This is a genomic window from Bordetella sp. (genome assembly GCF_057362025.1).
The window spans coordinates 55,409-112,078 of record NZ_JBMQQZ010000083.1; the positions used below are offsets into that span (position 1 = coordinate 55,409).

The window sequence follows — 56,670 nt, forward strand, 5'->3', positions numbered from 1 at the left end:
CTGTTCATGATTGTCTCCCCCGGACCGGTTCAGGTCCGTTATATGTCGTTATCGCAGGTCGGCGGCGCGGCTAGATGGGAAATACCAGCAGCGTGTCGATCCTGCGTGAATCCACCACGGCGCGCCTTTCCTGGAAACGCAGCTCCGCGTCGCCGCGGCGGATGACATCAAGGTATTTGCCCGTCGCGAAGAGCTCGGCGCGGCCGTCGTACATCGTGCGGTAAACGGCGAAATTGCTGCGCACGGCAAGCAGGCCGTCGTCTTCCCTAAGGATGGTGGGCTGCCCGTTGACGTGGCAATACACATGGCTTTCGAAGATATTGGCGATCTTCAGTGCCTTCACGCGATCCAGCAGCATGCCGCGCCCTTCGCAGTAGACGATCCCCACCGGGTAATTGTTGGCTTCATTCTCCCGGGTGGTGACCTGATAAATCCCATCGTCTACGAAAAAGTCGACCCAGTCGTCGACCCGCCCATCGTCCAGCGCATCGGCATAGCGCGTAAGCAGCGCGGCCACATCCGCGGGGGCAGCCTGCCGGGAAGCGACGGTACTTGCCTGTGCCAAAGCCGTCATTGCGCCGCCTCCGCGAATCCCATGATTTCCCGATACCCGTGCCAGAATCCGCGCACCGCGGCCTCGGTTGCGCGCGACGACTCATTGGATTCGGCCACTCGCCCGCCCATTTCGATGAAGGCCGCGCGATCCGGGCTTGCGTGCGTGCCGCGCTGCACGAACGAGTTGATGCAACCATCCTCCAGCGCCACCAGGCCCGCGGCACCGGTCAGATTGGCCTGCATGATGCGCATTTTTTCCTGCTCCGGCGTATCGTCCTCGTGCCCCAGGAATATCCAGAACAACTCGGTCTGGTCGACGCCGCGCGGCACAAAAAAGCGCACGGCCAGCGAATTCAACGTGAGCTGTATCACCAGCGTCGGGAAGACCGTCTGGATGCTGTGGGTGATGTTGTCGTCATAGGCATCCCAGGCCTGCAGCAGCGCCGGGCCGGCCAGTTCCGAATCGTATTGTGCGGAATGCACCTTGGATTCCTGGTATTCCGCGGCGGGTGCCAGCGTGGCGCGTTTGGAATAGCTGATGTGGTGCCACTTCTTTTCCGACAAAATGATCCCGCCATCCATGTCCAGGCGATTCACGCGAAACGTCGTGTAGAACGTGTGCAGCAGCGTCGCATGGTAGGAGTCCCGCACGTTCTCCGCGTACAGCTTCCAGTTGTTATGGATCACCTGGCTATGCTTGCCCAGCACCTTCAGCGGCTTGTCCATATTACGTGCCAGGAAGGCGGATATCTTCCCGCCCAGGAATTGCTGCAGCGGTTCGGTATCTTCCGAATGCGTGCCGAAGATAATGCCGCCGAATCGCTCGATCCGCAGGGGCTCCAGCCGATGGCAGCCGGGATCGAAGTCGTCCGGCATGCCACCCTTGCCCCGCACGCCATTGCGAAAGGCGACGGTCTTCAACCGTCCGTCCAGGCCGTAGTTCCAGGCGTGGTAGACACAGGTCAGCGAATGCCGGTTGTCGTGGTCCTTCAGGCAGACCAGCGCCCCCTTGTGCGCGCAGCGGTTGATCATCGCATGCACCCGGCCGTCTTCGTCGCGGGTCACGATGATGGGCGTATCGCCGACCCAGGTCGTACGGATGTCCCCCTTTGCGGGAATTTCCGCCTCCAGGCACAGGTAGTGCCAGACCGGCCCGCGGAAGATCTTCTGCTGCTCCATCGCATAGATTTCCGGATCCGAGAATACCTGGAAGGGCACGCGCGTCACGCCCCCCTCCGGCCAGGACAACGCGGGGCGCCGCGCCGCCGCAGCTTCAGGTGCATCCATGTCTTCGTCTCCGTTTATGTATGGTGTGGATGCAAGCGTAAAGATCCGGGGTATATTTCTCAATGACATGATCGTTATATTGAATATCTCGATTGGAGATAACGCTCGATGAACCTGGACGTCCATCTGCTGCGGGTATTCCTCGCCATCCACGAAACGCGCAGCGTCGGCCGAGCGGCGCAGATGCTGGACATGAGCCAGCCCGGCCTGAGCACGGCACTGCGGCGGCTGCGCGGGTTGCTGGGCGATCCGCTGTTCGTCAAGACCTACAACGGCATGGAGCCCACCAGCCGCGCCCGCGAGCTGGTCGCGCCCATACGCGGCATCGTGCAGGCGGTGGACAACGAATTGTTCGCCGTGCCGCAGTTCGATCCGGCGAGCTCCACCCGCGAATTCCGCCTGGGCCTGACCGATATCGGTGAAGGTATCTACCTACCCTTCGCCGTCCAGGCGCTGGAACGAACCGCACCATCGATTTCGCTGCGATCGATGTACCTGCCGCCGCGCGAACTGGAGGAAGCGATGGCCGCCGGGGACGTGGACCTGGCCTGCGGCTATTTTCCGGACATCACCAGCAACCAGTTCCTGCATCGGCGCATCGGGCTTCATTCGTTCGCGTGCATCATGCGTGCGAACCATCCCATACGGGATCGCGCGTTGACGATGGATCAGTACTTAAGCCTGAATCACGTCGAAGTAGAGGCGCCGGGGCGTAGCCTGGAGGTGTTCGAGAATTTCCTGCGCAAAAAGAAGCTGCGGCGCAAGGTAGTCCTGCGCACGCCGCACTTCATGAGCATCCCGGTCATTGTCGGCAGCACGGACGTCGTGGCGACGGTCCCGCAGGCGTTGGCGGACTTCTTCGCGTCAATGAAGGAATTGCGCCAGGTGGGATTGCCGTTCCGGCCGCCGACGTTCCAGGTCAATATGTATTGGCATCGCAGCCAGACCAACGACCCGGGCAACCAGTGGCTGCGGCGGGTGATTACAGCGCGGCTGGAAACCTTGAAGGCACGCGCCTATCACCGCAATGGCAGGCCCGCGGCGGCAGTGTGAAACGAGCTCGCGCCACGGGGCGGCAGACTCCGGGGGCTGGATCTCCCCCGGCGCGTTGCTTGATTGGCGCGAGCAGGCGCGCCATACTTATGCATTTTGGAGATAAGCTTATTTCCAAATTGAATTAGGAGCTGCCATGATCCTCCGCCAGTTTTTCGACGCCGCGTCATCCACATATACCTACCTGATCGCCTCTGGCATGGGCGGGGAGGCCCTGATCATCGACCCGGTGAAGGAACATTGCCAGCACTATGCGGCGCTGCTGCGCGAACTTGACGTGCGCCTGCTGCATGCCGTGGATACCCATACGCACGCTGACCACATTACGGCGCTCGGCGACCTGCGCGACGCGACCGGCTGCATGACGGTGATGGGCGAGCACACCCGGGCGGAATGCGTGTCGCGCCGTGTCGTCGAAGGAGAAATCCTGCGCGTGGGCAACATTGCGCTGCAAGGCATCTATACCCCGGGCCACACGGACGAATCCTTCAGCTTCGTGCTGAATCCCGCACGGCCGCATGCCGTATTCACCGGCGACGTACTGCTCATACGCGGCACCGGGCGCACCGATTTCCAGGGGGGCGACCCGCATCGCTCCTGGGATTCCATCGTCAACAAGCTGTTTCGCCTGCCGGATGAAACCGCCGTGTATCCGGCGCATGACTACCGGGGCTGCACCGCCTCCTCCATCGGCGAGGAGAAGCGCTTCAACCCGCGCCTGGCCGGCAAGTCGGAAGCCGAGTACGTCGCCATCATGAATGGGTTGAACCTGCCCGCGCCGAAGATGATGGATATCGCGATTCCCGCCAATCTGGCCTGTGGCCACGCCTAGCCCCGCCGGCGTCAACGGCTAGTTCTGTTCCGGCACGATGCGCATGATCAGTTCCACGCGCCGGTTGGCCGCCCTGCCCGCCGCGGTATCGTTGCTTTCCAGCGGCTTGGTGTCGGCGTAGCCGACGGCACGCAGGCGCTGCGGGTCGACCCCGTCATGTACCAGCTCGCGCAGCACCGAAGTTGCGCGGCTGGCCGACAGGTCCCAGTTGGAGGCGAACTGCCGCGTCAGGATGGGGACGTTATCGCTGTGCCCCTCTACCGACACGGGGAATTTGCTGCGGTCGATCACGTCGGCCAGCTTTTTGATCAGCGGGACGCCTTCCTTGCTGATGGTGGCCTGGCCGGAGGTGAACAGCAGCTCGTTGCTGATGCGGAAGCTCACCGTCTGCCGGTTGACCTGCACCTCGACCGATTTGCCCAGATCGGCCAGCCCCAGCTCGGCCGCCGTCGGCATTTTGACCGGCGCTGCCGGCTTTTCCAGAGGTTCGGTGGGCGCGGTCACGGTGGGTTCGGGGGGCGGAGGCTCGGGCAAGCGCGACCATTCCTCGGGGATTTTCGGCAGATTGGCCGCCCACGGTTCGACCGGACCCGGTGGCAGCTTGGCCAGGCTGACGCCGGAAGCGACCTCAGGCGGTTTCGCCCCCGGGCCGGCGCCGATGCGCGTCAGCGCCAGCATGACCACGAACAACGCCAGCAGCAGCGTGATCAGGTCCAGGTAGGTCATCAGCCAGTTGTCCGGTTCCCTGTCCAGGGTTTCCGGCACATGCCAGCGCTCGTAGCGATTGCGGCGCAGGGTCTTGCTGCGCGCACGCTGCAGCCGCTCTTCCTCGGCCTTGCGCTGTATGGCGACGTCTATCCAGGACGCCCGGGAATGAGTCGAACTCATGGCCGCGGCGCGCTCGTCCGGTTGCGTAGGGAAGCGGCATCGCCCAATCCCTGGCCGGCCAGGTTAGGCGTGGCGCGCGGGGCCGCCGGCGCGGCTGCCGCCTTGGGCGCCTTACCCTTCTTGCGGGGCGGCTGCTCGCGGATTTCATCCTCGAAGCTTTGCATGAAGGAATTGAGCGTCTCGCGCACCATGGCCGGGCCGCGTCGCTCGCACATCATCGAGATGCCCTGCAGCACCATGTTCATCAACACCAGTCGTTGCTCGGTCCGGCGCTCCAGCTTGATGGCAATGGGCTTGCAGACCAGGTTGGCCAGCAGGATGCCGTAGAACGTGGCGATCAGGGCGATGCCCATTTGCTTGCCGATGACGTCCATGCCTTGCGAGCCCAGCACGGTCATCAGGTTGACCAGGCCGATCAGCGTGGCCAGCATGCCGAAGGCCGGCGCGAAGCTGGCCATGGTGCGGAACATCTGGGCCTCGGCCTGCTCGCGCGCGCGCATGCGGGCGATGCGCCATTGCAGCAACTCGACGATCTGTTCTTCCGGCGTGTTGTCGATGATCAACTGGACGCCCGTGCGCAGAAAGGGATTGGTGACTTTCTGCAGTTCGCGTTCGACGTTGTGGACGTTGGAGCTGGCCCAGCTATGCGCCAGCGCGACCAGTTCGTCGATGTCGCGCTGGGTGTCCAGCTTTTCGTTGCGGAATACGCGCCGCAACAAGGGTACGATGCGGCGGACCTCGGTCATCGGATAGCCGATGAAGACCGCCGCGGCCGTCCCGCCCAATACGATCCCCAGGCCGGGAAGGTTGACGAAGGCAATGGCGTCCGGCGACGAGGAAAAGATGGCAGCCGCCAGGGTCGCAATGGCGACGGCGATACCGATCAGGGTTGAAACGTTCATGATGTGGCCCAGGGAAGGCAGCCGGCTCGGGCCCTGAAGCCCGCCGGATCCCGCGCGGTCGCCGGGACAGGGTCAATTCTAGTAAGCGGACGGCCGAATCAACGGCCGCAAAAAGGGCCGAAAACCCCCCGAAACCTGCCGCTTGGCCCCCGCCGGCCATGCCGGGACGGCCGCGGCGCCCGACCGCCAGGCGGCCGCCGCCATGCGGGATCCCTCCGACACCCGACGCGCCCTCCAGCCGTCGCACCCTTGTCGCGCCGGACTCGCCTTCGGGGCGTAGCTTACAAGACCCTGACTTCGGGTTGCCGCGAGGCTGTTCCGCTATTGCGCCCGGATCGGCGCTTCAAAACTGGAAGTAAATGAACTCGGTCCTGCCGAACACGCCGAACAGCAGGATGTAATACGCCAGGCCGACGCCGGCCACGGTGTTCAGCGGCCCCGTGCGGGCCAGCCTGGACAGGCGTTCCGGCCGATAAGCCAGATGGAAATCGATGGCGAACAGCAGGACCAGCGACATGACGAGGGCCAGGCTCTGGAAGGCCGATAGCCCCAGCGTATTGAAGGTGCCGTACGAAAAGCCCCCGAAGGTACCCAGCCGGCCGAAAATCCGCAGCGCGTCGTGCAGCGAGCCGGCACGAAAGAATATCCACCCCGCCAGCACCAGCAGCAGCGTCCAGGCACGAGCCAGCGCCGGCGTCAGGCCGGGCAGCGCTTGAGCCAGCCGCTGTTTCAGCGCCCTATCGCGAAACCAGCGCTCCACCACCAGCCCGAGGCCATGCAGCGCCCCCCAGATAACGAAAGTCCATGCCGCTCCGTGCCAGATGCCGCTGACCACGAAGACGACGACGACATTGCGTGCCGCGACCCGGTCGCTGCCCCGGCTGCCGCCCAGCGGCATGTACAGGTAGTCGCGGAACCACGAGGATAGCGAGATATGCCAGCGCCGCCAGAAGTCCGTCAGGGTCGATGAAAAATACGGCTGCCTGAAGTTCACCATCAGCTCGCAATCCATGATGCGGGCGGCCCCCCGGGCGATGTCCGAGTAGCCGGAGAAATCGCAGTAGATCTGCACTGCGAACAGCACCGCGGCCAGCGCATGGTATCCGCCCGTGTAAGCATCAGGATCCCCGTACACTCCCGCCACGAAGGGCGAAATGACGTCGGCGATGCACATCTTTTTGAACAGGCCGTAGCCGATCAGCCAGCCGCCGCTGACGAGGTTGTCGTAGCGGAAAAAATGCGCGCGCCGGAACTGCGGCAGCATGTGCGCGCCACGTTCGATCGGCCCGGCCACCAGTTGGGGAAAGAACGACACATACTGCGCATACGTGATGAAGTTCTTTTCCGCCGGGATGCGCCGGTTGTAGACATCCAGGGTGTAGCCGACGGACTGGAAGGTGTAGAAGGAGATCCCCACCGGCAGGATGAGCCCCAGGGCGTAGGCCGGGATCTCGATGCCGAAGAATCCGGTGACGCCCACGATATTCGATATCAGGAAGTCCAGGTATTTGACCGTGCCCAGAATGCCGAGATTGATGGCCAGCGCCGCGATCATGGCCAGCCGGCGGATGCTCTGGCTGCGCGCCCGCTCCATCGCGAGGGCCGTCGTGAAATCGACGATGGTGGTAAAGGCCAGCAGGATGGCGAAGGAAGGACGCCATCCCATGTAGAACAGGTAGCTTGCCGCCAGCAGCACCAGCGGTTGCCGGCGCGCCGGTACCGAGAAATACACCGCCAGGAAGACGGTGAAGAAGGCAAAGAATTCGAAAGAATTGAATAGCATCAGTGCAGCACCCCGGATTCGGCGACCAGGCGTGCCAGGTCGCGGGTATAGGACGTGGCGCCAACGGGATTCAGGTGCACGGCATCGGAGTAATCCCTGGGGGGATACACCCAATAGTCCGGTCCGATGATGCGCATGCCGGGGTGGCCGGCAACCACCGCGTCGCGGGCGGCATCCGCTGCCGGCGCGGCCGCTTGCGCGTGTTCCCGCATATTGCCGGGAACAAGGATCACGTTGAACCCGTACTGCCTGGAGAGCCGGTCCAGCTCGTCGAGCACGAAGGATCTGGCCGGTATGGCGCGCGGGAGGAACTCACCCGGCCGATCCGTGGCGATGGCGTAGTCGTCGGGCAGTTCTCCGCTGGGAAAAAAGCTTTGTCCGCTGATGAAATACCATCCGCGCTGCGCCAGCATTTTGTCGCGCTCGTGCCGGCCTTCCTCGTAGCGCTGGCGAAACCGGAAATGGCTGGTGGCCACGAACGCCGTCAGGTCGCGCGGCAGATCGCGGAACGGGACCAAGGTGTAAAGGATGGTCTCGTCGTCGCGCAGATGGTCCAGCAGCGTCGGCTTGGGCTTGTCGTCCCACGGGATGGTCAGGAATACGTGCGTCGGCACATTGCCCGCCGCCAGCGTTGCCTGAAGGATGGGCAGGATGCGGGCGTCGCCGGGCAGGCCCAGGTTGTATGAGCGCACTCCTGCCTGGAAATGGGCGTCGAATTCCTCCGGCCGGAATCCCGCCAGGGTCTTGCTGTTGCCGAACACCAGGATGCGCCAGCGATCCCCCGAAGAGAACAGGCGCGCCTTCGCGAGGGACTGGAACTTGGCTTCCAGCACGATATCGGCGCCGGGCCGGATCAGGGGAAAAGCCAGGTAGCACCAGTCCAGCACCACCCAGACCGTCGCCGCCATAAGAAGAAACCGCGCCACCGAGCGGACGCGTACGTTGGCGGGCTTGCCCGCTGCCACGCCTGCCGTCGAACCGCCCATGGCCCGCAGGGACTCTACGTTCTCTTCTTGCATGATGCGCGCGCTTCCTCTCGCGACACCGGTCGATGCCGCCGCGCCGACGCGGCGACCGTGCCGTATCGGGATGCTGAGAGGCGGATCCAGCCAGAGTGGCTTTACATTTTGTCAGGACTGCGTTTCGGCAGCATCCTGGCACGGCGCCCCTCATCCTTTCCATCGGTCATTGGCACTAGACATTTCCCGGGCTTTTTCGCGGCACAAGCGCACGAAGCTGTCCGCCGCCGCATTGGGCGATCGCATCTTCAGCGTGGTGGCACAGATACGCCGCCGCGGACGGCCGCGGGCCCCGAACGGCACCCGCACCAGCCCTTTCATGTTGAACGACGCCGTGGTCGACCGTGGGAACACGCCGTACCCCAGTCCGGCGCCGATCAGACCTATCATGGTGGCCACATTCTCGACCTCGTAGGCGGGCACGAAGGAGTGGCCGCGCTTGAGGTATTCCTTGTCGATGATGTGGCGCACACCGCTGCCGCCCTTCTTCGCGACCTGGGCATGCGCGATAAGGTCTTCCCAAGCGACCGAACGCCTTGCCGCCAGGGCATGGCGCCGCGCGCATAGCACGACGAGATCGTCCGTCATCACGTCGCGCTGGAGCAGGTCGTCGGCATCGTCCCGGCGCGGAGTGAAAGCCAGGTCCACGGCGCGGGCGCGCACCAGCGCGATGGCCTCGTCCGAAAGCACATCGTAAAGGCGCAATTCGACTTCCGGGTGCGCCGCGGCGAATGCGCCGATGATGTCCGGCAGGAAGCTGGCCGCCAGGGACGGCGCCATCGCCAGCGACAGCGTGCCGCGTTCGCCGGTCGCGTAGCGGCGGATATGGCTCAGGCCGTGCTCGACGCTATCCACGAGGCCCCGCGCGATCTCGACGAATTCTGTGCCGACCGGCGTCAGCGCCACTGTGCGCGTATCGCGGTCGAACAAACGGGCACCTATCGTCTCTTCCAGCCGGCGAATATTCGCGCTGAGCGCGGGCTGGGACAGATGCACGCGCGCGGCCGCCTTGCTGAAGCTCAATGTGCTCGTGACCGCCAGGAATGCATCCAATTGCTTGAGCGTGACACTCATAATTTAAATGAATAGGTATATAGAAAAATAAAAATTCCCGAATCAAATCGACTTTACTACAGTGTCCTTCCACGACGCATTCCAGGAGACAGGCATGAGCGCCCAAGCACAACCCTCGCGCACGGATGGCACGATATCCGTGGTTCCCACAGGCGCAGCCCTGGGCGCCGACATCGTCGGCTACGACATGCGTCAGCCTCCCACCGAAGAACAGCTCGCCGTCATAGAGCAGGCCTGGGCCGACCATCTCGTCCTGCGCTTTCGCGGCAACCCCAGCCTGACCGGCGAGCAGTTGATCAGATTCTCGAGCGCGCTAGGTCCGTTGGACAAGCGTCCCGTCAAGGGCTCGCTGCGCGGCGGCACCAACGACTTGCCGCTGGAGATCAATGTGATTTCCAACATCGTCGTCGACGGCAAGCCCATCGGCGGACTGGGCGCGGGCGAGGCCGAGTGGCATTCCGACATGACCTACAAGGATGTGCCGCCCAAGGCTAGCTGCCTGTATTCGCTTGAGATCCCGCCCTCCGGCGGCGGCACCAGTTTCGTCAATATGTACAAGGCCTACGATGACCTGCCGCCGGAGCTCAAGCGCCGCGTGGAGGGCTTGCGCTGCGTGCACGACGCCAGCATCAACAGCACGGGCGAACTTCGTGAAGGCTACGTGGCGGTGAGCGACCCACGGCAAACGATCGGCGCCATCCATTCCGTGGTGAAAGTGCATCCGGTTACTGGGCGAAACTGCCTTTTCCTGGGACGCCGGCGCAACGCCTATCTGGTGGGGCTGCCGCTGGAAGAAAGCGAAGCCTTGCTGGATGCGCTGTGGGCGCATGCCACACGTCCGGAAGCCAGATGGACGCAGGTATGGCAGGTGGGCGATGCCATCCTCTGGGACAACCGCTGCACCATGCATCAGCGCGATGCCTTCGACAGCGCGAGCCGTCGCCTGATGTACCGCACTCAGATCGGCGAACGCCTGGCGGCGTAATACCGCCATGCCCTATCGGCAAAGGCCGGCGCACCCCCCAGAGGGCGCCCGGGACACGGCTGGCGCACAGCGGCCGGAACAACGGAGGAGACGATATGAAACGGCACGGAACATGGGTGCCCCCCGCGCGCCTCGCGCATGGAGCCGCGCGCCTGCTGGCGCGCGCCGCGCTGGGCACGTGCATGCTCGGCCTTGCGGCGACGGCGCGGGGGGCCGAAGAGTACCCCCAGCATACGATCAACATGATCGTGCCCTTCGCGCCGGGCGGCCCGACCGACGTCTTCGCCCGCGTGCTTGCCGATAAGCTCGGACGCGAACTCGGGCAGTCCGTCGTGGTGCTCAATCGCGGCGGCGCCGCCGGCAATATCGGCGTGGCCCAGGCGGCGCGCGAAACGCCCGACGGGTACACCATCCTCTTCGGCACCGCATCCATCGCGGTAGCCCCGGCGGTCTACAAGAAACTGGCCTATGACGCCCTGAAGGACCTGCAGCCGGTCGCGTTGGTCGGATCCTGCCCGGCGCTGGTACTGGTAGCCCCTGGCGGGCCGCCGACCATCGAGCAACTGGTTGCCACCTTGAAGGCGGCGCCCGGCAAGTACAGCTACGCCACGTCCGGCTACGCCAGCGCCACCCACCTGGTCACCGAGTTTTTCAATCGCAAGGCCGGCGTGGACGCCTTCGTGGTGCCGTATACCGGCTCGGGACCCGCGCACCAGAATATGATCGCCAAGCGCCATCTCTACACCTTCGAAACGGCCAGCTCGGCGATGTCGCTGGTACGCAATGGCTCCTTGAAGGCCATCGGTATCGCGGCAAACCACCGGTCGCCGGAGCTGCCGGACGTACCCACCATCGCCGAGGCGGGTATTCCGGGTGTGGATGCGTCCACCTGGAACATGGTGTTCGTGCCGGCGCAGACGCCAATGCCTATCGTTGACAGGCTCAATAAGGCCATCAATGCCGCGCTGTCCGACAAGGCGACCGCAGACAAACTGAAGAGCCTGGTCATTGAAGTCACGGCCGATTCCACCCCGGCTTCGTCATCGGCATACCTGCGAAGCGAAATCGATCGCTGGGCCGGCATCGTGCGCGACTCCGGCATCAAGGCGATGGAGTAGCCAGCAATGAAAGTCGAATACGTCGCGGTGCGGCAGGTGGCGTTTCCGCTGACCGTGCCTTATAAGCTGTCCACGGGCGATAAGACGGTCTTCGACCCCTACCTCGTGGAAATCGTCGCGGACGGCGAAGCCGGCTGGGGCGAATGCATGGTATCGGTGGGATACACCACGGAATCGCGCGCGGATTCCTGGCAGGCCTTGCGCGATATGGCGGCCGTGATGCCGGGACTATCGACGGTCCGGGCGCGCAGTGTAGTGGACGGCTACGCCCGGCGCCTGCCCGGCGTCTGCAGCGCCATGTATGGCGCGCTGGACATGTTATCGGGCCACGCGCTGCTGGACATGGCGCGGGATACCCATGTACCGCTGCTGGCGCCGTGCCAACAGGCCACCGAGCAAGGCCTGCGCGACGAGATCGCGCGGTTGACGGAGGAAGGCTTCCGCACCCTGAAGGTGAAGGTGGGTTTCGACTGGCGCCAGGATCTGGAGCGCGTACAGCGCATCCAGCGTGTGGCGGCCGGCAGGGCGACCCTGCGCCTGGATGCGAATCGCGGATACACCGAGGCGGACGGCATCTCGTTTGCCACCAGGTTGGACCCCGCGGGCATAGAACTCTTCGAACAGCCTTGCGCCTCCACCGACTGGCAAGCGAACGCCGCGGTCGCGGCGCGGTCCGCCGTGCCTATCATGCTGGATGAGTCGATCTACGGCATGGAGGACATCGAAAGGGCCTCGACCATCGGCAACGTCGGTTTCGTCAAGCTCAAACTGAAGAAGGTCGGGCAATTGGACGATCTGGCCGCGGCCTTGGCACGGATCCGCGCCTTGGGCATGTCGCCGGTGCTGGGAGACGGCGTATCGCTGGAAATCGCCTGCTGGATGGAGGCCTGCGTCGCCGCTTCCTCCATCGACAACGCGGGTGAAATGAATGGTTTCCTGAAGGCGCGCGACCGGCTGCTGGAGAACCCCTTGCCTTTCGCGCTAGGCGGCATCTGCCTGCCGGCCGGATACCGGCCCGTCGTCGACCGCGCCGCCCTGCGCGATCACACGGTACTGCAGGAGACGTTCAACGCGTGACGCGCGGTAACTTCCTTGTCATCCGTCTGTCATAGCATCGCCTTCATCCAACAGGGAGCTGGACGTGGACGCGATCGACAATGAACTGGTGCGGCGGATACACCGCGACCTGGCCGACCATTACGACGAAGAACTCGAACTGGAGCTCGAAGACCGGACTTTCGAGGAATTGCAGGGCGATCCGGCCCATATGCCGTCGGACGAGGAAAGAGCCTGGCGCCGCACCTACTTCCGCGAACTCTTTCGTCTGCAGGGCGAATTGGTCAAGCTGCAGAACTGGGTCGTGGCCACCGGCCACAAGGTGGTGATCCTGTTCGAGGGCCGCGATGCCGCGGGCAAGGGCGGCGTGATCAAGCGCATCACCCAGCGACTGAATCCGCGCGTTGCCCGGGTGGCCGCGTTGCCCGCTCCCAACGACCGAGAGCGCACGCAATGGTATTTCCAGCGTTACGTATCGCACCTGCCGGCCGCGGGCGAAATCGTGCTGTTCGACCGCAGCTGGTACAACCGCGCCGGCGTCGAGCATGTCATGGGCTTTTGCAGCGATGACCAATACGAAGAATTCTTCCGCACGGTGCCGGAGTTCGAAAAGATGCTGGTACGCTCCGGCATCCAGTTGATCAAGTACTGGTTCTCGATCACCGACGAAGAACAGCACCTGCGCTTCCTCGGTCGTATCAACGACCCGCTGAAGCAATGGAAACTCAGCCCCATGGACCTGGAGTCGCGGCGGCGCTGGGAAGCCTACACCCGCGCGAAGGAAACCATGCTGGAGCGCACCCATATTCCGGAGGCCCCGTGGTGGGTGGTGCAGGCCGTGGACAAGAAGCGCGCGCGCCTGAACTGCATCAACCATCTGCTATCGCAAATGCGATACCACGAGATCGAGCGGCCCGGCATCGTCCTGCCCCCGCGGGAACGCCATGCCGACTATGTCCGCCATCCGGTACCGGCCACGATGATGGTGCCGGAGGTTTATTAGGGAGCGGGCCGTGGGCCCCTTTCCGGGGTTCAGAAAAGCTTGAGCTTGCGCAAAAGCAGCAGCATCCCCAAGCCGAGCAGCCCCATCAGGCTCAGGACCCACCAGAAGGCGCCCGGCGCCTGCAAGCCGGGAACGTCCGACATGTTCATGCCAAAGATCCCGGACAGCAGTGTCCCGGGCATCAACAAGGCGGTCAGGACGGACAGCACCATCAGGTTGCGGTTCATCTGTTCGGCCATCTGCGAAGCGATTTCCTCCTGCAGCAGCTTGGCGCGTTCGTACAGCGCGTCGATGGTACCGGCCAGGCCGTGCAGCGCATCGATGACCTGCGCCAGTCGATCCCGCGCATCGCTGTCGGCCCAAGCGTGGCCCAGCGTGCACAGCCGCCCCAGTATGTTCCGTTCCGGATTGATATGGCGCCGGAACTCGGCCAGCTGGCGCCGCACCGCGCTCAAGGCGCTGCGGTCGGCCTGCTGCCGGTCGGACAGCACCGATGCCTCGATATCGTCGACTTCGTCGGTCAGGGCTTCCAGCTTTTCCAGGAAGCTTTCGTGCAGGCACTGCAGCAGGCCAGCCAGCAGGTCCAGCGTGCAGCCGTAGTCCGCGCCCTCCTCGATCAGGCGGCGCAATCTGTCGGTGGATCGCAGCGCGCGCGTGCGCACCGTAATCAGCCGCGTTCCATCCAGGAAGAAATGCAGGACGCCCTTTTCCTCGTCCTGCCCATCGGCGTCCATCTTCAGGTCCACCAGCAGGCCGTAGACGCCGTCGTCCGAGATATGCAGGCGAGGCCGGTCGTCGCGGCCGGCCAGGAACCGGCGTGCGGCTTCCGGAATGTCCCGGGCATGTTCCAGCCAGTCGTGGATACGGCTGTCGGCGGTCTTCAGGTGCATCCAGGTGAACTGGCCGGGACCGGCGGGCGAACCGCCCAGGATGTCGGGCCAGTTCAGCCGCAGGGGAAGCCCGCCGCCGAAGCGGAAAGCGCAGATCAGCCCGCCGGGGCCGGCGGCCAGTGTCAACAGCCGATTGCGGCTGACCGGCGGATCTGTCCGGGGGGTGATATCCATGGCGTGACAGCGATACATGAGTGATGGACGACGGACGGTATCGTCCGCGCCGCGTAGCCTGGATGGCCATGCAGGCGCCCATCAATACCCGTGCCCCATGACGCCGGTGTGACAAATCGCGAAAACCCCATACGCCCTCGGTACACCGTCAGCAGCTCCCCGGTGTCCTCGTCGCCGGACGGTGCGCGGAGAACCTGGCGACAGCCCCCCCATTCCGCGATGCCGGGCAACCATGCCGTGCTATACAGACGCACCGCATTTCCATTGCTCCGCCTCATGTCCGCATCGATCGAAGTCTTCCTGCTGTTCCTGCGCCTGGGACTCACCTCTTTCGGCGGCCCGGTCGCGCACCTGGGCTACTTCAGGCACGAGTTCGTCGAACGACGCAAATGGCTGGACGAACATACCTATTCGGACATCGTCGCGCTCAGCCAATTTCTGCCCGGCCCGGCCAGCAGCAAAGTGGGCATGACCATCGGTTTGATGCGGGCCGGCTGGAGCGGCATGCTGGCCGCATGGGTGGCATTCACGCTGCCGTCGGCCCTGCTGCTGATACTTTTCGGCGTGGGGCTGGCCCGGTATAGCGGGCTCGCCGACTCCGGCATCGTGCATGGCTTGAAGATCGTGGCCGTCGCCATCGTGGCGCAGGCGGTGTGGGGCATGGCCAGGTCGCTCTGTCCGGACAGGCCGCGAGCCATGCTGGCCATCGCGGCCACGCTGCTCACGCTGGTGCTGCCGACGGCGTTCAGCCAGATCGGGGCCATCGTGGCCTGCGGCCTGGTGGGCGCGACGCTGCTGAAAGTGCCACCGCGGGTCCTGCCGTCGACGATGACGTTGCGCGTCAGCCACCGCGCGGGCCTTATCGCGATCGTGCTGTTCTTTACGCTGCTGATCGCCCTGCCCCTGCTGGCGCCGATGTCGGATCGGACCTGGCTGGCGCAGTTCGCCGGCTTCTATCGGTCCGGCGCGCTGGTCTTCGGCGGCGGCCATGTGGTGCTGCCGCTGCTGCAATCCACCGCCGTCGGCAACGGCATGGTGTCCAATGCCGACTTCCTGGCCGGCTACGGAGCCGCGCAAGCCGTCCCGGGGCCGCTGTTCACCTTCGCTGCCTTCCTGGGCGCCGTCTCCAGCGGGCCGTTGTCCGGCTGGACTGGCGGCCTGGTCATGCTGGCGGCGATCTTCCTGCCCGCCGCGCTGCTGGTGGTCGCGCCGCTGCCGTTCTGGAATCTCTTGCGGACCCGGCCCGGGGTGCAGAACGCGGTGGCGGGCATCAACGCCGGCGTGGTGGGCATACTGCTGTCCGCCCTGTACAACCCGGTATGGACCAGCGCCATCGGCACGCCCCTGGATTTCGGCCTGGCCCTGCTGTGTTTTTCCCTGCTGGTCGTTATGCGTTGGCCACCCCTGCTGATCGTCGCCATCGCGGCGGCCGGGGGGTGGCTATTCGCCGCCATGGCCTGAATTCCGTTTCAGCCGGCCCGTAGCTCCAGGCCGTTGCCTTCGGGGTCGCGCAGGTAAATGGACGTCGCGCGCCCCGATGCGCCGTAGCGTTCCGCGATTTCGCCGACCTCGACGCCATGGACTTGCAGCTCCTGCCGCAAGGCCTGCACATCGAAGTCGGCCACCCGCAGGCATAGGTGGTCCATATTGCCTGCCGTGCCCGTGGGCGCCTCGCCGCCGCGCCGGCCCAGCGTACCCGCGACATCCACCAGGTCGATCAGCGAAGCGCCCGCGCGCAGGTGTACGAGGCCAAGATCGTCCTGCCGGTGCGCGACCTGGCAACCCAGGACCCCCTGGTAGAACGCGATCATCCGGTCCATGTGCTTCACGCGCAGCACGACGTGATCGATGCCTGTAACTTGCATGCGCCTCTCCGCCTTCTTTCGGTACGAGCCGGAATTGTAAGAGTCGCGGCGCGCCAGCGGCCGATTCCGCGCCCGCAGCCGATGTGACCGCGCGCGGGCGATCGGTGCGGATGCCGGGCGAATACGGGGCGATGATGGCCTGTATCGCGGCCGCGGACCTGTTGAAGCGCCGTACCAACCCTGGTAAAGCGCTGGAACCGAGGCCCTCCAATACCTGAGAAAGCACTTTAAGTGCGCCGCCCCCCAGCCGCCCGCTCTTGAGAAAACACTTTAAGTCCAACTGCGGAGCATGCCCATTCCTGAGATTTCACTTGAAGTCGAATCGCTCACTCTTTTATTTTATTTTCAGTAAGTTATGGATGATTATTAAAGTCAAATATAGATGAGGAAGGAATGGCAACGGCCTTCCGGGCGTCCGCGGCCTGGCTCCTACTGCGCCGTCACCGGCAAGGGACCGCTCGACTTGCTGACCGGCGCAGGCACCCATCGGCCGTTCAGCGCCTCGGCCTTGGGTGCATACAGCCGCATGGTCAGATTGAACGCGCCCTTTGGGGCCGGCAGCCAGTTCGCCTCCTTGTCCTTGCCGGGGCTCTCGTTCTGGAAGTAAAGCTCCAGCGATCCGTCGGCACCGTACTTGAACGGCATCCAGCTGCTGACCGCGAATCGGTTCAGGCTGTTCGGCACCTGGAAGCCGTCGGCGTCGTAGAGCGTGATGGACCAGAAAGCGTAGGCGGGCGGCAGCTCGGCCGGGGAAAAGCGGATCACATACTTGTTGGCGCCATCCAGGGGGTGGCCGTCGCCGTCTGCGATGTTCAACGGATAAATCGCATCCTCCACCAGATTGGCGCCCAGTCCCTGTTGGGCAATGATGGCGCGCTTCAGGTAGTAGTCGCCATACACGCCCATCGTGGTCGTGTTCATCAGCCAGCCATTGCTGACGGGCGCCAGGCTGGACAGCTTCCACTGCATAAGCTGACGGGCGGCTTCGGGCGCCCCGGCCATGGCTTTGCGCGCCACCGGGTCCAGCGCGTCGAGATCCAGGCTCTTACCGGCGTCGATGCCCAGCCGCTTCATCCTGGCCACGATGGGCTGGTCCGTCAGGTGCGGTGGATGCAGCTTCAGCAGTTCCGCCGCGTAGGCGAAGAATTTTTCGCCCGGCATCGTGTCGACCTGCACCTTGGGCGGCGTCTTCATATCGATAGCGGGATCGACATTGCCGACGACGGCACCGCCGTTGCCTCCCCATTGCGACAGCGGCGTGATCCGGTAGCCGGCCTGGATCTTGTGAACCGCGTCGTAGTCCGCCGGGCCATCCGTCTTGGTACGGCCGATCACGAGGACGTACGGCGTGGGAGCATCGATCCTGGAAGTACCCGGGGGCAGCTTGTACTCGTCGAACCGATCGCGCAGATCCGGCCGCCAGTTGGCCTGGGCGACCAGGAAATGGCCGGCCTGCGTCCCCGTGGTGCGCCAGCCTGGCGAGGCGAACACGTCGGTCCACATGTCCAGCATGGGCAGCAGGTAGTAGCGCCCGCCGGTATCCGGAACGGACACGACCACCGGCTCGCGGGTAAGGTCCAGGAAGGCCGATGAGTACAAGGTATCGAAGTTCGGCCGCACGACCAGCTTCAGGTCGGCGGGCGGGAACTCGGGCCAATTGGAGATCGCGTTGGGGGGCGCGAAACCCGGCTTCTCGCCCGCCGACGCCACATTGGTCGACTGCCTGCGCGTGACATCCATCGTGACGATCGGATAGAAATACACATAGGCGTCCAGGGCAATGGCCCGTGCTTCTTCGTCGGATAGTTTCTCGGCCCGTGCCGTCGTCGATAGCGCCGTCCAGGCGAGCGCCATGAGTAAAGCCCATGCCCACGCGGGGCGCGCGTATCGTCCCCGTACCACGCTATGCAATCGCATGGCATCCTCCCGGTTGAAAACAACCTCGGTTGCGGCAACCATCGGCAAGCAGGCATCTGGCGTCTTGCCCACTCTTCGGATACGCGTGCGGGGGCACCGTCAGGCTCATCCCCGGATCGGAATATGCACCCCGCAGGCGTGATAGACAGCGCTGCTGAGGATATGCCGGGTCCCCGGGGGCGGACAATACGCAAACAGTCGCAGTCCGTACGCAGGCACCGGCGCGGCGACGCAGCCGCCCCGGCGCCCGTCCAAGGGGGATGGGGATGAATGGCGCAGCCCTGGCCCGGTGCCAGGGCCATCCCGGCTTCAGGGATGATCGAGCGGGCTGGGCCGGGCCTGGGTGCGCAGCTTGTAGATCCACACCGGATACCGCACCTGCATGCGGCCGTCGTTGAAGCCCGGCGTCAAATTCAATTGGGATGCGGGGATCCACAGGTAGCCGTCACGGTCGATCCACAGCGCGTCCGCCCATACCAGCCGGTCGTCCTGGATCAGCGTCGAGATCTTGCCCTGCGGCGTAATGCGCAATATGCGGCGCTTGTCGGTATCGGTCGTGTACAGATTGCCTTGGGCATCGATCGCCGTGCCGCCCGTGCTGGGCGTGTCGGCCCAGGCCAGCTCGACATGGGACGCGATTTCCTTTTCGGAGGCGGTCGGATCGTTCAGCCAGCGCGTGGCCACCCGGGCCATCGGACCGGAAGCAGGCTGGAAGTACAGCCACTGCCCGTCAGGCGAGACCTCCAGCTGATCGGCATGCACGCGCACGGGCTGGCCCTTGGGGTCGAGCACCGCGCGGCCGTCGGCACGCAGGGGCCGCATGGCCGTGGTGGCATTGTTGTTGTCCAGCACGCGCCGCGTGGCGCCTGTCCGCAGATCCAGCACGATCAATCCCGGCGCCCCGGCATCGGTCATGTAGGCATGGTCGCCATTGAAGCGGACGTCGTCGACATAGCTGTACGGGTGCACGGCCGCCGCAAGATCGTAGGTCTGCAGCAGTTGGCGGGTCTGCGGATCGAAGCGGAACAGGCGCGCCCCACCCTTCACCGCCGGTTGGCCCATGCCGGGCGCCCCGGCATCGACGATCCACAACTTGCCGTCAGGCCCCACGCGCAGCGCGTTCACATGGACATACCCCGAGCCCACGGTGCCCGGGGCCCACGTCTGCGGACCGTTCCAGCTGGCATCGGGAAAGGGATAGGGGCGGCCCTGGGCGTCGAGTTCGGCGACTTGCATGCCGGCGCTATCCGCCTGCGGATAGCTGACGAACACCCGTCCTTCAGGCGTCACCGTCACGCCATTCCAGACACGCTGGCCCTGGAACATGGGCACCAGCGTTTCATTGCTTTCCTGTCGTGTCGCGCATCCCTGGATGACGGCGATCGCCAGGCAGGCCGCCACGATGCGGGCCAGACTGTTCAAGGACTTTGCCAACGTCATTCGAATTCTCCTTAAACGGCGCGGGCGCGGCGCGCGCCCGGATTGGGCTCATCGGCACAGAGCCATGGTGCGCGGTGGCCCGGGCCGTGCCGGCCATTGCCGTAGCAAATGACGGGCCTTTTGGAGGAGATGGCGTAACCGAGCGTTACAGGCGGGACGATTCCGCTGCGATAGACCGGTGCCCAGGGCCTTCAGCTGGGGGGAAACGAAAGCTAGCGGGAAGCGCCCCGCGGTACCTTGCGGGCGGCCGCGCCGCGCCCCCCGTCTTTATCGGCCACCAGATCGACACGCGTGGCCTGTTCCATCCAGGACAGCGCATCGACATAGGATAGAAACCGATGCAGGTATTCCGGAGAGACCTCTCGCATCAACGACAGCGTGCGATGCACGAGCAGGCTGGAATTCAACGGCCCCGCGTTTTCCGGCACGCGCTCTTCCGAGTGCTTCAACTGCCGCCTGGCGCTGTAGCGCGACCAGGTATCGCGAAAGTAATCGAGCAGAGGCAATTCCGGATATGCCGCTGCGCCCTGCCCCCCGTCCGCGTCACCCACGGCGCGGTCATCCGTGCGCGCTTCGCGCTTGCGCGCGGCAATATAGCCGGTCAATTCGGCCAGCGGGCCGGTGCCGTGGCATGCCGAGGCCGGCGCGGTCGAACCTCCGGCGCCGTCGGGGTCGCCTACGGCGGGCATCCGCCTCGCCTCCAGGTCCTTCCGGTAGGCCTGCAGGAGTTTTTCCAGTTTCCCGTCCAGCACGCGGCGCGCATGGCCATGCCGTACGGCCGCGCGCCGCGCCATCGCTTCGATGAAACGGAAGCGAACCGGATCCAGGCGATCGGCGCCCTGCTCGCGCCACGCGGCCAGCAGCGCGGCGGGATCGCGGCCGTTCGCGTCGCGGTCAGATTCGTCCATCACTGCCCGACCTTACCCCCGGGGACCCGCGCGGCCTCGGACTGGCCGTGGTCCGTCTGTTTCTGCCCCGACAACCGGGGAACCGGCGCAATTTCGACACGTCGGTTCTTCGCGCGGCCTTCGGCATCGTCGTTCGACGCCACGGGCTGCTCCGCGCCGAAGGCCGCGGCAAAGACGGATCCGGGGTCGACGCCGTCGTCGATCAGGGCGCGCGTCACCGTCAATGCCCGCTGGGCCGACAGGTCCCAGTTATCGGCGAAGCCGCGCGTGTTCCCATGCACCTGCTGGTTGTCGGTGAAGCCGCTGACCATCAGGATTTCGTCGCGGGTGCGCAAGTAATCCGACAAGGGCTGTGCCAGGCTTTTCAGCACCTCGCGTCCCTCGGGCTGGAGTTGATTGGAGTTCAAGGCGAACAGCACACTGCCGCTGATACCGATGCGGCCGTTGACCAGCGTGACCCTGCCCGCGGCCAGGGGCACGGCCAATGCCTGCTCCAGCGTCTGGCGGCGCAGCGTTTCGGCCTGGCGCTGCTTGACCTCTTCGTCCAGCTTGGCCGAAAGCTGCATCTGCAATCCGATCACGCCGACCAGTATCAGGACAAAAGCGCCCAGCGCCGCCGACATCAGGTCGCCGAAGACTGCCCAGGTCGGGACCGTGGGCTCGATGCCGCCGTCGATTTCTTCGCTCATGCCGCTTCGCTACCCGCTGCCGCCTGCTGCGCGGCAAGCTGTTGCAGGTCTTCGATGATTTGCTTTTGCGACATCACGCTAAGGTCGATCGCTTCCCGGGCCTGCGCGACGTAGTAGGCCAATTGCTCGTCGCTGCGCGAGAGGGACTTTTCCAGCGCGCCTTCGATGCGCTGCAGATGCGCCATCAGCTTCTCGTTCGATTCGCCGAATGCCTGCACGGCCCCGCCGAAGGCTTCGCCCAGGCTGGCGACCTCCACCACGCTGCCGGAAACCTGGCCGGCCGCGTCGGCCAGCTTGGCGGTTTCGGCTTCCAGCGTATCGGTGAACTGGCCGCCGACGCGCGCGAGCAGATCCGCGGAGGTCGAGACCAGCGCGTCCACGGCCTCCCGCTGTTCCGTGGACGCACGGTTCACGGCATCCAGCAAGGTGCCCAGCGTATCCAGCAAGCGGCCACGTTCTTCCAGCATCGCGTTATCGCGCACCATGCTATCGGACAGCTTCTGGCGCAGTTCCGCCACGACGTCCGCCGCGGCCTTCGGCGCTTCGGACGCGGCCTGCACCAGGCGTTCGATCTCGGCGATGGTATCGCGGGCCCGGGCCTGCGTCTGTTCCGTCATGTCCAGTGCAATGCGGGACAGGGTTTCGCAGATTTCCTGCTGGCGGGCAGCGGTCTGCTCGCCCGTTTCGCGCCACTGCGCGTGCAGCCCGCCGGCGATGGCGTCGAGCTTGGCCGTCCAGGCGTCCAGCCGTTGCTGGTCGCGCGATTCGAGTGCCGCCTGCTGCCGGGTCTGCGCGTGTTCGACGGCCTGCAACAGCGCGCCCGAATGCTGCTGGACGTTGTCCAGCAAGGCCGACGAGTGCTGCTCCAGTCCTTGCCGCAAAGCCGAGGCATGGGCTTCTATCCGGTCCGCCAGGGACGACAAATGCCCCTCCGCCTTCTCCATCAGCGAGGCGGAATGGGTGTCGGCCCGGCCCAGCAGCGACAGCGAATGGCCTTCGACCTTGTCCAGTACGGCGGAAGAATGTCCTTCCACTTTTTCCAGCAGCCCGGCGGAATGCCGTTCGAAGGCGGCCGCGACCGCCGCGAGCGCCTGTTGATTATCCCGCGCCAGCTGGCCGTTGGCATGTTCCTGGCGCGACATCGCGTCGGTCCATGCTGCGCTCATGCCCGCGGTCGCGCCGTCCAGTTTGGCAGCCACTCCGTCGATCTGGCCGGCCGACCGTTGTTCGAAGGTATCGGCAAAGCGCTGCAACGTCGTCCGCAAGTCGCCCGCCAGCGCGTCGTTCGCCTGGCCGTGCCGCGCCAGCGTCTCGCGCCACAGGTCGCTTACCGTGGCAGCCGCCGTTTCGAATCGCGCCGACATGCCCTCCAGTTGCCGCTGAACCGCGTCGGCGATGGCATCGCGCTGCTGCGATGCCGCCTGCGTAATGGCATCGTGCTGCCGCCGCGTGGCCTCGGTGATGGCATCGTGTTGCCGTTCCGTCGCGCGGGTAAGGGCATCGTGCTGGCGTTCGACCGCCTGGGTCACGGTCTCGTGCTGCTGCTGCACGGCGAGCGCGACCGCGTCGCGCCAGGCGGCGGTTTCCCGCGCCATGCCGGCCATTGTGCCCTCTATTACCGGCTGCAAGGCGGTGGCGGCCAGTCGGGCGCTTTCGGCGGCGCTGTCCTTCAGCGTCTGCTGCACGGCCGCGGCCAGGCCCGTATAGGCGGCCTCGGTTTTATCGTGGAAGGCCTGCTGGCCGGTACCCAGCCGCTCGTTCAGGGCGTCCTGGCCGGATGCCAGCCGCTGGTCCAGGGCGGCCTGCCCGGCGGCCAGCCGTTCGCTCAGCGCGGCGTGCTGGCGCTCCATCGCGGCCATGCCGGCGGCCAGATTGTCGTTCAAGGCCTGGTTGCGCTGCTCCATGCCCGCCATCATTGCCTGCAGTCGATCGACCAGCAGCGGCAAGGTTTCGGCCTGCCGCTGCATCAGGCGGAAGGTTTCCTCGCGCTGATGGGTCAGCGTGTGGCCGCGCAGCGTGGTGGCGATGCGGGTGTCCAATTGCTGGGCCACCAGTATCCGCTCGCGGCGGCACAAGGCCGACAGCAGTCCCAGCATGGCCGACGTGGCCACGCCGGCAACCGAAGTGCCGAAGGCGAAGCCCAGGCCCTGGACCGGGGCTGCCAGCGAGGCGCGGATGGCTTGCAGATCCGTGGCGCTTGCCAGGGCGTTGCCGGTGCCGCGCAGCGTGGCCACCATGCCCAGGAAGGTGCCCAGCATGCCCAGGAGCACCAGCAGGCCCACCAGATAAGGCGTCATCGACGGCCCGGGCAGGGCCACGCGCTCGCCCTCGATGCGCAGGCGCACCGGCCCCCGCAACGCGGGATGCAGTTGATCGAGCCAGCCCGCCAGTCCCGCCGGCGCGTCGGACAGCCTGCCCAGCGCGCCGGCCAGGGAAGACGTCGCCTGCTGGTAGCGGCGCAGTTCCCACGTCCCTGCCAGATAGGTCACGCCGATCAGCGCCGTGACCGCCAGCGCCAGGGGGTTCGATCCGACATAGCCCGCGCCGATCCAGCCGATGACGGCCAGCCCGACGAGAAAAGCAGCGATATAAAGAATTCTGGTCATGACATCCCGGGTTTAGCTGGCGCGGAGCGCCGCAAGCAGGCCTTCGACAGGCTGAAAACGAATATCCAGTTCGGCGAGCAGTACGCCGCGCATGTCCTGGCGAAAGACATCCAGCCAGGCGCCAGGTTTGGCGACCGCCACCTGGCCGTTGGACTCCGCCTCGGCCAGGGCGGCCGCCTCGGCGCGGCGCAGTCGGTGGAAATGGGTTTCGAGCAGCCCCGGCACGGCCGCCAGTGCGTTGTGCTCGCGCGCGCCCAGCGCCTGTTCCATGATCGCGTCGACGGCGGCCAGCTGCGTCATGGCCGGCGTCCTGCCGGCCATCGCGGCGCGCAACCGGGTACGCAGGCTGGCGATGCCCGTTTCCATGGTCTGCTGCAGTGAAAGATAGCGTTGGCGATAAATGGCATAGTCGACGGGGGCCCTGGCCGGCGAGGCCGGTGCGAGGGCCCGGTTGCGCGGGTGGCTGTCCGCCCCCTTGGGCGCGCGGTTTTTTTCTGTAATGGCGTTGGCCAGCGCGGTCCGCACGCGGGCACACTCCTGCTCTTCGGCGTTATCGGCTTCGCCCGCCGCTTCGCCGGCCGCGGGTGGATGGCTGTTCAGCACGGTGGACAGTGCGATCGCGTCCGTCCAGCCCAGCCAAAGGCTGAGCCGGTCCGCCAGGGACTGCCTGGGTTCCGCAACGTCGATATCCGTCAGGCGGCTAAGCAGGCGGACCAGGGTCGGTCCGCTCAGGCCGGTGCGCCGAGGGGCTGGATCCATAGCGCCGAATCAAAAATCCGCCAGTTTACACGGCGCCTAAACGCCGCGGACAGCCACCCGGCTCCTCACCCTGGCGTGCCCGGGCGGCGCCATGGCTTTCCGCCGAAGCGCTGGCAAATATATCGTATTACGATATAATTACGCCGGACCGGCGACCTGATCGTGCGTTGCCGCACGCCGTCGCCATACGTGCCCCCTTTTTCTCCTTGTTGCGTGCCGCGCCGGTCGGCGGACGCGCTTGTCCCCCTTCCTGTCGAATTCCTGGAATCAACGTGCACGAAGCTAAATCCACAGGCGATTTCGCCGCCAGCGCCCGTCTGTTGCGCATTGCGGCGATCGCAGCGGTCATCGGCATGCTCGGTACGCTGACCGCGTACTGTCTGTTGCGGCTGATCGCTTTCTTCACCAACCTGTTTTTCTTCCAGACGGTATCGCTGCAGGCCCGATCGCCCGCCGACAATACCCTCGGGTTGTGGGTCATCGTCATTCCCGCTGCCGGCGGCCTGATCATCGGCCTGATCGCCCGCTACGGCACGGAAAAAATCCGCGGCCACGGCATCCCGGAGGCCATCGAAGCCATCCTGTTCGGCAAGAGCAGGATGTCGCCCAAGGTTGCCGTCCTCAAGCCACTGTCGTCGGCGATCGCCATCGGCAGCGGCGGTCCCTTCGGCGCCGAAGGCCCCATCATCATGACCGGCGGCGCCATCGGCTCGCTGATCGCCCAGCACTTTCACCTGACCGGCGCCGAACGCAAGACCTTGCTGGTGGCGGGCGCCACCGCCGGCATGACGGCCGTGTTCGGCACGCCCATCGCGGCGGTCATGCTCGCCGTAGAGCTGCTGCTGTTCGAACTGCGGCCCCGCAGCCTGTTGCCGGTTGCCATCGCCTGCGCGGTTGCGGGCTTCTGCCGTCCGCTGGTGATGGAGGGCGGCGCGCTGTTTCCGCTGCAGACGGAGGTGCTCGGCCCGGTCGGGCTGATCGCCTGCGCCATCGCCGGCGTGGTCACGGGTGCCTTGTCCTGGGGGCTGTCGACGTCGCTGTACAAGATGGAAGACCTGTTCCTGAAGCTGCCCTTTCATTGGATGTGGTGGCCGGCGCTGGGCGGCCTGGCGATCGGCGTCGGCGGGTATTTCCAGCCGCGCGCGCTGGGGGTGGGCTACGACGTCATCGGCGACCTGCTGCACAACAATCTCGCCGTCGGCGTGGTCGTCGGCCTGATCCTGGTCAAGGCGGCGATCTGGGTGATCTCGCTGGCTTCCGGAACCTCGGGCGGAGTGCTTGCCCCCCTGCTGATGATGGGCGCCGCCGTGGGCGCGGTGGCCGGCCCCTACATGCCGGGCGGTCAACCCGCCTTGTGGCCGATGATTTTCATGGCCGCGACGCTGGGCGGCATGATGCGCGCGCCCATCATGTCGGTGCTGTTCGCCTTCGAGTTGACGCACGACGTCAATGCCCTGCTGCCCTTGCTGACGGCCTCGGCCTGCGCCTACGGGTTCACGGTGCTGGTGATGCGCCGCTCCATCCTCACGGAGAAAATCGCCCGGCGCGGCTATCACATCTACCGCGAATACGGCATCGATCCGCTGGAGCGCCACTTCGTGCACGAGGTCATGACGCGCGACCCGCGCACCCTCGACGCCGATACGCGGCTGCGCGACGCGCTGGAGACCTCCTTCGGGACGCAACAGACGCATCGTGCATACCCCGTCGTGCGCGACGGCGCGCTGGTCGGGATGATCGAACGCGATACGCTGCTGCAAGGCCTGGCCGAACCGCAAGCCCACCGCATGGCCGACCTGTTCGGCGCGAATGTGCCCATCATGGCCCTGCCGGGCGAAACCTGTCGTACCGTCGCCAACCGCCTGGCGGTGCATGGGCTGGAACGGGTACCGGTCGTGACCGACGCCCAGTCGCGGCGCCTGGTGGGCGTGATCAGCCGCAGCGATCTGGTCAAGCCGTCGCTGGCATTCTCCGAAGAGGAAGAACGCTACGAAACCTTCCGCCGCACGCCCCTGCACCGGCTGCAGCAACGGTTCGCGAAGACGCGCCGCGCATAGGAACAGGTCGTCCCGGTCAAGGCGAAACCGTGGCATGCGGCGGTGCGGCCGGCCGCGGATCGGGCGGATTCGCGGCTGCCTCGATATCCGCCGCCGGCGGCCTGGCGGCGGCACCCGACTCCGGCGCGTCCGTAGCGCCGACGACCGTCATGCCCTCCGCGGTCATGACCCAGCCCCCACCCATCGCCTTGTACAGCTGCACCATCGAGGCGAACACGGCACCCTGCGTCTGCGCCTGCGTCAATTGCGCATTGAACAGGCTGCGCTCGGCGTCCAGCACCTCGATATAGCTCGTGTACCCGCCCTCGTAGCGCAAGCGGGCCAGGCGCGCATAGCGCCCCAGCGCTTCCACCTGGCGGCCCTGCACGACCAGGGCCTCGCGCGTTTTGCGCAAGCCGATGAGCGAGTCGGATACCTCCTGGAAAGCGACCTGGATGGCTTTCTCGTACTCGAGGAGGATCTGCTGGTGCTGCGCCTCGGCCTGGCGCACCTGGCCGCCGATCGCGCCAGCGGTAAAGATAGGGACCGTAACGGCACCGGCGAACGACCATACCCGCGATGCGCCGGTGAACAGGTTGGAGAATTGGCCGCTGGCCGTGCCGAAGGCCCCGGTCAGCGAAATGGACGGGAAATACAGCGCCCGGGCCGCGCCGATCAACGCGTTGGCCGCGATCAGGTTCTGCTCCGCCTGCCGCAGGTCGGGCCGCCGCGTCAGCAGTTCCGACGGCAGGCCGGCGGGGATCTCCGGCAGCGCCAGCTGGTCCAGGACGCGATCGCGCGGCACCGCTTCGGGGTTGCGGCCCAGCAGGATGGAAAGCGCGTCTTCCTGTTGCGCGATCTGCAGTTCCAGCTGCGGGATGGTCGCCAGCGCGGCCTGGTATTCGGATTGGCTCTGCGCCAGCTCCATCTCCGACACTTCTCCGTAGCTGTAGCGCAGCGTGAAAATGCGCACCGACTCGGCGCGGCTGGCGGCCGTCGCATGGGCGATGTCCAGTTGCCGGTCCAGCGACACCAGATTGATATAGGAGGACGCCACCGACGCCACCAGCGCCAGGATGGTCGCGCGCCGCCCCTCCTCCGTGGCCAGCAGCATGGCGCGCGCGGCTTCGGTCTGCCGGCGCAGCCGGCCGAAGACATCGAGCTCCCAGGACGCCGACAGCGTGGCCGAATATTGGTTGAACACCGGCCCGGTGTTCTCCGGCAGGTTGGCCGAACCGATGGGCAGCCGTTGCCGGCCGGCCTGCGCGTCCGCGCCCAATTGCGGGAACAGCTGCGCGCGCGTGGTTTGCAATTGCCCCAGATATTGCTCGATACGCGCCGCCGCGATTTTCACGTCCTTGTTCTGCGCCAAGGCGGTGGCGATCAGGGCATCCAGCGCGGGATCCCGGAATTGCTGCCACCATACGGTGTCCACGACCTGGCGGGCTTCGCCGTCGGCGAAGCGGAACGCCTGCGGCGTATCGACCTCCGGCCGCTTATAGTCCGGCCCCACCAGGCAGCCGCTCAGCAGAATGCACGTCACCAGCGAGGCGGCCGACACGCGCATATCATTCCTCCTCCCGCTGCGCGGACGGCCGCAGCCCGGCACTGGCGGCGCCATGCGCGCCGGGAACCGGCGAGCCACCGGAAGGCATGGGCGATGAGCCCTGCGGCGCCGGCGGCTCGGGTGCCTTGCTATCGTCGCTCTTGCGTTCCGAGAATTTTTCCAGGACGTAGAAGAACATGGGAATAAAGAAGACGGCGATGGCCGTCGCGCCCAGCATCCCGCCGATTACGCCGGTCCCGATCGAATGCCGGCTGTTGGCAGCAGCCCCCGTGGCCAGCGCCAGCGGCACGCAGCCCAGGATGAAGGCCAGCGACGTCATGACGATGGGACGCAGGCGTTCGTTGGCCGCCCGGACCGCGGCATCGAACACCGATGCGCCGGATTGGCGATTCAACACGGCGAACTCGAAGATCAGGATTGCGTTCTTCGCCGCCAGTGCCACCAGCATGGTCAGGCCGATCTGGAAATACACATCGTTTTCCAGTCCGCGCAACAGCGTTGCCGCCAGCGCGCCGAACAGCGCGAAGGGTACGGTCATCAGCACGCCCAGCGGCAGGCTCCATTTTTCGTACTGGGCCGCCAGGATCAGAAACACCATGACCAGGCCGAAGGCGAAGACCAGGATCGAGGTATTGCCCGCCTTCCTGGCCTCATACGCTTCCCCGCTCCATCCCAGCGTGTAGCCGGATGGCAGCACCTGCGCGCCCGTTTCCTCCAGCGCCTGCATCACCTGCCCGCTGCTGAAGCCGGGTGCGGCATTGACCGTCACCTTGATGGCCGGGAAATTATTGAAGCGCGTCACCAGGTCCGGGCCGGTGACGTAGCGCGTCCTTACCATCGAACTGAGCGGCACCATATCGCCGGCCTTGCTGCGCACATAGATCTGCGACAGGTCCTCCGGCCGCAGGCGGTACGACGCATCGGCCTGGAGGATCACCTGCCAGAGCCGGCTGGACCGGTTGAACTGCGACACATACAGGGAGCCGAACATGGTCTGCATCGCGCTGTAGACCTCCTCGACCGGGATGCCCAGTGTTTCGGATTTGTCGCGGTCGACGTCGACCAGCAATTGCTGGGACGACGCATTGAAGGTGGATGTCACGCGCGCCAGCTCCGGCCGCGCCTGCGCCTTGGCGATGTATTCCTGCACCACCGCGGCCATCTGGGCGATAGTGGCGTCGCCCTGGCTCTGTATCCAGACTTCCGTGCCGCCGGTGGTGCCCAAGCCCGGGATCGAGGGCGGGTTCACGGGAAGCACGATGCCTTCCTGCACGCGCGACAGGGTTTCGTAGGCGCGCAGCAATACGGCCCTGGCATTCTGCGTGCGGATATTCTCCGACGAGTAGCGTTCCTCGAAGCTCTTGAAGCCGATGAAGAATGTCGCGGCATTGTTCTTGTTCTGGCTATCCAGCAGGCTATAGCCGTCCACCATCGCCACGCTTCCCACGGCCGGTTGATCGAGGAAGTAATCCGTGACCCGCCGCGACACGGCCCCTGTGCGATCCAGGCTGGCCGCGTCGGGCATGATCACCTGGCCCAGCAGATAACCCTGGTCCTCCGGCGGCAGGAAAGAGGTGGGCAGGATGCGCATCATGACGACGGCCAGCGCCACCAGTCCGGCGAACACGATCAGCCCCACCGCGAGGCGCTTGATCATCCACTTCACGGCGTTGGTATAGCCCTCCGTCATCCGGCTGAAAAACCGTTCGAACCAGCGGAAGAATCCTTTCTTCTCGTGATGTCCCGGACGCAGCAGCAGGGCGGCCAGCGCCGGCGAAAGCGTCAGGGCCACCACGCCGGAGATAATCACCGAGATCGCGATGGTGATGGCGAACTGTTTGTACATCTGGCCGGTGATGCCGCCGATGAATGCCACCGGGATGAACACTGCGCAGAGCACCAGCACGATGGCCACGACCGGGCCGGCGACTTCGTCCATGGCGCGTTTGGCGGCCGCCTTCGGGTCCAGCTTGTGCTCCGTCATATTGCGCTCGACGTTCTCGATGACCACGATGGCATCGTCCACGACGATACCGATCGCCAACACCATGCCGAACAGCGTCAGCATATTGATGGAGAAATCCAGCGCCAGCATGCCGACACAGGTACCGACGATGGATACCGGCACCGCAATGATCGGGATCAGGGTCGCGCGCAGGCTCTGCAGGAATACGAACACCACGACCACCACCAGCACCAGTGCCTCGAAAAAGGTCTTGATGACATCCTTGATGGACGCTCGCGTGAATTCGGTGGTGTCCATCGCGATGCTGTATTCCAGGCCCTCGGGGAAGCTGCTCTTCAGTTGGGCCAGCGTCGCGCGGACTTGCCTCGAAACATCCAGGGCATTTGCCCCCGGTTGCTGATACACAGCCATCAGCGTGGCGGGCTTGCCCTGGTAGCTGCTGCGGATCGAATAATCCTTCTGGCCCAGCTCCGCGCGGCCGATATCCTTGAGCCGCACGATCGCGGCACCGCTACTGGCCGCGCGGATGATGATGTTTTCGAATTCCGTCGGGTCCGTCAGGCGTCCACGCGTCGTCACCGCGAAGGATTGTTCGACCGGGCCGGCGGTAGGCGACTGCCCGATGCGTCCCACCGCGAATTGTTCGTTCTGGTTCGTCACCGCCTTTTGCACGTCCGCGGCAGTCACTTTCAGTTGCGCCATGCGGTCCGGCTTGAGCCAGATCCGCATGGCGTAGTCGGGCGTGCCGAAGATGGCCGACTGATTGGCGCCCGAAATGCGCTTGATGGCATCCAGTACATAGATGTTGGTGTAGTTGGCGATATAGGTCGCGTCGTAGCGCTGGTCGGGCGAATAGATCGCGAGCACCATCATGAAGGCGGAGGACTTCTTCTGCACCTGCACGCCCTGGGCCTGCACCGACTGCGGCAATTGCGGCAGGGCCAGGTTCACGCGGTTCTGGACATCGACCTGCGCCAATTCGGGATTGGTACCGATCTCGAAGAACACATTGACGGTGAGGTTCCCCGTAGAGGAACTGGAGGAATTCATATAGATCGAGTTGTCGGCGCCATTGACCTGCTGCTCGATGGGCGCGGCGACGTTGTTGGCCACCACGTCGGCGCTGGCGCCCGGATAGGTGGCGCTGATGGTGATCTGCGGCGGCGTGATATCGGGATACTGGGCAACCGGCAACACCAGCATGGCGACGGCGCCCGCGATGGTGATGACGATGGAAATCACCGAAGCGAATATCGGACGGTCTATGCAGAAGTGCGAAATATTCATTTCGCCCCCGGACCGGCATTCTTGCCGCTGCCTGGTGCCGTCCCCGATGCGCCTTCCCCCTTCCCCCTCGTCCCGGCGTTGTCAGCGCCCCCCTGGCCGGCACCTCCGGCCGTAATCTTCAGCGGCGCATCGGGCGTGACGCGGATCGCGCCATCGACCACGATCTGCTCGCCCGGCTGCAGGCCTTCGGTGACGAACCAGTCATCCCCATGCCACGTGCCGACCTCCACCACCCGCTCGCGCGCCTTGCCATCCTTGCCCACGACCCAGACGAAATGGCTCTTGGATCCCTGCAATACGGCCCGCTGCGGGACCAGAATGGCATTGGGACGGACCGCGCCGGACACGCGCGCCCGCACGAACTGGCCAGGGCGCAGCACGCCGTCCGGATTGGCGAACGAAGCGCGGACCAGGAAAGTTCCCGTCTGCGTGCTGAAGGCCGGATTGGCGAAGTCGATATGGCCGACCTGGGGATACACGGATCCATCGGCCTGGATGATGGATACGTCGAACTGGCTGCGGGGCGGAAAGCGCAGCCGTCCCTTGTCGATCTGGTCGCGATAGGACAGGAGTTCGTTCTCGGAAATGCTGAAGTTCACCCACATGGGGTCGACCTGGTAGACGTAGGTCAGCAGGCTTTGCGAGGTCGCGGTGACATAGCTGCCGTCCTGCTGCCGCGCGAAACTGGACAGGCCGTTCAGCGGCGATTTGATGGTCGTGTAGCTCAGGTTCAGCTCGGCCGTCTGCACCTGCCCCTGCGCCGCGATGACGGCGGCGGCGGCTTCCTGCTCGTTGCCCACCGCATCGTCCAGATCCTTCTTGCTGATCGCATTCTGCGCGACCAGCGGACGCACCCGCGCCAGGTTCAGGCGCGTCACCGTCCAGCGGGCCTGCTGCTGCGCGAGCTGCCCCTTGGCCGTCTGCAGCGCGGCCTGGAAAGGCTTGGGGTCCATAAGGAAAAGCGTCTGGCCCTCGCGCACCAGATCCCCTTCCACGTAGACGCGCTTGTCCAGGAAGCCATCGACGCGCGCACGGATTTCCACCTCGCGCGAGCTTTGCGTCTGGGCGGTGAACTCGAAATCGACGGGGGTATCGCGCTGTGCCACGGGCAGCACGGTCACGGCGACAGGTTCGCGCGCGGGCGCCTCCGGCGCCTTCTGGCATGCACTGGCCAACGCCAGCAACAACAACGATGTCGCGGAGATGCGCCTGTGCATGCGAACCTCGTCGGAGAGGCACTACGTACGCCGGCCGACGCCAGGGCCGCCGGGCCGATGGCATCGGGATACTTGCATCGCAGCACCAGAATACGCTGACTTCAAACGAGGATGCGCGCGCGACTGAACCGTACGTCAAACGGTGGTGGCCCGACGGCTGAGCGCGGGGCCCTGGCCGCAGCGCCGGCGGCACGGCGGGGGCGCGCGCCCCCGCCTGCCGGATCACGGAAGCAAAGCGCTATTCGGGTGTCTTGGGCAACGTGGCGTTCGAGCAGACCCAAAGGACCCGGGCGTCTTCGTCGCCGGCCACGCAGGCGTGGCCCATGGTGCTGTCGAAATAGCAGGAATCGCCTTCGCCCAGCTCCATCGGTTGATAATGGTCGGTATGCACCGTGACCTTGCCGTGGAGGACGTAGATGAATTCTTCGCCGGCGTGTTGCAGCATCGCCGGGAATGCCTTCAGGGTGCGGGCCTTGATGGTCGCCACCAGGGGGACGAACTGTTTGTGCGCCAGTTCGGCGCACAGCACTTCGTAATCGTATTGCGCGGTGGCGTGTATCACCCCCTGCCCGCGCCGCGTCACGCTGCGGCGCGCTGTCGGTGCCGCCAGGGGTTCGTCGTTGAACAGTTCGCCCACTTGTATGTCCAGCCCTTGCGCCAGGGCAGCGATCTTTTCGTAAGTGGGCGACAGTCGGCCCTTTTCGATCTTGGACAGGGTGGACACGGAGATCCCGCAGCGCGCGCTGAGTTGCTGGAGAGTCAACTGGGCCTCTCGCCGCAGCCGGCGCAGCTTGCGCGACAGCAGGTTTTCGCCCATGGCGGAATCGTTCCGGGGCGTAGCGGGACCCGCTGCGCCGCGCGGCGCGTCGGAACTCGTTCTGTCTTCCGTGCGCGCATATTTCACCGCTCTATCCATAAAGACTTCCGTACGACCGCGTCGTCCTCGTATCCGCGCGGCGGCCGGGGACGCCGCGGCGGGTGAAAGGGAAAAAGCCGCCGGGATTCTAGCAAACGCATATTTTGCATCCGATCCGACAATACCGGGATAACCATCATGAAATTATCTAACAAAGAATAATTTTATCGTATACGATAATTCATTGCCGCAGAGCGGCGCGCATTTACCGCCGCCCTGCCAGCCGGACAGAACTTATCGACGCCACGGCACTCCCGGGTCGACGTGCGTCCTTTTTCTCCCCAGCGCTTTCTCCGAGGATAGCTTGCAGATATTCGACAGTGCCACGACCGCATCCCGCCTGCCCTTCGACAGGCTCATCCCTGCCCTGGAACGGATTTTCGTTCAAGGCTGCACGGTGCCGCGCCGCCACAATCACATCCTGCGCGAAAGCGAAGGCGGCAAGGACAGCCTGCTTATCATGCCGGCCTGGCAGGACGGCTACCTGGGAATCAAGCACGTCACCATCTTTCCGGGCAACGGCGCGCAAGGGCTGCCCGGTCTGCATTCCACCTATACGCTATACGACGCCGCCAACGGGGTGCCCCTGGCCCTGATCGACGGCGACCAGATCACCGTGCGGCGCACGGCCGCGGCATCCGCCCTGGCGGCGTCCTTCCTGGCGCGGCAGGATGCCCATCGCCTGCTCGTCGTGGGCGCGGGGAACGTAGCCGCGGCCCTCGCACCGGCCTACGCGGCCGTACGCGACATCCGCCGGGTGTACGTCTGGGACCGCCATCCCGAAAAAGCGCGTGTCCTGGCCGACAGGCTGACGGCCGACGGCTTCGACGCGGACGTCGCAATGGACCTGGACGCGGCAGTCCGTGAGGCGGACATCGTCACGTGCGCCACGCTCTCGCAACAGCCGCTGGTGCGGCGCACATGCCTGCGGGCCGGCACCCACGTCGACCTGATCGGCAGCTTCCAGCCTTTCATGCGCGAGTCCGACGACGCGACCTTCGCCGATACGGCGGTGTTCGTCGACACCGAGGAAGCCCTGGACAAAGCGGGAGACCTGCTGTCGCCCATCGCCGCCGGCGTCTTCAGCCGCGAACGCGTGCTGGCCACGCTGGAGGCGCTGTGCCGGCGCCAGCATCCCGGGCGCCGCATGCCGGAGGAAATCACCGTCTACAAGGCGGTGGGCGCGGCCTCGGAAGACCTGGCCGCCGCGATGCTGGTGTACGCCGGCAGTTGAGGCGAGCCCGGGTGTGCCGGGATGCCGCCTCGCGGCTTCTTCAAGGCCCTGGGGCGCCGGCATGCCGTTCTCCGAGCCAGGGCTTGCGAGTCACGCATTTGCAATGCGATGCCCGCCGGCTCAGGTTTCCTCCGCGAACGCTTCCTGGCGCCCCCGACGAATCGACGGCAGGGCCACGATCGTGATCAGCGCCACCGTCGCGATAAGCAGCCCCGCGGAGATCGGCCGTTGCAGGAAGGTCATGAAGTCGCCGCGCGAAAGCAGCAGCGCGCGCCGGAAGTTTTCTTCCATCATCGGTCCCAGGACCAGGCCCAGCAGCAGCGGCGCGCCTTCACATTTCAGCTTGGCCCAGATATAGCCCACTACGCCGAACGCAGCCGTGACATAGATATCGAAGACGTTGTAGTTGAGCGAATAAACGCCGATGGTGCAGAAGATCAGGATGGCGGGAAACAGGATGCGGTAAGGCACCTTCAGCAGTTTCACCCAGATCCCGATCAACGGCAGATTCAACACGATCAGCATGAGGTTGCCGATCCACATTGACACGATCAGGCCCCAGAACAGGTCCGGATGACTGGACATCACCTGCGGTCCGGGCTGGATATTATGGATCGTCATCGCACCCACCATGAGGGCCATCACGGCGTTGCCGGGAATACCCAAGGTCAGCAGCGGAATGAAGGACGTCTGGGCCCCCGCGTTGTTCGCCGACTCCGGTCCCGCCAGCCCGGCCGGATGCCCCTTGCCGAAGCGCCCCGGATCGCTGGATACCTTCTTCTCCAGCGTGTAGGAGGCAAACGCGGAAAGCGTCGCCCCGCCCCCGGGCAGGATCCCCAGGCACGATCCCAGCGCCGTACCGCGCAGGATGGCCGGCGCCGCCTCGCGCAGCTCGCGCCGGTTCGGGTAGAGCGATCCCACCTTGCCCGCGACCTCCACGCGCTGGTCCTTGAGTTCCAGGTTGGCCAGAATTTCCGCGAAGCCGAATACGCCCATGGCGACAATGGCGAAGTCGATGCCATCCTGCAATTCCGGAATGCCGAAGTCGTAACGCGCGACGCCCGAATTCACGTCCGTCCCGACCATTCCCAGCAAAAGTCCCAGGATGATCATGGCGATGGCCTTGACCAGCGAGCCCGATGCCAGCACGACAGCGCCCACCAGCCCGAGCGTCATCAGGGAGAAATATTCCGCGGGTCCGAACAGGAAGGCGACTTCCGCCAGCGGCGGCGCGAACGCGGCGATGATCGCGGTGGCGACCGAGCCGGCGAAGAACGACCCCATCGCCGCCAACGCCAGCGCCGCGCCGGCCCTGCCATTGCGCGCCATCTGGTGTCCGTCCAGCGTGGTCACCACCGCCGACGTTTCGCCAGGCAAGTTAACCAGGATGGCCGTGGTCGAGCCGCCATATTGCGTGCCGTAATAGATGCCTGCCAGCATGATCAGGCCCGCGACCGGCGGCAGCACATAGGTGATCGGCAACAGCATGGCGATTGTCGGCACCGGGCCCAGGCCGGGCAGCACACCGACCAGCGTACCCAGTATGCAGCCGAGCAAGGCGTAAAGCAGATTCTCCGGAGAGAACGCCACGGAAAAGCCAAGTGAGAGGTGTTCCAGCAATTCCACTATCGAGGTCTCCTTGCGGGTAGCGCTATGCCGCGCGGGTGTATGCGTCCCGCGCCGCGAAAAGTGCTGCGCTGGCGGGTCCCTTGCACGGACGATGCGATGCTGTGAAAAAAGGCGGGATGAAGGCGTGCGTGGCCGTCCCGAAAGCATCGCTTGATGAAGGCGCGTGGGCGATGGAGCTACATCGCGCGCCTGAAAGAAGAATGAAATCTAAGTGACAGGGATGTTATCGATGGCACGCGTCCCCGGATATTAGGGATATCTCGTACTACGACTCATTGCAGAGCACACCTCTCACGCCTCCAGCCTGTGAACGCCGCGCATGGCGGCGGGCCGGATGCGGTCAGATACGCAGCGCCTCGTTACGCAGCGTGCGAGGTCTCGATGACATCTGTTTTTTCCGTCGTACCAGTACAGGCGCAGCGATGGCGAACGGCACCGGCAGCGATTCCAGCAAGCCGCTCTATTCCGTTTATGCGCCGATTGGCGCGCCCACGCCTTCTTCCGCCATCGCCGCCGCCAGCGGCCGGCGGCCCCGTGCAAACGAAAACCCGCGGAGCTTCGCGCTCGCGCGGGTTCTTGTTGAACAGCCCGATGCGGCATCCGTCCGGACGCCGCCCGTGCGCAAGGCTCAGGAACCGGCTCCCGTCGATCCACTGGTGTTGAATTGACGCACGGTGCCGTTGCTGTTGAAGAAAATATTCAGGTCGCGGTTGGGCCCCTTGCTTTGCGACTGCACCGCCGCGTTGCCCAGCGATCCCAGCCCGGGAATATATTGTGCGGCATCGGTCAGATAGTTCCTGCCGTTGATCTGTTCTTCGGAATAGGACCAATAATCCGCGCCGTTGGCCTCTTCGTTCTTATATCTCGGCTGCCCGAACATCTGCACCACGTCTGCCTTGGTCGTCCGGTTCGAGACCAGATGTTGCCTGAGATAGGACATACTCATCTTATCCTCGCCGCCGCCATTCATATTGGCGCAGGCGGTCAAGGAGCAAAGCAGCAAAGCGGCCGTCAATCCGCGAAAAGACATGTGGACTCCTGAAGGGGGGCTCATCTGTGTCGAAAACGGAGAGCACCTCACTGAATCTGATGTGACAACTCAAGTAACAAGTCGCACATCATTGCCCAAATCAACAATCGAGCGTCAGCGCCGCGGCCCATGGACGCAGACGCCGCGATGAAGCGCGGGCTCTCCATGATGCGCGCATCGCCAATGCGGGCGGATAATGGCGTGGCCGCATCCATTCGACGATGGCGGCGCGCGCCGATCGCCTGCGGGCTGCCGGTGCGCCGGACACAAGAACGACTTCGAGGAGACATACATGGATATCGTGAGACGCCGCCTTAACGCGGCAGCCCTGGGACTTGCCGGCATCGCCGTTGCGCCCAGGATCGCCCATGCGGAAGACAAATGGCCGTCCAAACCGATCCGCATCATCGTCCCTTTCGCCGCGGGCGGCGCCAATGACCTGCTGGGCCGCGCCGCGGCCGAAGGCATCGCGCAATACCTCAAGGCCAACGTCATCGTCGAAAACAAACCCGGCGCCGGCGCGGTCATCGGCACGGACTACGTGGCGCGCGCGGACAACGATGGCTACACCTTCCTGATCAGCGGCGCGGGCGTGATTTCCAACAGCATGATCCGCAAGGTCCAGTACAAGGATAGCGACCTGGTCCCCGTCGCCATGATCGGCCTGGCGCCGTCCGTGGTGATCGCACCGGCGAGTTCGCCTTACACCAACCTGAAGGATTTCGTCGACGCCTCGAAGAAAAGTCCCGGCGGCCTGCATTTTTCCACTGCCGGCACTGGCAGCACCCCGCATTTCGTCGAGGGCATCCTTACCACCGACTATGGGGCCAAGCTGGACCTCGTGCCGTACAAGAGCGGATCGGAATCGGTATCCGCCGTCATCGGCGGACAGGTCGACGCGACGTCCGAGGCCAGCATCGTCGTGCTGCCGATGGTCCGCGCCGGCAAGCTCAAGGCACTGGCCTGCACCTGGTCCAAACGCATCAAGGCCTATCCCGAACTCTCCACGGCTGCCGAACAAGGCTTCCCGAAGATCAAGATCGCCCATTGGGCGGGCGTGCACGCGCCCAGGGGCACGCCGGACGCCATCCTGGACAAGATCGCCGCCGGTGTGGACCACGCGATGAAAGATCCCGCCAATGTCCAGCGCCTGACCGAACTGGGGATCGAACCCGTGGGGGGCACGCGCGCCGACTTCGTCAAATTCTGCGAAGAGGAGCGGGCGCGCCTGGGTGCCGTGGTCAAGGCGACAGGAATGCGACAGGATTCCTGATCGCGCTCCTTCGGGATCGCCGGCCCCGCGCACAGGGGATTTTGCCCCTCGGTAGTGCGCCGGATGGCCGGCCCGTTTTCACCGCAAGGCCCGCTGTGCTCCGCGGCGTGTAAAAGCCGTGCAATGGGTTAAATTACGGCTCCCACCAATAACTACTATTAACCATAACTACAAAACAAGAAGATTTGCCAGGAGCACTTTCATGGATATTTCCCGTCGCCGCTTCAGTACGGCCGCATTCGGCATGGCCACCGTGGCCATCGCACCCAAGATCGCTTTCGCCGATGACAAATGGCCTTCCAAGCCCATCCGTATCATCGTTCCGTTCGCGCCTGGCGGCGCCAATGACCTGCTGGGCCGCGCCGCGGCCGAAGGCATCGCCAAGAACCTGAACGCCAATGTCGTCGTCGAGAACAAGCCGGGCGCCGGCGCGGTCATCGGCACCGACTACGTGGCACGCGCGGACAATGACGGCTACACCTTCCTGATCAGCGCGGCTGGCGTGATTTCCAACAGCATGATCCGCAAAGTCCAGTACAAGGACAGCGACCTGGTGCCCGTGGCCATGGTGGGACTGGCGCCCTCGGTCGTCGTGGCGCCCGCCAGCTCGCCGTATTCGTCCCTGAAGGACTTCGTCGAGGCTTCCAAGAAAGGCCATGGCCTGCACTTCGCCACCGCCGGCACCGGCAGCACGCCGCACTTCGTGGAAGGCATCCTGACGACCACCTACGGCGCGAAGCTCGATCTGATTCCGTACAAGAGCGGCTCCGAATCCGTGTCCGCCGTCGTCGGCAACCAGGTCGATGCCACATCCGAGGCCAGCATCGTCGTACTGCCCATGATCCGTGCCGGCAAGCTCAAGGCGCTGGCCTGCACCTGGTCCGAACGCATCAAGGCCTATCCGGAGCTGTCCACCGCGGCCGAACAAGGCTTTCCGGCGATCAAGATCGCCCACTGGGCCGGCGTGCACGCGCCCAAGGGCACGCCCGACGCGATCCTGGACAAGGTCGCCGGCGCCGTGGACGCGGCCATGAAGGACCCGGCCAACGTCAAGCGCCTGACCGATCTGGGCATCGAGCCCGTCGGCGGCACGCGCGCCGACTTCGTCAAGTTCTGCGATGAAGAACGCGCCCGCCTCGGCGCCGTGGTCAAGGCTACCGGCATGCGCCAGGACTGACCTCGGGCATCGCCAGGCCGTATCGGTCGGCCCAGCCCTGCAAGCCGCGCGCAATGTCCGCGGATATCGGCACGCCGCGCTCCAGCGCGTCGCGCTTGCAGGCCAGGCCTCTTTCCCCCGGCAAACGGACGCGTTCCACCCCGGGACGCGGCGGCGCCGCGCGACAGGCGTCGCCCAGCCAGTCCATCTGGCGCTCGAAGGCCGCGCTGCCGCCGAAAGCCGCCGGATCGATGGCCTGGATGAATACCGACAGCGACACGCCCTTGGGCTGGTCGGCGCGGCCGACGCCGGCCAGCGTGGACAGCGCCTCCACCAGCAGCGCCAGGCTGTAGCCCTTGTGGCCATGGTCCAGTCCGCCCACCGGTAGCAGCGTGCCGCCCTGGTTCAGCACCACATCCGGATCGGTGCTGGGATTGCCTTGCGCATCCTGCACCCACGGCTGCGGAAACGACCGCCCCGTGCTGGCCAGCTGCCGCGTCAGGTTCAGCGTCGTGATCGATGCGCTGATGTCCAGCAGGATGGGATCGGTGCCGGTCGGAATTCCGGCCGCGATGGGATTGGGTGTGAACACGGCCCTGGTGCCGCCATGCGGCGCCACCCCGGCCACGGAAGGCACCGAACTGGCGATCATCAGCATGTAGCCGCGCGCCGTCGCGCGCGGCAAATAGGCGGCAAGCGCACCGATGTGATGGCTGTCGGAAATCGCCACCGTGACCGTGCCATAGGTGGCCACGCGATCCAGCGCCAGGTCCACCGCCCGGCTGGTCAGCCAGGGCCCCGGCAAGCGCAGGCCGCGCCAGGTCACGCAGGCGCCGCGATCCGAGACGACCTCCGGCACGCCGTCGGCGCGCATCGTTCCCGCCGCCAGCGCGTCCAGGTACATGGGCGCCAGCGCCAGGCCATGCGTGACGTGGCCCATAAGATCCGCTTCCACCAGGATGTCGGCGACCGCGACGGCCTTTTCCTGGTCCAATCCGGCTGCCTGGAACAGCGACCGCGCGAATGCCCGGGTAGCGGCGACGTCATAGCGCGTTTCGGTGCCTGCCTGCATGTCTTCTCCTGTCTGTGCGCCGGTGTCGGCTACACCATGCGTATTTCCAATCCCGACTCGGTCAGCCCCTGCTCGGCGCAGGCCTCCGCGTCGGCGTCGGTAATGACCATATCGATACGGTCCATGCCGCAGATGCTGGCGAAAGACCGGCGTCCGAACTTGGACCGGTCCACCAACAGCACGACGCGCCGGGCGGCGCCGATCATGTGCCGCTTGGTTTCGGCGATCTCCATGGCGCTTTCGGTCAGCCCGGCGGACGATAGCGCGTGCGTACCCAATAGCAGCAGGTCGACATGGATGCCGCGCAGCATCGCCTCGCAGGCCGGGCCATAAAGCGTATTGCTGTTCGGGCGCAGCGTGCCGCCGGTCAGGATCGCGCTCCCGGCGGCGGCCGTGTTCAGCACCTGGCCGATCGCCAGGTCATTCGTGATGGCGGTCACGGCCAGGCCCCTGCCAACCGTGGCGCGCGCCGCCTCCATGACGGTCGAGCTGCTGTCGTACATCACGCTCTGTCCGTCCAGGATCAGTTCCGCGGCGGCCGCGCCGATGCGCTGCTTGGCGTCGGCGTTGAGCTGTTCCGCCACTTGCGTAGGCGGTTCGTAGGTGGACGATTCCAGCCGTGTGCTGACCACGCCGCCATGGATGCGGCGCACATTGCCGCTGCGCGCGCTCAGCTCCAGCAGGTCGCGGCGTATGGTCGATTCCGACGCCCCGGTCAGTTCGGTGAGCGTCGACAACGACGCTGTGCCGTTGCCGCGCAAGTGGTTCAGGATCAGGGCGTGACGTTCCGGGGCCAGCAGCGCGCGTTTGGTCTTTTCCATGTCTTCGGATAGGGGGAAACAGGCGTCGCCGACAGCGCCACGGCCTAGGCCCTGCCGCGCGGGGCCAGCGCGATCGCCTGCCGCAGGGCCTCGATCAGGCTGCGCTCGTCGGCTATGCCCTTGCCGGCGATGTCGAACGCCGTACCGTGGTCCACGGATGTGCGGATCACGGGCAGGCCAATAGTAACGTTTACGCCAGCCTCCAGCCCCATGACCTTCACCGGGCCGTGGCCCTGGTCGTGGTACATGGCGACCACGCCGTCGAAGTCGCCGCGCGCCGCGCGGAAGAACAGCGTATCGGCCGGCAGCGGCCCTTCGACATCGATGCCGCGGGCGCGCGCGGCATCGATGGCCGGCACGATCTTGGCGCCCTCTTCGCCGCGACCGAACAGGCCGTTCTCGCCGGCGTGCGGATTGATGCCGCACACACCGATATGCGGTAAGGCGATACCGGACAGATGCAGCGTGTCATGGATGCGCTGGATCACGCGGCCGACCAATTGCGGTTCGATGCGCTCGATGGCGTCCAGCAGGCCGATGTGCGTGGTCACATGGATGACCTTCAGCTGCGGCGACGACAGCATCATGGAAACTTCCGGCGTGCCGGTCAGTTCGGCCAGCAGCTCGGTATGGCCCGGGTAGATATGGCCGCCGGCATGCAGGGCCTCTTTGTTCAGCGGCGCGGTGCAGATGGCGTCGACTTCACGTGCCATGGCGAGTTGCACCGCGCGCTCGATGAAACGATACGCCGCATCCCCGCACACGGCCGACAGCACGCCGAACGGGGTTTCGGGCGGAATCAGCGCCAGGTCGACGCAATCGACGGTCCCAAGGATGTAGTGTCCATCGGACGGTCCGGCCACGGACCGCACGTCCAGCTTCTTGCCGACGATCTCCACGGCCTGCCGCAGACGTCCGGCGTCGCCGATCACCAGCGGACGGCAGGTGCGGTAGACGTCTGGGGAAGCCAGGGCGCGCGCGATGATTTCCGGGCCGATGCCCGCCGCATCGCCCATCGTAATGGCAACGATGGGGCGCGCGGCCACGCTGGTGTTGGTTGTAGCGGTAGATTGCACGGTAATCCCTCGATCAAGCAAGCGTATGGCTTGCAGGTAGTTGGCCGGCCGCCGGCGGCGCGGTGCTGAGTTCGCGATGCAGCCGGATCAACGCATCGGCATCGCCGAAGGCGCCGGCTTTCATGACTATGGGCAGGTCCGGCCGCACGTCGCACCAGGCGGCCGTCGCGCCCGGTTCGGCGCAGCGCCGCACCCGCAAATGCCGCGCGCCGATGCGGTTCAGCAAGGCGTGCGAGGTATCGCCGCCGCAACACACCAGGGCGCCGACCTGGGGCAGTATGGCCTGCGCCACGCGCGCCATGCCGGCGGACAGCCGCTGCGCCAGCTCCGGACGGATATCGTGGCGCGCAATGCTCAGGACGATATCGCGTGCCGCCACGAGATGCGCTTCGATGTTCCCCACCGTCGCGGCGCTGAGATCGCCGATGAGCTCGTCGATCGGCATCGCCACATGGGCGGCATGCCCGCCTTCAGCCAGGAGGCGCACCTGTTCGGCCGCCACGGCGGAAAAACTGCCGACAACGAATGCCAGCGCGCGCGGCGCAACCTTGCCGCATCGCGTCGTCGCTGGCGCGCTATCGAACGACGCCTGCGGGTGCGGCCCGCGAACATCGGCCAGCGCATGGGCCAGTCCGGCGCTTCCCACCCAGACGCGACGCGCCGGCAGCATGCCGGCCGCGCGCGCGATGCGCTGCATATCGTCCTCGGACGCCGCATCGCAGACGACAGCCAGGCGTGGCGCGCCTGCCGTGCCGGCTTGCACCATTCCCGCCATCCGCCGCGCCAGTTGCGCGTCCGGCCCGCTCCGGATATCGGCCAGACCCAGGGAAAGGCAGGTGAACCCATGCGCGCGCAGCTCGACCGCGATGCCGCCCTTGGCGCACGGCGCGCCCGCGCCCCACAAGGAGGCGGCATCCACCGGCTTGCCGTGCATGCGCAATTCGCCGTCCTCGATGGTGCGCCCCATGGCCGGAAAGGCCGGGGCCACGATGCAAAGCAGCGGCTCACCGTCGCGGTCCGGCAAACTGGCGCACAGCGCGGCAAGCTCGGCGCCGATATGGCCGCGCAAGGTCGAATCGATTTTCTTGTAGATCTCCACGCCGGCAGGGACGCGGGCGGCGGTCGCAGCCACGCGGCGGGCTGCTTCCTGGGCCGGCAGGTCCCGCGTGTGCAGATCGACGGCGGCGACGGACGCCAGGCCCGCATCCATGGGCGCGCCCCCGTTGGACGCCCAGGCCGCCGGCAACGCGTCCAGATAAACATCCGCCAGCCCGTGCCGGCCCGCCAGCGCGATGGCGGTGTCGCCCGCCCCCGTCAGGTCGTCGGCAAGGATCAGCCAGCGCCCGCTTGCCGGCCGGTCGCCGGGCGGACATGCCAGACCGTGTGCACCGGCCCCGACGGCCGCGCCGCCGATCGCATCGGCACGCCCGGAAACGACGGAGCCGGCGGCTGCCATGTCAGTCCTCCAGGAAAGCCGATGCCGGCTGGCCGCCCGCCGGGTCGCCGCCCCACGCCACGCCATCCGGCTTGACCGAAAGCGTCACATGGCTGATCTCGCCCGCCGTGAAGGGAAACGGCGCCGCATACACGTCGCTGACCGGATGACCGGCGTCGTGGCCGCAGGAAATGCCCGCCGTCATGCCATGCGTGGGCCAGGCCTTGGCCGAGCGGCCGGATGCGCGCGCCAGGCCCGTGCCGGTCAAGGATAGATCCAACCCGCCATGCGGACCGCGATCGAAAATCGCCGCCACGCTGACGTCGCCTGCCGGCAAACGCTCGTCGACGTCGATCACGACGCGTTCGTCCTGCGAAAAAACATATTCCAGCACCAGCTTGCCGGCGCGCGCGTACAGCACCAGGCCGCCCAGGCGGCTGCCCCAGGCGAACAGCACCCCTTCCAGCGGCGCGTCGCCCTTTTTCAGCGCGGCGTCGATACGGAAGCTCTTGCCGGTGACATCGGGCGCCATCAGCCTGTCGATGCGCGCCATGCGCGGCCGGTACACATACCGGCCGCGCGCGCCTTCGCGTATGCGTTCGGCGGCGCGTTCCCATTCGCGGTCGTCCAGCGGCAGCACGCTGTACTTTTCAGCCTCCGCCAGCCACTCGGCGATCATGCGGCGCAGGCGTTCCGGCTGGGCGTCCGCCAGATCGCGGGCCTCGGAAAAATCCTTGTCAAGGTGATAAAGCTCCCAGACGTCGCTTTCCATCGGCGTGCCCCGGCGATGCCGCGTCACCGCCTTCCAGCCGTCTTGCCACAACGCGCGGTCACCCAGCAATTCGAAGTACTGTTTCGCGCGGCGCGTGGGCGCCGCGCCCTGGTCGAAGCTGTATGCCATGCTCAGGCCGTGCAGGGGCTGCTGCGCGACCCCCGCAAGCGAGTCGGGCGGCGTCACCCCCAGCAATTCGTACACGGTGGGCGTGACGTCGATGACATGATGGAACTGCTCGCGGATTTCGCCGCGCGCCTGGATGCCGCGCGGCCAGCGCACGATCAGCGGCGCGCGCACGCCCCCGCCGTGCGTGTCCTTCTTGTACCACTTCAGCGGGGTATTGCTGACCTGCGCCCAGCCGGTGGGATAGTGATTGAAGGCGTGCGCGGTGCCGATCTTGTCCAGGTGTTGCACGGCCTGCCGGGGATCGTCCAGCTCGTACACCATGTGCTTGCGCAAATTGATCGCGCCGGTGGGGCCGCCTTCCGGGCTGGCGCCGTTATCCGACAACAGCACTACCAGCGTATCGTCCAGCACGCCCATCGCCTGCAGGCCGTCGACCAGCCGGCCGATCTGCTCGTCGGTATGCGCCATGAAGCCGGCGTAGGCTTCCTGCAGGCGCGTGCTCAGGCGCACCACGGCGTCGTCGCGCCGCACCTCGTCCCACGGCAGCACGTCTTCGTTGCGCGGGGCCAATTCGGTATCGGGCGGCACGATGCCCATGTCGATCTGGCGCTTCAGGCGCGCTTGCCGCACGGCATCCCAACCGCCATCGTAGCGGCCGGCGAAGCGGTCGATGTAGTCGGCCGGTGCCTGGTGGGGCCAATGGCAGGCGCCGAAGGCCACGTACATCATGAACGGCGCGCCGGGCGCGCTGGTTTCATGGTCGCGGATCATCGCCAGGCTCTGGTCCACCAGATCGGTGCTCAGGTGATAGTCCTTGGGCGGATCCAGGTGGATGGGATGATTGTCGACGTAGAGTTCCGGATAGTACTGATCCGCCAGCGCCCCATGAAAGCCGTACCAGCGGTTGAAACCCTTGCCCAGCGGCCAATTCGAGAATGGCCCGGCGGCGCCGTATTCCTCCGTGCCCGCCAGGTGCCACTTGCCCACGGCCATGGTGTTGTAGCCCTGCCCGCGCAGCACTTCCGGCAAGGTGCCGGCGCTGGGATAGATGCGGCCGTCGTAGCCCGGCTGACCGTTGGCCCATTCCGCGATAATCCCCACGCCCACGGAATGCGCATTGCGTCCCGTCAGCAGGCAGGCGCGCGTGGGCGAACACATGGCCGTGACGTGGAAGTTGTTGTAGCGCAGCCCCTCTTGCGCCAGCTGGTCGATGCGCGGCGTCGGAATCTCCGATCCATAGCATCCCAGGTCGGAAAAACCGACATCGTCCAGGACAATGAACAGTACATTCGGTCGTTTCGCTTTGGTCATTGCTGCCTCGTATTCGCCGCCAGATGTCTTGCCGCGCGGATTCAGGTTTTCTCGATGCCGGCCCGGCCGATCACCGATGGCCACTTCGACAATTCGTTCTGGATAAGCCTGGCAAACTGCGCCGACGATCCATTCGGGTAAGGCGTGGCGCCGATGCGCTCGATGGCGGTGCGCAGCGTGGGCTCCTTCATCGCGGCCTGCAGGTCCGCGCCGATACGCTCGACCACGGACGACGGCGTGCCCGCCGGCGCCAGCATCCCGAACCAGGGCAGTACGTCCACGCCCGGGAAGCCGCTTTCCTTCATGGTGGGCACATCCGGCATCGCCGCCGACCGCTGCGGCGCCACCAGCGCCAGCGCGCGCAGCTTGCCGGCCCGTAGATACGGCACCGCCAGCGACACGCTCATCAGCATGGCGTCCACGCGGCCGGCCAGCAGGTCCGAAATCGCCGGCGGCTGGCCCTTGTAGGGTATGCCCATGATATCCACGCCGGCTTCGGTCTTGAACAGCTCCATGCCCAGGTGGTTGGACGAGCCGTTGCCGGGATTGCCGTAGGTCAGGTGTCCGGGCTTGCTCTTGGCCAGGGCGACGAATTCCTTCATCGTGCCGGCCGGCACCGAGGGCGGCACGACAAGCACATTGGGGCTGGTCGCGATCAGGCCCAATGGCACGAAGTCCTTTACCGCGTCATAGCCGGGATTGTTGCGCAGGGCCACATTGACGGTGAACGGGATCGATGCGCACAGCCACGTGTAGCCGTCCGGCGCGCTGTGCTCCACATTCTGGATACCGATCAGATGATCCGCGCCGGGTCGCGATTCGACGATCAGGGGCTGCCCGAACTTGGGCGTCAGCGCCTCGCCGACAGCGCGGGCCAGTAGATCGATGATGCCGCCCGCCGCCACCGGCACCACCACGCGGATCGGCCGCGTCGGCCATTTTTCGGTTCCCTGGCCCAAGGCGGGCCACGCCGCCAGCGCCGGCAGGCTGGCCATGGCGCGCAGCGCCTGGCGCCGCGTCAGCACGCGATTCGTCATCGCTAGTCTCCTCGATCTTATGGTCCCCACGCAGAGGTCGCGGGGCTTCTGTGCACGAGTATAGGCGAGTTTGACTGAGTTTGGATGATTTTGACTGAATCCGATCGTTTTCTGCCGGCGGACCTTGCCCCCGCGCGTCGCCGCGAAGCCCGACAACACCGCGGAGCCTTTGCGCGACGGACCGGTCAATCGATCTTGATATTGACCGACTGCACGATGCCCGCCCATTTCTTCAGTTCGGCGTCGATGAAGGCGCTCAGTTCGGCGGGCGTGCTGGTGCGGGGCATCGCGCCCTCCCCCTGGAAACGCTTTTGCAGTTCCGGCGAAGCCATGGCCTGCCGCAGCGCCGCGTTCAATTTGTCGATCGCGGCGGCTGGCGTGCCCCGGGGCGCCAGCAGCGCATTCCAGGTATTGATTTCGTAGCCCTGGAAGCCGGGCGTCTCGGCCACCGTGGGTACGTCCGGCAATTGGCTGGAACGCTCCTTGGTCGTGACGGCCAGCGCGTGCAGCGTGCCGGCCTTCACTTGCGGCAGCGCCGCCGGCAGTGTGGCGAAGCTGAATTGCGTCTCTCCCGTCATGACCGACGTGTTGGCCAGCGCGCCGCCGCGATACGGCACATGAACGATATTGACGTGCGCGGCCTGCGCGAACATCGCGCCGGCCAGGTGCACGGGCGATCCATTGCCGCTGGAGGCATAGTTCATTTCCCCGCCCCTGGCCTTGCACAGGGCGGCCAGCTCGGCGACATTGCGAACCGGCAGTTTCGGGTTGGCGATAAGCACCAGGGGAATGGCCGCCACCATGCCCACGGGTGCGAAGCCGCCTTTCGGGTCATAGCCCAGCTTGTCCTTGTACAGGGCGGGATTGATGCCGTGGCTCGCCACCGTCGCCATGAACAGCGTATAGCCATCCGGCGCCGCCTGCTGCACATAGGCGGCGGCGATATTGCCCGCCGCGCCGGGCTTGTTCTCGATGATGATGGATTGGTTCAGTGTCTTGCCCAGCTGTTCGCCCAGCGCGCGGGCCAGGATGTCCGTGGTGCCTCCGGCTGCGTAGCCGATGACGATCTTGATGGGCTGCTCCGGATACGCGGCGCGGGCGGCGGGCAGGCCCGCCAGAACGCCCGCTGCCACCAGCGCGGCCGCCAGGGTTTTCTTCATGCTATGTCTCCTCGTTGTCATCGTTTTTGTCTCGCGACAGGCGTGCGAGGTCCTGCGGGGTGACAGCCCCCGCATGGTCATCGTGGTTGAATCAAGCCGCCGCCGGCCCGCCAGGCGATGCCGTCGCGCGGCGCGTGCTCAGGTGCCCGTGAACACCGGCGGACGCTTTTCCGCGAAGGCCTTGCGTCCTTCGCGATAATCGTTGCTCTCGAAGCAATCCAGCACCAGGCGGGTCATCGCGTCCATGTCGACGTCAGGGCCGATCCGCTGCAACTGGCGGATCATCTTCTTGCCCGCCTTCAAGGTCAGCGGCGCATTCGCGGAAATCGCCTGGATATAGTCCTCTACGGTGGCGTCCAGCGCTTCGGCCGGTACCACTTTGTGCAGCAGCCCGCGGTCGGGGGCCTCGGCCGCATTGAAGCGCTTCGCGGTCAGGAAGATTTCCAGTGCACGGGCCGCTCCCACCGCCGTCACCAGATTGCGGATGGCCGTCATGCGATAGCCCAGTCCGAGCTTGCCGGCCGGAATCGCGAACGAGCTGTCGTCCGACGCGACGCGCAGGTCGCAGCACAGGGCGATGTTCAGCCCGCCGCCGATGCAATAGCCTTTGATACGCGCGAGCGTGGGCTTGTCGCAGTCGTACAGCGCCAGCTGCGCGGCCTCGGCCACTTTCTCGTACGCCAGTACCGCCTGCTCTCCCGAGCGCATATTGTCGAACTGCGAGATGTTGGCGCCGCTGACAAAGGCCCGATCGCCGGCGCCGGTCACCACCACCACGCGTATCGCCGGATCTTCGTTCAGCGCCGCCAGGGCGACTGGAATCGCTTCCCACATCGCGACCGATACCGCATTGTGCCGGCCGGCATCGTTGAAGGTGATCCAGCCCGCGCCGCCGCGCTTCTCTACGATGATGTTGTCGGTAATGCGGTCGCGCAGGATACGTTCGATGCTCATTGCTGTTTTCCCTTGAGCAGCGCCTGGCGACGCTGCATGCCGTTGATCAGGTGCAGGCGCATGGCCTGGCGGGCTGCCTCGCCGTCGCGCGCCGCGATCGCGTCGAAGATGCGGTGATGCTCGCGTTCGATCTGCGCCACGCGGTCCGTCCCGGTGCTGCCGTAGCGCAGCGTGCGCACGGCGTCGCCGATGGCATGGCCGAAATGCGCGAGCAAGCGCACGAAATACGGATTGTTGGTGGCCCGGCCTACCGCCATGTGGAAGTCCAGCGCGGTATCGGCGCCTTCGCGCCAATCGTCGCTGGAGGCATCCGCGATGATGAGCGCGGCACGCAGGTGGTCCAACTGCGCCTCCGTGCGCTGCTCGGCCGCCAGCGCTGCCGCGCCCGCTTCGATCTCTACGCGCAACCGGTAGACCTGTTCCAGTGCGTCTTCGCGCAACAGGTCCTGCGGCAAAATCTCGAAGTTGCGCTGGCCCGTTTCAGCCGTCACGAAGCTGCCGACGCCCCGGCGTGTCTCGATGTAGCCGGACAGCTTGAGCCGCGCGATGGCCTCGCGTACGACGTTGCGGCTCACGCCGAACGACTGTGCCAGCTCCAGCTCGGTGGGCAGGCGCTGGCCGGGCTCGAAAGCCTGGCTCAGGATCTTCTGCCGGATCTGCTGGGCGATTTCGTCGGGCAGGTTGTCCGGGCGGGCCAGGCTGCCGAAGATCGCGTCGGAGGGGGTTTCGCTGCGGACCATAAAGATGTTTGCCGGGTTGTAGGTCGAAGGCGCGATGGTGTCATATCGCGCCGGCCGCGCGCAAACGGGCGCGCCGCGCCTCGTCCATGCCCAGCCAGGCCAGGATCTCGTCGGACTGCGCGCCGGTTTCCGGCGCCGCCCGCAGCTCGGGGGGCTCGGTGCCGCCGAAAATCACCGGCTGGCCCATGATGGCGATATCCCCCTTGGTCGCATGACGCACCTGCCGCATCATGTTCAGGTGCCGGACCTGCTCGTTTTCGAAGGTTCCGTCCATCGACAGGATGGGGCCGCAGGGCACGCCGGCAGCGTTCAGGCGGTCTATCCACTCCGCGCTGCTGCGGGTGCGCGTGCGGGCGATGATTTCTCGATTCAGGTCCGCCCGGTTTTCCACGCGCGATCCGGCCTCGATGAAGCGCGGATCGCGCACCAGCGCCGGCAGCTCCAGCACTTCGCACAAGCGCGTGAACATACCCGAGCCCATGGCGGCGATATTGATGTAGCCGTCCGCCGTCGGATACACCCCCGTCGGCGCGCTGGTCGGATGGTCGTTGCCCGACTGCGCAGGCACTTCGCCATCGATCAGCCAGCGCGTCGCCTGGAAATCCATCATCCAGACCTGCGACTGCAACAGCGAGGTCTGCACCCAGCGCCCCACCCCGCTTTCCTCACGCTCCAGCAACGCGATCAGGATGCCGATCGCGGCGAACAGGCCGGCGCTCAGATCGGCGATCGGAATGCCCGCGCGCATGGGGCCGCGCTCGGCTTCGCCGGTGACCGACATCAGCCCGCCCAGGCCCTGTGCGATCTGGTCCAGGCCCGGCCGGTCCGCGTAAGGCCCATCCTGGCCGAAGCCCGAAATACTGGCATAGACCAGGCGCGGATTCACCGCGCGCAGGGACTCATAGTCGATCCCCAGCTTGGCCTTGACGGACGGGCGGTAGTTTTCGACCAGCACGTCGGCGCGCTTGACCAGCTCCATGAATACCGCCTTGCCTTCGGGGTGCTTCAGGTTCAGCGTCAGGCTGCGTTTGTTGCGATGGGTATTCTGGTAGTCGCTGAACTTGGCCGCGCCGCCCGGCTTGTCGTCCTTGACCTCGCTGGGCTCCTCGATCTTGATCACGTCCGCGCCCCAATCGGCGAACTGACGCACGGCGGCGGGGCCGGACCGTACCCGCGACAGATCCAGCACGACGAAGCGTTTCAAAGGGGCAAAAGGCAAGGGATGTCTCCTGTCGTGTTTTGGAAGCTACCGATCGCCAGGCGACACGCACGCCGGATCGCTTCCGCCCGGGTAATCACCGCCCGGTCTTGTGTAGGATGTTGGACATCCTATCTGTAGAAGTTCCAGGCAGCCATGGCGGAAAACCCTGACGTCGGTGGTATCGCCGAAGCGCCCGGGCTACGGTGCACCGCCGCGAGCCATGAGAAAAACTAAGGAAACGTCCATGGACGCCGGCCATGCGGAAATCGCAGAATGAACGCGTCACGCTGCCCGCGCGCATCCTGTAAGACGCGCGGCCGGCTATCTCCATGGTTCATTTCGCGCTGACATCCGGCGTGAATCGCTAGACCGGAAAGGGATGAGAACGGCGTCGGCTCCGGCCGGCTGCCACGTTTCCGGCGGACATCGTTCTGGAGGTTAGCCATGAAGACCTTGACCGTGGCCGGCGCCCTGCTGGCCCTGGCACTGGCGGGTTGTGCCATGCCGGATTCCGGCTCCCGCAGCAGCATGTCGCACACGGAAAGCCGTGCCGCGGCGGACCCCGCGAATTATCACGCGAATGAATTCGGGGATCCGAATAACCAGCCCTTCGATGGGCGGTATTCGGCCAATTGGTAAGTCGGAACCGCGCGCAAACCGGCCCGTAATGGCGTGGCTGCCGCACCAGCGGGCCGGCCGGCGACGACACTACCCCTGGGTTACCCCCCCGCGATTTATTCGATTCCGATATGGAAAGCCGCGAAAATATATATTTGACGCGGCCCGGTGCCAATCGCAACATAGTTCACCCCAGGATGGCCGGCGCGCTCGCGCCCTTCCCGGAGGAGATACTTCCACAAGATGCAACCTGGCCGTGCCGGCAGCCGCACGGCCTTACCGGATGAGTTGGCATGATCATCGATTGTCACGGACACTTCACCACCGCCCCCGCCGCACTGGAAGCCTGGCGCAAGCGCCAGATCGCTTCCTTCAACGATGGCACGCCCGCGCCCAAGGCCTCGGAACTTCGCATCGGCGACGACGAACTGCGCGAAGCCATCGAGTCCAACCAGTTGCGCATCATGAAAGAGCGCGGCCATGACCTCACGGTGTTCAGTCCGCGCGCCAGTTTCATGGCACATCACATCGGCGACTTCCAGGTCTCGTCCACCTGGGCGGCCATCTGCAACGAGATGTGCTTCCGCGTCGCCTCGCTGTTTCCCGACCATTTCGTGCCCGCGGCCATGCTGCCCCAAAGCCCTGGCGTGGATGTGGCCACCTGCCTGCCCGAACTGAAACGCTGCGTGGAGGAATACGGCAACGTCGCGGTCAACCTGAACCCCGACCCTTCCGGCGGTCACTGGACCAGCCCGCCCTTGAGCGACCGCTACTGGTATCCGCTATACGAAAAGCTGGTCGAATACGATGTGCCGGCCATGGTGCACGTCAGCCAGAGCTGCAACGCCTGCTTTCACACCACCGGTGCGCATTACCTGAACGCCGACACCACCGCTTTCATGCAATGCCTGGATTCGGATCTGTTCAGGGATTTTCCCACGCTGAAGCTCGTCATTCCGCACGGCGGCGGTGCGGTCCCCTACCACTGGGGCCGCTTCCGCGGCCTGGCGCAGGCGCTGAAGAAACCCCTGCTGCAGGACCATCTGCTGAACAACATCTTCTTCGACACCTGCGTGTATCACCAGCCGGGCATAGACCTGCTGACGCGCGTCATCCCCGTCGACAACATCCTGTTCGCGAGCGAGATGATAGGCGCCGTGCGCGGCATCGATCCCGAGACCGGACATTACTTCGACGACACGCGCCGGTATGTCGTCGCCGCGGACATTACCCCGGATGCACGTTTCAAGATTTTCGAAGGCAATGCGAGACGCGTCTATCCGCGGCTGGACGCGCAGCTGAAGGCGCGCGGACACTGATCGAGCGGCCCGGGGACGCGGCATCCGGCCGCGTCCGCTATCGCGCCCCAGGGAACGGGCATATTGTCTTTCAACGCGTGACGGCACGGGTCGCCCGATTGGGGTACGCTTGCGGGTTCACTTTCTACAAGGAGATACCCATGGCCCAAGCCACCGCACGCCACATCCTCGTTCCGACGGAACAGCAATGCAAGGAATTGAAGACCGCCATTGAAGGCGGCGCGGATTTCGCCCAGGTCGCGCGCGAACATTCCCAGTGCCCCTCCGGCCGCGACGGCGGCAACCTGGGCACCTTCGGCCCCGGCCAAATGGTGCGTGAATTCGATGAAGTCGTATTCAGCGCGCCGGTCAAGGTCGTACAGGGCCCTGTCAAGACCCAATTCGGCTACCACCTGGTCGAAGTCACCGACCGCAGCTGAGCACCCGCGGCGCGCAGCTTACCGACCGCGGTCCGGCCATGGTCGGTCGAAGCTGGCGCCCTGTCCACGCGATTGCCGGACGGACTTGCCGGCTGGCGATCGCGCATGCTTGGAGGGACACGCATGGACGCCAAGAATACAGTTTGTCTGTGGTACGACGGCACCGCCCTGGAAGCCGCTCAGTTCTACGCGCGCACGTTCCCGGATAGCGAGGTCCGCGCCGTCCATCACGCCCCGGGTGATTATCCTTCCGGCAGGCAGGGCAAGGTCCTGACGGTGGAGTTCACCGTGGCGGGCGTTGCCTGCCTGGGCTTGAACGGCGGACCCATGTTCAAGCACACCGAGGCGTTTTCGTTCCAGATCGCGACCGATGACCAGGCCGAAACCGACCGGCTGTGGAACGCTATCGTCGAAAACGGCGGCCAGGAGAGCGCGTGCGGCTGGTGCAAGGACAAATGGGGAGTGTCGTGGCAGATCACGCCGCGCGCCCTTACCGCCGCGGTCACCGATCCCGACCCCGCCGCGGCCAAACGCGCGTTCGATGCCATGATGCAGATGCGGAAAATCGACATCGCGAAGATCGAAGCGGCGCGGCGCGGTTGAGCGCGCTCAGGGCGGCGACGCGCGGTATCGGCGCGTGCGCAGGGCCGGGGTACTTCGCTGCCGCGCGCAAAGCGAACGCGCCGCTGCTAGCGGACCACCTCCACCTGCAGCGCATCCATCAGTACCGAAATAAAGTCACCGGCACGGTACTGGAAACGGATCCGCAGCGTATCGCCGGCTTCGACGCGTACCGGCGTCCGCAGCGGGAATGACATGTAGCGGTTGAGCCAATCGATCGTCGATCCACGCTCCATCACCATCGCGAGTATGTTCTTGGTGATGAAGCGCAGCGAAGTGACCATGCCGCTGCGCTCGATCGCCACCGTGCCGTCCCAGGCGATGTCCAAGGTATTGTCGAGCGTGAAGTCGAGCACGCTATAGACCGCGGGCGCACCCAGCTCGAAGGTTCCCGGTTCATTCCCCGACAGCTCTTCCACCTGGATGATGGGCGCCTGGAAACCCTCGAAATCATAGGCTTTCTGCAAGGGCTGCACGGCCATCACCACCGCGGTCGGCACCATGATCGGCAGGTCCGGGCCGAAGCGCTCGCGGTAGCGCCGCTTGAACGATTCCATCATCTCGACCTGCTTTTCCCTGAGCATGGCGACGTGCACCATCTCGCAGATCATGACATCGACCGGCTCCGGCGGCAGGTATTCGAATGCGTCGGCATGGACGACTTCGACCTTATCTCCGTTGGGATTCATGTCCAGGAAGCGGTTCGCCTCGGTCACCAGCTCGCGGTTGAACTCCACGCACCATACCTTATCCGCCCTGGCGGCCGCGAACCAGGAAAGAACGCCGGTGCCCCCGCCCAACTCCAGTACCTTTGCGCCCGGCTTGACGACATGGTCGATGGCGGCCTTGAAGTTCTTCATCCGGTTCGCATCCATCAGCATGACGTGATGGTATTGAATGGGAATGAACTGGCCCAGGTACTTGCTATGCTCGTCTTGCTCTGTGACCATCGACATTTCTTTCCTCGCCTTTCGATTCGGGTATCCAGGGAAACGCGGCACGCGCACGTCCCGGGTGCGGGCAGCACTCCCGGTAGTTCGCCGAAAAGTATGGGTCGGTTACAGCGGCATGGAAATTTCTTTTTTCCGCGCAGGGTGATTACGTCCTGAAGAGCGACGATTCGGACGTCAGGCTGTCTTCGATGAAGCGAATCAGCGCGTGCGCGGCGTCGTGGTCGGCGCCGGCTTCGCCGAATATCGCGATCCGGCAATCCGGAAGGAGGGGCAGGTTCTGCCCTATGTCGCGCAGGCCGGGATTGCGGCGCAGCGAAGACTGTCCAAGAATGGCCACACCGGCACCCGCGGCAATGGCCGACTCGACGCCCAGCAGGCTGGTACAGGCATAAACCACCTCACTGGTCCGTCCGATGCCGGCGAGCGCGTCGATGGCCATACGCCGATACGCGCATTGCGCCGGCAATGCCACGAGCTGCACCGGGCCGTTCTCGCTCCATTCGAAATCCTTCGCCGCCACCCATCGCAGGGGTTCGGTCCAGAGCACCCGCCCGGCCGTATCGTCGTCGCCCTCGCGGTTCGCGACCACCAGATCGAGCGCGCCCGCGCGCATCTCTTTCAGCAGATCGGCCGACAGCCCCACCTGCACTTCGAGACGGACTTTGGGATGCGTTCGGCGGAAACGGGTCAGTACGCGCGGCAGGTGGTCGGGCACGAAGAGCTCGCCAATGCCCAGGCGGATGGCGCCCGCCGCCTCGGCAGCGCGCAAGTGCGCGATCGCCGCGTCGCTGTCGCGTACGAGTCGGCGGGCATGGCCAAGCAGCAATTCCCCAGCCGGGGTCAGCGTCGTACGATGGGCGTTGCGCAGAAACAGAGGCTTGCCGAGCGCTTCTTCGAGCTTGCGGATCTTCAGGCTGA

At 65.5% G+C, this 56,670-nt stretch carries 50 protein-coding genes (2 of these 50 only partly in view); 16 read left to right on the forward strand and 34 right to left on the reverse strand.

Going from position 1 to position 56,670, the window contains the following annotated elements:
- From ACO1P8_RS17630 to ACO1P8_RS17640, 3 genes are all read right to left on the reverse strand, one after another.
- Positions 1-8, reverse strand: partial view of a Bug family tripartite tricarboxylate transporter substrate binding protein gene (locus ACO1P8_RS17630; RefSeq protein WP_486297183.1) — the 5' portion only. 967 nt of this gene lie to the left of the window's left edge; only the first 8 of its 975 coding nucleotides appear in the window; it begins with the start codon at positions 6-8; its stop codon lies off the left edge, out of view.
- A gap of 62 nt (positions 9-70) precedes the next feature.
- Positions 71-574, reverse strand: a complete 504-nt coding sequence (locus ACO1P8_RS17635) for an aromatic-ring-hydroxylating dioxygenase subunit beta (RefSeq protein WP_486297184.1) — start codon at positions 572-574, stop codon at positions 71-73.
- The gene (locus tag ACO1P8_RS17640) at positions 571-1,842 is read right to left on the reverse strand and encodes an aromatic ring-hydroxylating oxygenase subunit alpha (RefSeq protein ID WP_486297185.1); all 1,272 of its coding nucleotides are present in this window, start codon (positions 1,840-1,842) and stop codon (positions 571-573) included. The genes ACO1P8_RS17635 and ACO1P8_RS17640 overlap by 4 nt, the downstream gene beginning before the upstream one ends.
- A 108-nt stretch (positions 1,843-1,950) precedes the next feature.
- Here ACO1P8_RS17640 and ACO1P8_RS17645 point away from each other — a divergent pair, with 108 nt between their 5' ends.
- The gene (locus ACO1P8_RS17645; RefSeq protein WP_486297186.1) at positions 1,951-2,895 is read left to right on the forward strand and encodes a LysR family transcriptional regulator; all 945 of its coding nucleotides are present in this window, start codon (positions 1,951-1,953) and stop codon (positions 2,893-2,895) included.
- A gap of 136 nt (positions 2,896-3,031) precedes the next feature.
- Positions 3,032-3,727: an MBL fold metallo-hydrolase gene (locus tag ACO1P8_RS17650; protein WP_486297187.1), complete on the forward strand. Its 696-nt coding sequence runs from the start codon at positions 3,032-3,034 to the stop codon at positions 3,725-3,727.
- An 18-nt stretch (positions 3,728-3,745) separates the two neighbouring features.
- Here ACO1P8_RS17650 and ACO1P8_RS17655 read toward each other — a convergent pair whose 3' ends face one another.
- The 5 genes from ACO1P8_RS17655 to ACO1P8_RS17675 form a co-directional block, all read right to left on the reverse strand.
- Entirely contained in the window at positions 3,746-4,615 is an 870-nt protein-coding gene (locus ACO1P8_RS17655; RefSeq protein ID WP_486297188.1) for an OmpA/MotB family protein, read from the reverse strand.
- Positions 4,612-5,517 carry a motility protein A gene (locus ACO1P8_RS17660; protein ID WP_486297189.1) on the reverse strand — a complete coding sequence of 302 codons (906 nt, stop codon included), beginning with the start codon at positions 5,515-5,517 and terminating at the stop codon, positions 4,612-4,614. The genes ACO1P8_RS17655 and ACO1P8_RS17660 overlap by 4 nt, the downstream gene beginning before the upstream one ends.
- Before the next feature lie 343 nt (positions 5,518-5,860).
- The gene (locus ACO1P8_RS17665) at positions 5,861-7,300 is read right to left on the reverse strand and encodes an MBOAT family O-acyltransferase (RefSeq protein ID WP_486297190.1); all 1,440 of its coding nucleotides are present in this window, start codon (positions 7,298-7,300) and stop codon (positions 5,861-5,863) included.
- Positions 7,300-8,319 (reverse strand): hypothetical protein, encoded by a 1,020-nt coding sequence (locus ACO1P8_RS17670; RefSeq protein WP_486297191.1) that lies wholly within the window; start codon positions 8,317-8,319, stop codon positions 7,300-7,302. The genes ACO1P8_RS17665 and ACO1P8_RS17670 overlap by 1 nt, the downstream gene beginning before the upstream one ends.
- Before the next feature lie 150 nt (positions 8,320-8,469).
- Positions 8,470-9,393, reverse strand: a complete 924-nt coding sequence (locus ACO1P8_RS17675) for a LysR family transcriptional regulator (protein WP_486297192.1) — start codon at positions 9,391-9,393, stop codon at positions 8,470-8,472.
- 94 nt (positions 9,394-9,487) lie between these two features.
- Between ACO1P8_RS17675 and ACO1P8_RS17680 the strand changes: the two genes are divergently transcribed.
- The 4 genes from ACO1P8_RS17680 to ppk2 all read left to right on the forward strand — a co-directional run bounded on the left by ACO1P8_RS17680 (position 9,488) and on the right by ppk2 (position 13,555).
- Positions 9,488-10,378, forward strand: a complete 891-nt coding sequence (locus ACO1P8_RS17680) for a TauD/TfdA dioxygenase family protein (protein WP_486297193.1) — start codon at positions 9,488-9,490, stop codon at positions 10,376-10,378.
- Between the two features lie 95 nt (positions 10,379-10,473).
- Complete coding sequence (locus ACO1P8_RS17685) at positions 10,474-11,496, forward strand: Bug family tripartite tricarboxylate transporter substrate binding protein (RefSeq protein WP_486297194.1); 1,023 nt, start codon at positions 10,474-10,476, stop codon at positions 11,494-11,496.
- 6 nt (positions 11,497-11,502) lie between these two features.
- Entirely contained in the window at positions 11,503-12,573 is a 1,071-nt protein-coding gene (locus ACO1P8_RS17690; RefSeq protein ID WP_486297195.1) for a mandelate racemase/muconate lactonizing enzyme family protein, read from the forward strand.
- A gap of 64 nt (positions 12,574-12,637) precedes the next feature.
- Positions 12,638-13,555 carry a polyphosphate kinase 2 gene (gene ppk2, locus ACO1P8_RS17695; protein WP_486297196.1) on the forward strand — a complete coding sequence of 306 codons (918 nt, stop codon included), beginning with the start codon at positions 12,638-12,640 and terminating at the stop codon, positions 13,553-13,555.
- Between the two features lie 29 nt (positions 13,556-13,584).
- Here ppk2 and ACO1P8_RS17700 read toward each other — a convergent pair whose 3' ends face one another.
- Entirely contained in the window at positions 13,585-14,619 is a 1,035-nt protein-coding gene (locus ACO1P8_RS17700) for a CorA family divalent cation transporter (protein ID WP_486297197.1), read from the reverse strand.
- Between the two features lie 276 nt (positions 14,620-14,895).
- Here ACO1P8_RS17700 and chrA point away from each other — a divergent pair, with 276 nt between their 5' ends.
- Complete coding sequence (gene chrA, locus ACO1P8_RS17705; RefSeq protein WP_486297198.1) at positions 14,896-16,080, forward strand: chromate efflux transporter; 1,185 nt, start codon at positions 14,896-14,898, stop codon at positions 16,078-16,080.
- Positions 16,081-16,088: 8 nt separating this feature from the next.
- Here the strand turns inward: chrA and ACO1P8_RS17710 are convergent, their stop codons facing one another.
- The 7 genes from ACO1P8_RS17710 to ACO1P8_RS17740 all read right to left on the reverse strand — a co-directional run bounded on the left by ACO1P8_RS17710 (position 16,089) and on the right by ACO1P8_RS17740 (position 24,803).
- Positions 16,089-16,484 carry a VOC family protein gene (locus tag ACO1P8_RS17710; RefSeq protein ID WP_486297199.1) on the reverse strand — a complete coding sequence of 132 codons (396 nt, stop codon included), beginning with the start codon at positions 16,482-16,484 and terminating at the stop codon, positions 16,089-16,091.
- 429 nt (positions 16,485-16,913) lie between these two features.
- On the reverse strand, positions 16,914-18,338 hold the full coding sequence (locus ACO1P8_RS17715) for a DUF1254 domain-containing protein (protein ID WP_486297200.1): 1,425 nt from the start codon (positions 18,336-18,338) through the stop codon (positions 16,914-16,916).
- 372 nt (positions 18,339-18,710) lie between these two features.
- Complete coding sequence (locus tag ACO1P8_RS17720; protein WP_486297201.1) at positions 18,711-19,841, reverse strand: SMP-30/gluconolactonase/LRE family protein; 1,131 nt, start codon at positions 19,839-19,841, stop codon at positions 18,711-18,713.
- Positions 19,842-20,053: 212 nt separating this feature from the next.
- Positions 20,054-20,749, reverse strand: a complete 696-nt coding sequence (locus tag ACO1P8_RS17725) for a DUF2894 domain-containing protein (RefSeq protein ID WP_486297202.1) — start codon at positions 20,747-20,749, stop codon at positions 20,054-20,056.
- Complete coding sequence (locus ACO1P8_RS17730; protein ID WP_486297203.1) at positions 20,749-21,438, reverse strand: OmpA family protein; 690 nt, start codon at positions 21,436-21,438, stop codon at positions 20,749-20,751. Before ACO1P8_RS17730 ends, ACO1P8_RS17725 begins: the two co-directional genes overlap by 1 nt.
- Positions 21,435-24,044, reverse strand: coding sequence for a DUF802 domain-containing protein (locus tag ACO1P8_RS17735; RefSeq protein WP_486297204.1), 2,610 nt, complete (start codon positions 24,042-24,044; stop codon positions 21,435-21,437). The genes ACO1P8_RS17730 and ACO1P8_RS17735 overlap by 4 nt, the downstream gene beginning before the upstream one ends.
- A 12-nt stretch (positions 24,045-24,056) precedes the next feature.
- The gene (locus tag ACO1P8_RS17740) at positions 24,057-24,803 is read right to left on the reverse strand and encodes a DUF3348 domain-containing protein (protein ID WP_486297205.1); all 747 of its coding nucleotides are present in this window, start codon (positions 24,801-24,803) and stop codon (positions 24,057-24,059) included.
- Between the two features lie 272 nt (positions 24,804-25,075).
- Here ACO1P8_RS17740 and ACO1P8_RS17745 point away from each other — a divergent pair, with 272 nt between their 5' ends.
- Positions 25,076-26,860 (forward strand): chloride channel protein, encoded by a 1,785-nt coding sequence (locus ACO1P8_RS17745; RefSeq protein WP_486297206.1) that lies wholly within the window; start codon positions 25,076-25,078, stop codon positions 26,858-26,860.
- 16 nt (positions 26,861-26,876) lie between these two features.
- On the opposite strand, the gene ACO1P8_RS17750 is transcribed toward ACO1P8_RS17745, so the two are convergent.
- From ACO1P8_RS17750 to ACO1P8_RS17765, 4 genes are all read right to left on the reverse strand, one after another.
- The gene (locus ACO1P8_RS17750; protein WP_486297207.1) at positions 26,877-28,406 is read right to left on the reverse strand and encodes an efflux transporter outer membrane subunit; all 1,530 of its coding nucleotides are present in this window, start codon (positions 28,404-28,406) and stop codon (positions 26,877-26,879) included.
- A gap of 1 nt (position 28,407) precedes the next feature.
- Positions 28,408-31,659, reverse strand: coding sequence for an efflux RND transporter permease subunit (locus ACO1P8_RS17755; RefSeq protein WP_486297208.1), 3,252 nt, complete (start codon positions 31,657-31,659; stop codon positions 28,408-28,410).
- Positions 31,656-32,876 carry an efflux RND transporter periplasmic adaptor subunit gene (locus ACO1P8_RS17760; protein WP_486297209.1) on the reverse strand — a complete coding sequence of 407 codons (1,221 nt, stop codon included), beginning with the start codon at positions 32,874-32,876 and terminating at the stop codon, positions 31,656-31,658. Before ACO1P8_RS17760 ends, ACO1P8_RS17755 begins: the two co-directional genes overlap by 4 nt.
- A 238-nt stretch (positions 32,877-33,114) precedes the next feature.
- Positions 33,115-33,693 (reverse strand): helix-turn-helix domain-containing protein, encoded by a 579-nt coding sequence (locus ACO1P8_RS17765; RefSeq protein ID WP_486297210.1) that lies wholly within the window; start codon positions 33,691-33,693, stop codon positions 33,115-33,117.
- Positions 33,694-34,096: 403 nt separating this feature from the next.
- On the opposite strand from ACO1P8_RS17765, the gene lhpI reads away from it, so the two are divergent.
- Complete coding sequence (gene lhpI, locus ACO1P8_RS17770) at positions 34,097-35,026, forward strand: bifunctional Delta(1)-pyrroline-2-carboxylate/Delta(1)-piperideine-2-carboxylate reductase (RefSeq protein ID WP_486297211.1); 930 nt, start codon at positions 34,097-34,099, stop codon at positions 35,024-35,026.
- Positions 35,027-35,146: 120 nt separating this feature from the next.
- On the opposite strand, the gene ACO1P8_RS17775 is transcribed toward lhpI, so the two are convergent.
- Positions 35,147-36,652: a tripartite tricarboxylate transporter permease gene (locus tag ACO1P8_RS17775; protein ID WP_486297212.1), complete on the reverse strand. Its 1,506-nt coding sequence runs from the start codon at positions 36,650-36,652 to the stop codon at positions 35,147-35,149.
- Between the two features lie 425 nt (positions 36,653-37,077).
- On the opposite strand from ACO1P8_RS17775, the gene ACO1P8_RS17780 reads away from it, so the two are divergent.
- Positions 37,078-37,323, forward strand: coding sequence for a hypothetical protein (locus ACO1P8_RS17780; protein ID WP_486297213.1), 246 nt, complete (start codon positions 37,078-37,080; stop codon positions 37,321-37,323).
- Here the strand turns inward: ACO1P8_RS17780 and ACO1P8_RS17785 are convergent.
- Positions 37,284-37,685 carry a hypothetical protein gene (locus tag ACO1P8_RS17785; protein ID WP_486297214.1) on the reverse strand — a complete coding sequence of 134 codons (402 nt, stop codon included), beginning with the start codon at positions 37,683-37,685 and terminating at the stop codon, positions 37,284-37,286. The two genes, ACO1P8_RS17780 and ACO1P8_RS17785, sit on opposite strands and share 40 nt — an antisense overlap.
- A 292-nt stretch (positions 37,686-37,977) precedes the next feature.
- Here ACO1P8_RS17785 and ACO1P8_RS17790 point away from each other — a divergent pair, with 292 nt between their 5' ends.
- A complete protein-coding gene (locus ACO1P8_RS17790; protein ID WP_486297215.1) occupies positions 37,978-38,958 on the forward strand; it encodes a tripartite tricarboxylate transporter substrate binding protein in 981 nt (326 codons plus the stop codon).
- 202 nt (positions 38,959-39,160) lie between these two features.
- Positions 39,161-40,135, forward strand: a complete 975-nt coding sequence (locus tag ACO1P8_RS17795) for a Bug family tripartite tricarboxylate transporter substrate binding protein (protein ID WP_486297216.1) — start codon at positions 39,161-39,163, stop codon at positions 40,133-40,135.
- Here ACO1P8_RS17795 and ACO1P8_RS17800 read toward each other — a convergent pair.
- The 10 genes from ACO1P8_RS17800 to ACO1P8_RS17845 all read right to left on the reverse strand — a co-directional run bounded on the left by ACO1P8_RS17800 (position 40,113) and on the right by ACO1P8_RS17845 (position 51,840).
- Positions 40,113-41,186, reverse strand: coding sequence for an Ldh family oxidoreductase (locus ACO1P8_RS17800; RefSeq protein ID WP_486297217.1), 1,074 nt, complete (start codon positions 41,184-41,186; stop codon positions 40,113-40,115). The two genes, ACO1P8_RS17795 and ACO1P8_RS17800, sit on opposite strands and share 23 nt — an antisense overlap.
- Before the next feature lie 29 nt (positions 41,187-41,215).
- On the reverse strand, positions 41,216-42,007 hold the full coding sequence (locus tag ACO1P8_RS17805; RefSeq protein WP_486297218.1) for a DeoR/GlpR family DNA-binding transcription regulator: 792 nt from the start codon (positions 42,005-42,007) through the stop codon (positions 41,216-41,218).
- Between the two features lie 44 nt (positions 42,008-42,051).
- On the reverse strand, positions 42,052-43,023 hold the full coding sequence (gene pdxA / locus ACO1P8_RS17810) for a 4-hydroxythreonine-4-phosphate dehydrogenase PdxA (RefSeq protein ID WP_486297384.1): 972 nt from the start codon (positions 43,021-43,023) through the stop codon (positions 42,052-42,054).
- A gap of 73 nt (positions 43,024-43,096) precedes the next feature.
- Positions 43,097-44,539 carry a four-carbon acid sugar kinase family protein gene (locus ACO1P8_RS17815; RefSeq protein ID WP_486297219.1) on the reverse strand — a complete coding sequence of 481 codons (1,443 nt, stop codon included), beginning with the start codon at positions 44,537-44,539 and terminating at the stop codon, positions 43,097-43,099.
- A gap of 1 nt (position 44,540) precedes the next feature.
- Complete coding sequence (locus ACO1P8_RS17820; RefSeq protein ID WP_486297220.1) at positions 44,541-46,730, reverse strand: arylsulfatase; 2,190 nt, start codon at positions 46,728-46,730, stop codon at positions 44,541-44,543.
- Between the two features lie 41 nt (positions 46,731-46,771).
- The gene (locus ACO1P8_RS17825; RefSeq protein WP_486297221.1) at positions 46,772-47,767 is read right to left on the reverse strand and encodes a Bug family tripartite tricarboxylate transporter substrate binding protein; all 996 of its coding nucleotides are present in this window, start codon (positions 47,765-47,767) and stop codon (positions 46,772-46,774) included.
- 185 nt (positions 47,768-47,952) lie between these two features.
- The gene (locus tag ACO1P8_RS17830) at positions 47,953-48,927 is read right to left on the reverse strand and encodes a Bug family tripartite tricarboxylate transporter substrate binding protein (RefSeq protein WP_486297222.1); all 975 of its coding nucleotides are present in this window, start codon (positions 48,925-48,927) and stop codon (positions 47,953-47,955) included.
- 138 nt (positions 48,928-49,065) lie between these two features.
- Positions 49,066-49,881: an enoyl-CoA hydratase gene (locus ACO1P8_RS17835; RefSeq protein WP_486297223.1), complete on the reverse strand. Its 816-nt coding sequence runs from the start codon at positions 49,879-49,881 to the stop codon at positions 49,066-49,068.
- Positions 49,878-50,621, reverse strand: a complete 744-nt coding sequence (locus ACO1P8_RS17840) for a FadR/GntR family transcriptional regulator (protein ID WP_486297224.1) — start codon at positions 50,619-50,621, stop codon at positions 49,878-49,880. Before ACO1P8_RS17840 ends, ACO1P8_RS17835 begins: the two co-directional genes overlap by 4 nt.
- A gap of 40 nt (positions 50,622-50,661) precedes the next feature.
- Positions 50,662-51,840 (reverse strand): CaiB/BaiF CoA transferase family protein, encoded by a 1,179-nt coding sequence (locus ACO1P8_RS17845; RefSeq protein WP_486297225.1) that lies wholly within the window; start codon positions 51,838-51,840, stop codon positions 50,662-50,664.
- A 426-nt stretch (positions 51,841-52,266) separates the two neighbouring features.
- Here ACO1P8_RS17845 and ACO1P8_RS17850 point away from each other — a divergent pair, with 426 nt between their 5' ends.
- The 4 genes from ACO1P8_RS17850 (at position 52,267) to ACO1P8_RS17865 (ending at position 54,781) form a co-directional block, all read left to right on the forward strand.
- The gene (locus tag ACO1P8_RS17850) at positions 52,267-52,461 is read left to right on the forward strand and encodes a hypothetical protein (protein WP_486297226.1); all 195 of its coding nucleotides are present in this window, start codon (positions 52,267-52,269) and stop codon (positions 52,459-52,461) included.
- A 272-nt stretch (positions 52,462-52,733) separates the two neighbouring features.
- Entirely contained in the window at positions 52,734-53,759 is a 1,026-nt protein-coding gene (locus ACO1P8_RS17855) for an amidohydrolase family protein (protein WP_486297227.1), read from the forward strand.
- A 140-nt stretch (positions 53,760-53,899) separates the two neighbouring features.
- Positions 53,900-54,178: a peptidylprolyl isomerase gene (locus tag ACO1P8_RS17860; protein ID WP_094841954.1), complete on the forward strand. Its 279-nt coding sequence runs from the start codon at positions 53,900-53,902 to the stop codon at positions 54,176-54,178.
- 123 nt (positions 54,179-54,301) lie between these two features.
- The gene (locus tag ACO1P8_RS17865) at positions 54,302-54,781 is read left to right on the forward strand and encodes a VOC family protein (protein WP_486297228.1); all 480 of its coding nucleotides are present in this window, start codon (positions 54,302-54,304) and stop codon (positions 54,779-54,781) included.
- A gap of 86 nt (positions 54,782-54,867) precedes the next feature.
- Here the strand turns inward: ACO1P8_RS17865 and ACO1P8_RS17870 are convergent, their stop codons facing one another.
- Positions 54,868-55,749 carry a class I SAM-dependent methyltransferase gene (locus ACO1P8_RS17870; protein ID WP_486297229.1) on the reverse strand — a complete coding sequence of 294 codons (882 nt, stop codon included), beginning with the start codon at positions 55,747-55,749 and terminating at the stop codon, positions 54,868-54,870.
- A 148-nt stretch (positions 55,750-55,897) separates the two neighbouring features.
- Positions 55,898-56,670, reverse strand: the 3' portion of a protein-coding gene (locus tag ACO1P8_RS17875) for a LysR family transcriptional regulator (RefSeq protein WP_486297230.1). Its footprint extends 109 nt past the window's final position; 773 of the gene's 882 nt are visible here — the last part of the coding sequence; the start codon falls outside the window, past its right edge; its stop codon occupies positions 55,898-55,900.

Bases quoted from the DNA above. Each gene is read 5' to 3' on its own strand.
- ACO1P8_RS17635 (WP_486297184.1), bottom strand. From the start codon at position 574: ATGACGGCTTTGGCACAGGCAAGTACCGTCGCTTCCCGGCAGGCTGCC.
- ACO1P8_RS17640 (WP_486297185.1), bottom strand. From the start codon at position 1,842: ATGGATGCACCTGAAGCTGCGGCGGCGCGGCGCCCCGCGTTGTCCTGG.
- ACO1P8_RS17645 (WP_486297186.1), top strand. From the start codon at position 1,951: ATGAACCTGGACGTCCATCTGCTGCGGGTATTCCTCGCCATCCACGAA.
- ACO1P8_RS17650 (WP_486297187.1), top strand. From the start codon at position 3,032: ATGATCCTCCGCCAGTTTTTCGACGCCGCGTCATCCACATATACCTAC.
- ACO1P8_RS17655 (WP_486297188.1), bottom strand. From the start codon at position 4,615: ATGAGTTCGACTCATTCCCGGGCGTCCTGGATAGACGTCGCCATACAG.
- ACO1P8_RS17660 (WP_486297189.1), bottom strand. From the start codon at position 5,517: ATGAACGTTTCAACCCTGATCGGTATCGCCGTCGCCATTGCGACCCTG.
- ACO1P8_RS17665 (WP_486297190.1), bottom strand. From the start codon at position 7,300: ATGCTATTCAATTCTTTCGAATTCTTTGCCTTCTTCACCGTCTTCCTG.
- ACO1P8_RS17670 (WP_486297191.1), bottom strand. From the start codon at position 8,319: ATGCAAGAAGAGAACGTAGAGTCCCTGCGGGCCATGGGCGGTTCGACG.
- ACO1P8_RS17675 (WP_486297192.1), bottom strand. From the start codon at position 9,393: ATGAGTGTCACGCTCAAGCAATTGGATGCATTCCTGGCGGTCACGAGC.
- ACO1P8_RS17680 (WP_486297193.1), top strand. From the start codon at position 9,488: ATGAGCGCCCAAGCACAACCCTCGCGCACGGATGGCACGATATCCGTG.
- ACO1P8_RS17685 (WP_486297194.1), top strand. From the start codon at position 10,474: ATGAAACGGCACGGAACATGGGTGCCCCCCGCGCGCCTCGCGCATGGA.
- ACO1P8_RS17690 (WP_486297195.1), top strand. From the start codon at position 11,503: ATGAAAGTCGAATACGTCGCGGTGCGGCAGGTGGCGTTTCCGCTGACC.
- ACO1P8_RS17700 (WP_486297197.1), bottom strand. From the start codon at position 14,619: ATGGATATCACCCCCCGGACAGATCCGCCGGTCAGCCGCAATCGGCTG.
- chrA (WP_486297198.1), top strand. From the start codon at position 14,896: ATGTCCGCATCGATCGAAGTCTTCCTGCTGTTCCTGCGCCTGGGACTC.
- ACO1P8_RS17710 (WP_486297199.1), bottom strand. From the start codon at position 16,484: ATGCAAGTTACAGGCATCGATCACGTCGTGCTGCGCGTGAAGCACATG.
- ACO1P8_RS17715 (WP_486297200.1), bottom strand. From the start codon at position 18,338: ATGGCGCTCGCCTGGACGGCGCTATCGACGACGGCACGGGCCGAGAAA.
- ACO1P8_RS17720 (WP_486297201.1), bottom strand. From the start codon at position 19,841: ATGACGTTGGCAAAGTCCTTGAACAGTCTGGCCCGCATCGTGGCGGCC.
- ACO1P8_RS17725 (WP_486297202.1), bottom strand. From the start codon at position 20,749: ATGGACGAATCTGACCGCGACGCGAACGGCCGCGATCCCGCCGCGCTG.
- ACO1P8_RS17730 (WP_486297203.1), bottom strand. From the start codon at position 21,438: ATGAGCGAAGAAATCGACGGCGGCATCGAGCCCACGGTCCCGACCTGG.
- ACO1P8_RS17735 (WP_486297204.1), bottom strand. From the start codon at position 24,044: ATGACCAGAATTCTTTATATCGCTGCTTTTCTCGTCGGGCTGGCCGTC.
- ACO1P8_RS17740 (WP_486297205.1), bottom strand. From the start codon at position 24,803: ATGGATCCAGCCCCTCGGCGCACCGGCCTGAGCGGACCGACCCTGGTC.
- ACO1P8_RS17750 (WP_486297207.1), bottom strand. From the start codon at position 28,406: ATGCGCGTGTCGGCCGCCTCGCTGGTGACGTGCATTCTGCTGAGCGGC.
- ACO1P8_RS17755 (WP_486297208.1), bottom strand. From the start codon at position 31,659: ATGAATATTTCGCACTTCTGCATAGACCGTCCGATATTCGCTTCGGTG.
- ACO1P8_RS17760 (WP_486297209.1), bottom strand. From the start codon at position 32,876: ATGCACAGGCGCATCTCCGCGACATCGTTGTTGTTGCTGGCGTTGGCC.
- ACO1P8_RS17765 (WP_486297210.1), bottom strand. From the start codon at position 33,693: ATGGGCGAAAACCTGCTGTCGCGCAAGCTGCGCCGGCTGCGGCGAGAG.
- ACO1P8_RS17780 (WP_486297213.1), top strand. From the start codon at position 37,078: ATGGCGAACGGCACCGGCAGCGATTCCAGCAAGCCGCTCTATTCCGTT.
- ACO1P8_RS17785 (WP_486297214.1), bottom strand. From the start codon at position 37,685: ATGTCTTTTCGCGGATTGACGGCCGCTTTGCTGCTTTGCTCCTTGACC.
- ACO1P8_RS17790 (WP_486297215.1), top strand. From the start codon at position 37,978: ATGGATATCGTGAGACGCCGCCTTAACGCGGCAGCCCTGGGACTTGCC.
- ACO1P8_RS17795 (WP_486297216.1), top strand. From the start codon at position 39,161: ATGGATATTTCCCGTCGCCGCTTCAGTACGGCCGCATTCGGCATGGCC.
- ACO1P8_RS17800 (WP_486297217.1), bottom strand. From the start codon at position 41,186: ATGCAGGCAGGCACCGAAACGCGCTATGACGTCGCCGCTACCCGGGCA.
- ACO1P8_RS17805 (WP_486297218.1), bottom strand. From the start codon at position 42,007: ATGGAAAAGACCAAACGCGCGCTGCTGGCCCCGGAACGTCACGCCCTG.
- pdxA (WP_486297384.1), bottom strand. From the start codon at position 43,023: ATGGGCGATGCGGCGGGCATCGGCCCGGAAATCATCGCGCGCGCCCTG.
- ACO1P8_RS17815 (WP_486297219.1), bottom strand. From the start codon at position 44,539: ATGGCAGCCGCCGGCTCCGTCGTTTCCGGGCGTGCCGATGCGATCGGC.
- ACO1P8_RS17820 (WP_486297220.1), bottom strand. From the start codon at position 46,730: ATGACCAAAGCGAAACGACCGAATGTACTGTTCATTGTCCTGGACGAT.
- ACO1P8_RS17825 (WP_486297221.1), bottom strand. From the start codon at position 47,767: ATGACGAATCGCGTGCTGACGCGGCGCCAGGCGCTGCGCGCCATGGCC.
- ACO1P8_RS17830 (WP_486297222.1), bottom strand. From the start codon at position 48,927: ATGAAGAAAACCCTGGCGGCCGCGCTGGTGGCAGCGGGCGTTCTGGCG.
- ACO1P8_RS17835 (WP_486297223.1), bottom strand. From the start codon at position 49,881: ATGAGCATCGAACGTATCCTGCGCGACCGCATTACCGACAACATCATC.
- ACO1P8_RS17840 (WP_486297224.1), bottom strand. From the start codon at position 50,621: ATGGTCCGCAGCGAAACCCCCTCCGACGCGATCTTCGGCAGCCTGGCC.
- ACO1P8_RS17850 (WP_486297226.1), top strand. From the start codon at position 52,267: ATGAAGACCTTGACCGTGGCCGGCGCCCTGCTGGCCCTGGCACTGGCG.
- ACO1P8_RS17855 (WP_486297227.1), top strand. From the start codon at position 52,734: ATGATCATCGATTGTCACGGACACTTCACCACCGCCCCCGCCGCACTG.
- ACO1P8_RS17860 (WP_094841954.1), top strand. From the start codon at position 53,900: ATGGCCCAAGCCACCGCACGCCACATCCTCGTTCCGACGGAACAGCAA.
- ACO1P8_RS17865 (WP_486297228.1), top strand. From the start codon at position 54,302: ATGGACGCCAAGAATACAGTTTGTCTGTGGTACGACGGCACCGCCCTG.
- ACO1P8_RS17870 (WP_486297229.1), bottom strand. From the start codon at position 55,749: ATGGTCACAGAGCAAGACGAGCATAGCAAGTACCTGGGCCAGTTCATT.